At 41.8% G+C, this 57,671-nt stretch carries 55 protein-coding genes and 1 pseudogene (1 of these 56 running past the window's edge); 36 read left to right on the top strand and 20 right to left on the bottom strand.

Annotated features, from left to right (window positions below; genetic code table 11):
* Window position 1, top strand: partial view of a DsrE/DsrF/DrsH-like family protein gene (locus J2Z37_RS13685; protein ID WP_209810838.1) — a 1-nt sliver only. 482 nt of this gene lie to the left of the window's left edge; a 1-nt sliver of its 483-nt coding sequence is all that appears in the window; its start codon lies beyond the left edge, outside the window; only part of the stop codon is in view: it crosses the left edge, with 1 base visible at window position 1.
* 79 nt (window positions 2-80) lie between these two features.
* Window positions 81-341, top strand: a complete 261-nt coding sequence (locus J2Z37_RS13680; protein WP_245203806.1) for a metal-sensitive transcriptional regulator — start codon at window positions 81-83, stop codon at window positions 339-341.
* Between the two features lie 39 nt (window positions 342-380).
* On the opposite strand, the gene J2Z37_RS13675 is transcribed toward J2Z37_RS13680, so the two are convergent.
* Window positions 381-1,559 carry a DUF763 domain-containing protein gene (locus J2Z37_RS13675; protein ID WP_425340326.1) on the bottom strand — a complete coding sequence of 393 codons (1,179 nt, stop codon included), beginning with the start codon at window positions 1,557-1,559 and terminating at the stop codon, window positions 381-383.
* A gap of 493 nt (window positions 1,560-2,052) precedes the next feature.
* On the opposite strand from J2Z37_RS13675, the gene J2Z37_RS13670 reads away from it, so the two are divergent.
* The 4 genes from J2Z37_RS13670 to J2Z37_RS13655 all read left to right on the top strand — a co-directional run bounded on the left by J2Z37_RS13670 (window position 2,053) and on the right by J2Z37_RS13655 (window position 6,760).
* A complete protein-coding gene (locus J2Z37_RS13670) occupies window positions 2,053-3,615 on the top strand; it encodes a Vga family ABC-F type ribosomal protection protein (protein ID WP_209810835.1) in 1,563 nt (520 codons plus the stop codon).
* Between the two features lie 349 nt (window positions 3,616-3,964).
* Window positions 3,965-4,594 (top strand): DUF2306 domain-containing protein, encoded by a 630-nt coding sequence (locus J2Z37_RS13665; protein ID WP_209810834.1) that lies wholly within the window; start codon window positions 3,965-3,967, stop codon window positions 4,592-4,594.
* Between the two features lie 19 nt (window positions 4,595-4,613).
* Window positions 4,614-6,071 (top strand): sensor histidine kinase, encoded by a 1,458-nt coding sequence (locus J2Z37_RS13660; protein ID WP_209810833.1) that lies wholly within the window; start codon window positions 4,614-4,616, stop codon window positions 6,069-6,071.
* Complete coding sequence (locus tag J2Z37_RS13655) at window positions 6,068-6,760, top strand: response regulator transcription factor (RefSeq protein ID WP_209810832.1); 693 nt, start codon at window positions 6,068-6,070, stop codon at window positions 6,758-6,760. Before J2Z37_RS13660 ends, J2Z37_RS13655 begins: the two co-directional genes overlap by 4 nt.
* Before the next feature lie 257 nt (window positions 6,761-7,017).
* On the opposite strand, the gene J2Z37_RS13650 is transcribed toward J2Z37_RS13655, so the two are convergent.
* On the bottom strand, window positions 7,018-7,863 hold the full coding sequence (locus tag J2Z37_RS13650; RefSeq protein WP_209810831.1) for a formate/nitrite transporter family protein: 846 nt from the start codon (window positions 7,861-7,863) through the stop codon (window positions 7,018-7,020).
* Window positions 7,864-8,132: 269 nt separating this feature from the next.
* Between J2Z37_RS13650 and J2Z37_RS13645 the strand changes: the two genes are divergently transcribed.
* The 3 genes from J2Z37_RS13645 to lspA all read left to right on the top strand — a co-directional run bounded on the left by J2Z37_RS13645 (window position 8,133) and on the right by lspA (window position 10,019).
* Window positions 8,133-8,468, top strand: a complete 336-nt coding sequence (locus tag J2Z37_RS13645; protein ID WP_209810830.1) for a LapA family protein — start codon at window positions 8,133-8,135, stop codon at window positions 8,466-8,468.
* A 111-nt stretch (window positions 8,469-8,579) separates the two neighbouring features.
* Complete coding sequence (locus J2Z37_RS13640) at window positions 8,580-9,479, top strand: TIGR01777 family oxidoreductase (RefSeq protein WP_209810973.1); 900 nt, start codon at window positions 8,580-8,582, stop codon at window positions 9,477-9,479.
* Between the two features lie 75 nt (window positions 9,480-9,554).
* Entirely contained in the window at window positions 9,555-10,019 is a 465-nt protein-coding gene (gene lspA / locus J2Z37_RS13635) for a signal peptidase II (protein ID WP_209810829.1), read from the top strand.
* Here lspA and J2Z37_RS13630 read toward each other — a convergent pair.
* Window positions 10,016-10,921, bottom strand: coding sequence for a DUF2935 domain-containing protein (locus tag J2Z37_RS13630; RefSeq protein WP_209810828.1), 906 nt, complete (start codon window positions 10,919-10,921; stop codon window positions 10,016-10,018). The genes lspA and J2Z37_RS13630 overlap by 4 nt on opposite strands.
* A gap of 326 nt (window positions 10,922-11,247) precedes the next feature.
* Here J2Z37_RS13630 and gltB point away from each other — a divergent pair, with 326 nt between their 5' ends.
* The 8 genes from gltB (at window position 11,248) to J2Z37_RS13590 (ending at window position 25,408) form a co-directional block, all read left to right on the top strand.
* Window positions 11,248-15,768, top strand: a complete 4,521-nt coding sequence (gene gltB / locus J2Z37_RS13625) for a glutamate synthase large subunit (protein WP_209810827.1) — start codon at window positions 11,248-11,250, stop codon at window positions 15,766-15,768.
* Window positions 15,769-15,801: 33 nt separating this feature from the next.
* A complete protein-coding gene (gene glnA / locus J2Z37_RS13620; RefSeq protein WP_209810826.1) occupies window positions 15,802-17,139 on the top strand; it encodes a type I glutamate--ammonia ligase in 1,338 nt (445 codons plus the stop codon).
* A gap of 55 nt (window positions 17,140-17,194) precedes the next feature.
* Complete coding sequence (asnB, locus tag J2Z37_RS13615; protein WP_209810825.1) at window positions 17,195-19,042, top strand: asparagine synthase (glutamine-hydrolyzing); 1,848 nt, start codon at window positions 17,195-17,197, stop codon at window positions 19,040-19,042.
* A gap of 169 nt (window positions 19,043-19,211) precedes the next feature.
* Window positions 19,212-20,273 (top strand): mannonate dehydratase, encoded by a 1,062-nt coding sequence (gene uxuA / locus J2Z37_RS13610; protein WP_209810824.1) that lies wholly within the window; start codon window positions 19,212-19,214, stop codon window positions 20,271-20,273.
* A 294-nt stretch (window positions 20,274-20,567) separates the two neighbouring features.
* Window positions 20,568-22,916, top strand: a complete 2,349-nt coding sequence (gene helD / locus J2Z37_RS13605) for an RNA polymerase recycling motor HelD (RefSeq protein WP_209810972.1) — start codon at window positions 20,568-20,570, stop codon at window positions 22,914-22,916.
* Between the two features lie 24 nt (window positions 22,917-22,940).
* The gene (locus J2Z37_RS13600) at window positions 22,941-23,855 is read left to right on the top strand and encodes a class I SAM-dependent methyltransferase (protein WP_209810823.1); all 915 of its coding nucleotides are present in this window, start codon (window positions 22,941-22,943) and stop codon (window positions 23,853-23,855) included.
* A gap of 349 nt (window positions 23,856-24,204) precedes the next feature.
* Complete coding sequence (locus J2Z37_RS13595) at window positions 24,205-24,603, top strand: GNAT family N-acetyltransferase (RefSeq protein ID WP_209810822.1); 399 nt, start codon at window positions 24,205-24,207, stop codon at window positions 24,601-24,603.
* A 283-nt stretch (window positions 24,604-24,886) separates the two neighbouring features.
* A complete protein-coding gene (locus J2Z37_RS13590) occupies window positions 24,887-25,408 on the top strand; it encodes a C40 family peptidase (protein WP_245203804.1) in 522 nt (173 codons plus the stop codon).
* Window positions 25,409-25,695: 287 nt separating this feature from the next.
* Here the strand turns inward: J2Z37_RS13590 and J2Z37_RS13585 are convergent, their stop codons facing one another.
* Window positions 25,696-26,601: a nuclease-related domain-containing protein gene (locus tag J2Z37_RS13585; protein ID WP_209810821.1), complete on the bottom strand. Its 906-nt coding sequence runs from the start codon at window positions 26,599-26,601 to the stop codon at window positions 25,696-25,698.
* 217 nt (window positions 26,602-26,818) lie between these two features.
* Between J2Z37_RS13585 and J2Z37_RS13580 the strand changes: the two genes are divergently transcribed.
* The 7 genes from J2Z37_RS13580 (at window position 26,819) to J2Z37_RS13550 (ending at window position 33,352) form a co-directional block, all read left to right on the top strand.
* Window positions 26,819-27,721, top strand: coding sequence for a DMT family transporter (locus J2Z37_RS13580; protein ID WP_209810820.1), 903 nt, complete (start codon window positions 26,819-26,821; stop codon window positions 27,719-27,721).
* A 174-nt stretch (window positions 27,722-27,895) separates the two neighbouring features.
* Window positions 27,896-28,876, top strand: a complete 981-nt coding sequence (locus J2Z37_RS13575) for a C-terminal binding protein (RefSeq protein WP_209810819.1) — start codon at window positions 27,896-27,898, stop codon at window positions 28,874-28,876.
* A 15-nt stretch (window positions 28,877-28,891) separates the two neighbouring features.
* A complete protein-coding gene (locus J2Z37_RS13570) occupies window positions 28,892-29,620 on the top strand; it encodes a FadR/GntR family transcriptional regulator (RefSeq protein ID WP_209810818.1) in 729 nt (242 codons plus the stop codon).
* Between the two features lie 22 nt (window positions 29,621-29,642).
* Window positions 29,643-30,521 (top strand): acetaldehyde dehydrogenase (acetylating), encoded by an 879-nt coding sequence (locus J2Z37_RS13565; RefSeq protein ID WP_209810817.1) that lies wholly within the window; start codon window positions 29,643-29,645, stop codon window positions 30,519-30,521.
* A gap of 26 nt (window positions 30,522-30,547) precedes the next feature.
* Entirely contained in the window at window positions 30,548-31,567 is a 1,020-nt protein-coding gene (dmpG, locus tag J2Z37_RS13560) for a 4-hydroxy-2-oxovalerate aldolase (RefSeq protein ID WP_209810816.1), read from the top strand.
* Window positions 31,568-32,094: 527 nt separating this feature from the next.
* A complete protein-coding gene (locus J2Z37_RS13555; protein WP_209810815.1) occupies window positions 32,095-32,727 on the top strand; it encodes a TetR/AcrR family transcriptional regulator in 633 nt (210 codons plus the stop codon).
* Between the two features lie 103 nt (window positions 32,728-32,830).
* Window positions 32,831-33,352: an isochorismatase family protein gene (locus J2Z37_RS13550; protein ID WP_209810814.1), complete on the top strand. Its 522-nt coding sequence runs from the start codon at window positions 32,831-32,833 to the stop codon at window positions 33,350-33,352.
* 33 nt (window positions 33,353-33,385) lie between these two features.
* On the opposite strand, the gene J2Z37_RS13545 is transcribed toward J2Z37_RS13550, so the two are convergent.
* Entirely contained in the window at window positions 33,386-34,051 is a 666-nt protein-coding gene (locus J2Z37_RS13545) for a CBO0543 family protein (protein WP_280922215.1), read from the bottom strand.
* 280 nt (window positions 34,052-34,331) lie between these two features.
* Between J2Z37_RS13545 and J2Z37_RS13540 the strand changes: the two genes are divergently transcribed.
* Window positions 34,332-35,351 (top strand): hypothetical protein, encoded by a 1,020-nt coding sequence (locus tag J2Z37_RS13540; RefSeq protein WP_209810812.1) that lies wholly within the window; start codon window positions 34,332-34,334, stop codon window positions 35,349-35,351.
* A 58-nt stretch (window positions 35,352-35,409) separates the two neighbouring features.
* On the top strand, window positions 35,410-36,603 hold the full coding sequence (locus J2Z37_RS13535; RefSeq protein ID WP_209810811.1) for a macrolide family glycosyltransferase: 1,194 nt from the start codon (window positions 35,410-35,412) through the stop codon (window positions 36,601-36,603).
* A 133-nt stretch (window positions 36,604-36,736) separates the two neighbouring features.
* On the opposite strand, the gene J2Z37_RS13530 is transcribed toward J2Z37_RS13535, so the two are convergent.
* Window positions 36,737-37,084: a hypothetical protein gene (locus J2Z37_RS13530; protein ID WP_209810810.1), complete on the bottom strand. Its 348-nt coding sequence runs from the start codon at window positions 37,082-37,084 to the stop codon at window positions 36,737-36,739.
* A gap of 87 nt (window positions 37,085-37,171) precedes the next feature.
* On the opposite strand from J2Z37_RS13530, the gene J2Z37_RS13525 reads away from it, so the two are divergent.
* The 3 genes from J2Z37_RS13525 to J2Z37_RS13515 are packed head-to-tail and all read left to right on the top strand — an operon-like array spanning window position 37,172 to window position 38,831.
* Window positions 37,172-37,759: a TetR/AcrR family transcriptional regulator gene (locus J2Z37_RS13525; RefSeq protein ID WP_209810809.1), complete on the top strand. Its 588-nt coding sequence runs from the start codon at window positions 37,172-37,174 to the stop codon at window positions 37,757-37,759.
* A 5-nt stretch (window positions 37,760-37,764) separates the two neighbouring features.
* Complete coding sequence (locus J2Z37_RS13520) at window positions 37,765-38,193, top strand: GNAT family N-acetyltransferase (RefSeq protein ID WP_209810808.1); 429 nt, start codon at window positions 37,765-37,767, stop codon at window positions 38,191-38,193.
* A gap of 11 nt (window positions 38,194-38,204) precedes the next feature.
* Window positions 38,205-38,831, top strand: a complete 627-nt coding sequence (locus J2Z37_RS13515) for a DUF6198 family protein (protein WP_209810807.1) — start codon at window positions 38,205-38,207, stop codon at window positions 38,829-38,831.
* 153 nt (window positions 38,832-38,984) lie between these two features.
* Here J2Z37_RS13515 and J2Z37_RS13510 read toward each other — a convergent pair whose 3' ends face one another.
* The 5 genes from J2Z37_RS13510 to J2Z37_RS13490 all read right to left on the bottom strand — a co-directional run bounded on the left by J2Z37_RS13510 (window position 38,985) and on the right by J2Z37_RS13490 (window position 44,951).
* Window positions 38,985-39,866, bottom strand: a complete 882-nt coding sequence (locus J2Z37_RS13510) for a LysR family transcriptional regulator (RefSeq protein ID WP_209810806.1) — start codon at window positions 39,864-39,866, stop codon at window positions 38,985-38,987.
* A 115-nt stretch (window positions 39,867-39,981) separates the two neighbouring features.
* Entirely contained in the window at window positions 39,982-42,318 is a 2,337-nt protein-coding gene (gshAB, locus tag J2Z37_RS13505) for a bifunctional glutamate--cysteine ligase GshA/glutathione synthetase GshB (RefSeq protein ID WP_209810970.1), read from the bottom strand.
* Window positions 42,318-43,664 carry an MATE family efflux transporter gene (locus tag J2Z37_RS13500; RefSeq protein WP_209810805.1) on the bottom strand — a complete coding sequence of 449 codons (1,347 nt, stop codon included), beginning with the start codon at window positions 43,662-43,664 and terminating at the stop codon, window positions 42,318-42,320. Before J2Z37_RS13500 ends, gshAB begins: the two co-directional genes overlap by 1 nt.
* 86 nt (window positions 43,665-43,750) lie before the next feature.
* Window positions 43,751-44,086 (bottom strand): ArsR/SmtB family transcription factor, encoded by a 336-nt coding sequence (locus J2Z37_RS13495; protein WP_245203801.1) that lies wholly within the window; start codon window positions 44,084-44,086, stop codon window positions 43,751-43,753.
* A 73-nt stretch (window positions 44,087-44,159) separates the two neighbouring features.
* The gene (locus J2Z37_RS13490; RefSeq protein WP_209810804.1) at window positions 44,160-44,951 is read right to left on the bottom strand and encodes an EcsC family protein; all 792 of its coding nucleotides are present in this window, start codon (window positions 44,949-44,951) and stop codon (window positions 44,160-44,162) included.
* Between the two features lie 134 nt (window positions 44,952-45,085).
* On the opposite strand from J2Z37_RS13490, the gene J2Z37_RS13485 reads away from it, so the two are divergent.
* Window positions 45,086-45,685: a YdcF family protein gene (locus J2Z37_RS13485; RefSeq protein WP_245203800.1), complete on the top strand. Its 600-nt coding sequence runs from the start codon at window positions 45,086-45,088 to the stop codon at window positions 45,683-45,685.
* Window positions 45,686-45,789: 104 nt separating this feature from the next.
* A complete protein-coding gene (locus J2Z37_RS13480) occupies window positions 45,790-46,344 on the top strand; it encodes a hypothetical protein (protein WP_209810802.1) in 555 nt (184 codons plus the stop codon).
* Between the two features lie 31 nt (window positions 46,345-46,375).
* Here the strand turns inward: J2Z37_RS13480 and J2Z37_RS13475 are convergent, their stop codons facing one another.
* The 6 genes from J2Z37_RS13475 to J2Z37_RS13450 form a co-directional block, all read right to left on the bottom strand.
* On the bottom strand, window positions 46,376-46,576 hold the full coding sequence (locus J2Z37_RS13475) for an alpha/beta-type small acid-soluble spore protein (protein WP_209810801.1): 201 nt from the start codon (window positions 46,574-46,576) through the stop codon (window positions 46,376-46,378).
* A 102-nt stretch (window positions 46,577-46,678) separates the two neighbouring features.
* Entirely contained in the window at window positions 46,679-47,200 is a 522-nt protein-coding gene (locus J2Z37_RS13470) for a DinB family protein (protein WP_209810800.1), read from the bottom strand.
* 174 nt (window positions 47,201-47,374) lie between these two features.
* Window positions 47,375-49,474: a heavy metal translocating P-type ATPase gene (locus J2Z37_RS13465; RefSeq protein ID WP_209810799.1), complete on the bottom strand. Its 2,100-nt coding sequence runs from the start codon at window positions 49,472-49,474 to the stop codon at window positions 47,375-47,377.
* Window positions 49,458-49,826 carry a fluoride efflux transporter CrcB gene (crcB, locus tag J2Z37_RS13460; protein WP_209810798.1) on the bottom strand — a complete coding sequence of 123 codons (369 nt, stop codon included), beginning with the start codon at window positions 49,824-49,826 and terminating at the stop codon, window positions 49,458-49,460. Before crcB (J2Z37_RS13460) ends, J2Z37_RS13465 begins: the two co-directional genes overlap by 17 nt.
* Before the next feature lie 2 nt (window positions 49,827-49,828).
* Window positions 49,829-50,194 carry a fluoride efflux transporter CrcB gene (crcB, locus tag J2Z37_RS13455; protein ID WP_209810797.1) on the bottom strand — a complete coding sequence of 122 codons (366 nt, stop codon included), beginning with the start codon at window positions 50,192-50,194 and terminating at the stop codon, window positions 49,829-49,831.
* A 147-nt stretch (window positions 50,195-50,341) separates the two neighbouring features.
* The gene (locus J2Z37_RS13450) at window positions 50,342-50,884 is read right to left on the bottom strand and encodes a cysteine hydrolase family protein (protein ID WP_209810796.1); all 543 of its coding nucleotides are present in this window, start codon (window positions 50,882-50,884) and stop codon (window positions 50,342-50,344) included.
* 119 nt (window positions 50,885-51,003) lie between these two features.
* Here J2Z37_RS13450 and J2Z37_RS13445 point away from each other — a divergent pair, with 119 nt between their 5' ends.
* Together J2Z37_RS13445 and J2Z37_RS13440 are read left to right on the top strand one after the other, a co-directional pair.
* Window positions 51,004-51,450, top strand: a complete 447-nt coding sequence (locus J2Z37_RS13445) for an Lrp/AsnC family transcriptional regulator (RefSeq protein WP_209810795.1) — start codon at window positions 51,004-51,006, stop codon at window positions 51,448-51,450.
* A 177-nt stretch (window positions 51,451-51,627) separates the two neighbouring features.
* Window positions 51,628-52,572, top strand: a complete 945-nt coding sequence (locus tag J2Z37_RS13440; RefSeq protein ID WP_209810794.1) for an alpha/beta hydrolase — start codon at window positions 51,628-51,630, stop codon at window positions 52,570-52,572.
* A 36-nt stretch (window positions 52,573-52,608) separates the two neighbouring features.
* Here J2Z37_RS13440 and J2Z37_RS13435 read toward each other — a convergent pair whose 3' ends face one another.
* The gene (locus J2Z37_RS13435) at window positions 52,609-53,511 is read right to left on the bottom strand and encodes an ATP-dependent DNA ligase (RefSeq protein ID WP_209810793.1); all 903 of its coding nucleotides are present in this window, start codon (window positions 53,509-53,511) and stop codon (window positions 52,609-52,611) included.
* Window positions 53,512-53,691: 180 nt separating this feature from the next.
* Between J2Z37_RS13435 and J2Z37_RS13430 the strand changes: the two genes are divergently transcribed.
* Window positions 53,692-54,558, top strand: coding sequence for a YitT family protein (locus J2Z37_RS13430; RefSeq protein WP_425340325.1), 867 nt, complete (start codon window positions 53,692-53,694; stop codon window positions 54,556-54,558).
* A gap of 147 nt (window positions 54,559-54,705) precedes the next feature.
* Here J2Z37_RS13430 and J2Z37_RS26025 read toward each other — a convergent pair whose 3' ends face one another.
* Both J2Z37_RS26025 and J2Z37_RS26020 read right to left on the bottom strand, forming a co-directional pair.
* Window positions 54,706-55,128 (bottom strand): DUF1259 domain-containing protein, encoded by a 423-nt coding sequence (locus tag J2Z37_RS26025; protein ID WP_342453830.1) that lies wholly within the window; start codon window positions 55,126-55,128, stop codon window positions 54,706-54,708.
* A gap of 9 nt (window positions 55,129-55,137) precedes the next feature.
* Window positions 55,138-55,554 (bottom strand): annotated as a pseudogene (locus J2Z37_RS26020) (DUF1259 domain-containing protein); the annotation flags it as partial.
* 297 nt (window positions 55,555-55,851) lie between these two features.
* Here J2Z37_RS26020 and J2Z37_RS13420 point away from each other — a divergent pair.
* A complete protein-coding gene (locus tag J2Z37_RS13420; RefSeq protein ID WP_209810790.1) occupies window positions 55,852-56,481 on the top strand; it encodes a class I SAM-dependent methyltransferase in 630 nt (209 codons plus the stop codon).
* A gap of 172 nt (window positions 56,482-56,653) precedes the next feature.
* Window positions 56,654-57,418, top strand: a complete 765-nt coding sequence (locus tag J2Z37_RS13415; RefSeq protein ID WP_209810789.1) for a HEAT repeat domain-containing protein — start codon at window positions 56,654-56,656, stop codon at window positions 57,416-57,418.
* The last annotated feature ends 253 nt before the right edge of the window (window positions 57,419-57,671 follow it).

Here is a 57,671-nt window from a genome sequence, read left to right as displayed (position 1 = left end):
AGGAAAAGCTTTTATTTATAAGTATTCATGATTTGTGGTAAAATATATACCTATAGATGTATGTATAAGGGGGTGTGGGGATGAATTACTCTGAGGATACGAAAAAACGGTTAAGACGGATTGAAGGGCAGGTAAGAGGGGTCCTTCGCATGATGGAAGAAGAAAAAAATTGTAAGGACGTTGTTAGTCAATTATCCGCCGTTCGAAATGCTGCCGATAAAGCCATTGCTTTTATTGTGGCTACCAACCTAGAGCAATGTATTCTTGAAGAACAAGAGGCTGGAAGAGATTCTTCTAAGTTGGTTCGGGAAGCAGTAGAGCTTTTAATAAAAAGCAGATAGAAGTGGAATCAAACAAAGGGAGTTCCTAGGGAACTCCCTTTATGTCTCATGTTGAGCAAGCCTGCGAAGGGCTTCAAGTTTTTCTTGATGGCCTAGTTTTGCCTTTTCTACTGCTGTGCGCAGGACTCCGAAAGAATGCTCCATGTCACGCCGTGATACGGGGAATGGGATCTTGTCCTTTCCCCCATGGGCAAATGCATAACGAACCGGGTCTTCAAAACTCGGTCGTGTACCATGGGTGATCTCGGCGACCATCGCAAGCGCTCGTAACGTGCTTGGACCGACTCCGGGTGTTTCTAATAAATTCTCATAGTTGTCGAGTGGTCGTTCGTACAGCTGGTGCAATATTTTATTTAAGTGTCGTGAAGAGGGGATAGGATGAGGGCGTGGCATCGTCATACTTGAATATATTTCTGAGCTAGTAGACGAACTACCTAAGGTATCTGGAATTTCGCTTTCCCCGGAGACAAATTCCTCATCGAACAACGAAAGCTGTTGGGGTTCCATGGATCTTGAATTGCTTTTTTTGATGGACTCAAGCACCTTCACAACGGTTTCCGGGCGTTCTTCACGGCATAGTTCAACAGAAGCTAAACGTGTTGCTTCATTATTTCGTGAAACAAGGTTTAGTACATCTTTTGCTGGCTGCCCACAGATGCCTTGATGGGGATCTTCGACATAGCTCTTAACAGATTCACTGAGCCAGTGGTACCGTCGGGCATACCGATTTTTCTCATTCATCCCTTGCTGAACAACGGTCCAGTTTCCATCGCGATCGAATACGAAGAAATGATGATAAAGTTGATACCCATCTTGCACGGCAGCGGAATCAACCTTTGCCACCATGCGGCTTGTTCGCTGCAAGCTAACAAGGTCGTTGGACAATCCATGTTTTTCGCCAGCTTGGAAGATTTCATCCGGTGTTTTCCGAGATGCTTTCCCTTTGCCCCCAGTGACAAACAGGCCCAGTTCTCCTTGTTGGTCATGCAGCCCTTCCTTGAGTGCTCCGCATAATACCGTGGTCAAACCAGAGGAATGCCAGTCAAAGCCAAGTACACTGCCGAAAGCCTGAAACCAGATCGGGTCGGATAACCGACGCAATACCTCAGTTGGACCATATTCTATCGCGATAACCTCAATCATGACAGATCCGAGTTGTTTCATTTTTTCGAAAAGCCACGGGGGACAATGTCCTCCATGTAGTGGCGTATTTGCTATTCCTGTTCGCATTGAGTACACCTCTTTTCCTGATTGGTCATGATAGGCGGAATGACTCGGTTAACCTACAAACCATGAATCGACTAAGGTTTATTATACTACAATTCAAGCTTTGAAGTTTCTGATCTCCTGGAATAGATTTTAACAGAGCTAACTATGCCTTGACTGTACCATAGGCTGGATTGACGTAACATTTGACAATCTCCAGGAGATTGTTTAAAGTGACTGTATATTAATGATCGGAAGGGTGAAACCAACGACGATGAAGTACTAATCCTATTTTTCGAAAACGATGAATGGAAGGCATTTTATAACAGAACAAGGATTCTGTTTAATTTGTTTTGCTTTCAATGGGTGTTTTCAGAATAGGATTCGTATCGATAGTTGAACCGAAATTGGGATCACCCTTTTTTGCTGTCCACACTATCCCTATGCCTCCTATTCTGAATGTAGATAGGGGGCATTTTTTGTCCCCAAAATGGGGGAGGATCTAATGAAATTAGTGGAAGCTATTCAAATCAAACACTATGTAAAAGACCGTTTGTTGTTCGATATCGATCAGATTCAAATTCATAAAGATGACAGGATAGGGTTGGTAGGGCGTAATGGCTGTGGGAAAACGACGTTGTTGAATGTATTGGCAGGGAAAATCTTACCCGAAACAGGAAACGTGATTCGTCATACTTCATGTGAACTTTTGCCACAGTTAAAACGTACGAATACAACCAAAAGCGGCGGTGAAGTGACGCAGGCTTACATTAACGAAGCACTTGTTAGAACACCGGAAATCTTATTGGCTGATGAACCAACAACAAACTTGGATACTGAGCATATGGAATGGCTAGAGAAAAAACTGATAGATTGGAAAGGGGCCTTCGTAATCGTTTCTCACGACCGTGCCTTTCTCGATGCCCTTTGCACTACCATTTGGGAGATTGATGGGACTCGAGTAAAAGTATACAAAGGCAACTATAGCGAATACGCAGAACAGAAAGAATTAGAAGTTCGGCAAAAGAAATTGGCTTTTGAAAAATATGAGGAAAAGAAAAACCAATTGGAAGAGGCACTGGAATTAAAGGTGAAAAAGGCCGAAAAGGCGACGAAAGCTCCGAAAAAAGTAAGCCCAATAGAAGCCAAAAAAACAAAACCTTACTTTGCGAAAAAACAGAAGAAGATGCAAAAGGTGGCAAAGGCCATTGAAACGAGATTAGAGAAGCTGGAAAAAGTAGAAATGGTGAAGGAAACGCCACCACTCAAGATGAATCTCCCAAACGAGGACACATTCAAGGGCCGAATCATCATTCGAGCACAGGCGGTTTCGGGTGTTATAGGCGGGCGGGTTCTTTGGAATCAAACCAGTTTTCAGGTTCGCGGAGGAGATAAGTTGGCAATTATAGGCCCGAATGGCTGTGGAAAAACAACTTTAGTAAAGAAGATCGTCTACCAAGCAGAAGGAATCACCATCTCTCCCTCGGTAAAAATAGGTTACTTTAGCCAAAACCTAAACATTCTAGATGTGGAAAAATCGACTTTGGAAAATGTCAGCTCTACTTCAAAACAGGATGAATCGCTCATCCGAATTGTACTCGCTAGACTTGGTTTCTTTCGAGATGATGTTTATAAAATGGTCGGGGTGTTAAGCGGGGGAGAACGGGTCAAAGTAGCGCTTGCAAAAATCTTTCTAAGCGATGTGAATACGTTGGTTTTGGATGAGCCGACGAATTATCTCGACCTCGAGGCAGCCAGCGCTTTGGAATCGCTGCTCAAGGAATATGAAGGAACGGTGATTTTTGTTTCCCACGACCGCCGATTTATCGAATATGTCGCAACGCGGATTTTAGCGATTCGTCATCAAAAGATTGAACTGTTTGAAGGGACATTCCAACAGTATGAGCTGGACCAACGCGTGAAAAAGAGGGATACCAAAGAAGATCAGCGGCTTGTACTGGAAACGAAAATATCAGAAGTACTTAGTCGGTTAAGCATTGAGCCTAGTGAAGAATTAGAGAAGGAGTTTCAATTGCTTTTGCAGGAAAAGCGGAAATTGAGTAAATAATCCCCTCATGATTCGGACTGAAAACCTAGTGTTCCGGCTAACTGAGTCCGAATCCCCTATGATTCGGACTGACCCCCTTGTGTTCTGGCTAACTGAGTCCGAATCCCCTCATGATTCGGACTGAAACCCTGGTGATCCGGCTAACTGAGTCCGAATCCCCTCATGATTCGGACTGAACCCCTAGTGATCCGGCTAACTGAGTCCGAATCCCTTCATGATTCGGACTGAACCCCTTATGATCCCGTTAATCGAGTCCGAATCCCCCACTTTTTATACTTTTTTTAGATTTCCTTATGAGTTGGTTTATAAACGAGTATTAATATGAATCACAGAAGGAGGTGTAAATCTAGTGAAACCTAAAAAAAGTTGGTGGGTCCTCTTCGTGGTATCTTTGGGTGTCGTTATTCCCTTTTCGGCTCCTTATTTCACGTTGGATCCCGCTTATAGCCGTGTCAAGTTTTCCTCAACGGCCATTCAATTTCCTTTACTAGTAACCCATATTATAACGGCATGTGTTGCTCTATTAACTGGTTTCTTGCAATTTATTGATCGCTTTCGTATTAAGAAACCTAAGGTTCATCGTTACCTTGGACGGGTGTATGTAGGCAGTGTTTTTATAAGCGGATTGATCGCTTTGGTTTATTTCTTTTATGTTGAAGACCTTTCAAAAGCAACTTCTTTTCTTGCTCTCTCGCTTTTATGGCTGTTCACTTGCTGGAAAGGGTATCGGACTGCTGTGAGGAGGGATTTCGATGAACATCGTAAATGGATGATTCGGAGTTTCGCTGTCACGTTAGTGGCGGTAAGTGGAAGAATCATTGTGCCGATTCTGCTATTGATGGTCTTTTTGCTCAATGGCTTTTCCCTACCAGGGGACATAAAAGCAACGGTAGATGAAATGTTGAAATTCAATATATGGATAGGAATAATTGTCAATTTTATTATAGTCGAATGGATTATACTTAAACCGATAGGGTAAAAATGAAGGAGCTTTGATCATGTCCATCAAGATAAGACTGTTGCTTTCCTATATCGCCATGACGTTCATACCCGTCCTGCTTATTGCTCTGATTGCGACCACTTTGGTTCCCCTCTACTTTGGGGCAGGTGGGGAGACCAAGATGCCAGCTTTCTGGGAGCTTTCCAATCAACGAAAAGAGTTGACCGGTGGCATTAAATTTATGGCACAAACAGCCCCGAACCGATTTACGGACCCTGCCTTTTTAAAAAATATAGACAAACAACTCAATCAAGTGAAGTCGGCTCTCGTGGTCAAGAAGCAGGAGAAGTTGATTTTTGTTTCGGAAGTTGTTGATACCTCTAATCTGGATGCCCTACTGAAGCAATTTCAACAGGAGCCAGCTCAGCCGCCGTGGGAAAGAAGGGTGAATGGGCGCTATTCTGTAGAACAATATAACATCACCTTCAGCGATCAAAGTACCGGGACGGTATACGTCATTTCTGATTGGAACCAATTCTATGAAGGGGCAAGTAGATTTTTTCCGCTCCTCTTGCTTTCCTTACTGATTGTGGTAGGGATTACAAATGGAATTTTAACATTATTAGTTTCTAGAAGTATTATCAGACCCCTATTTTCCTTAAAAAAAGCGGCAGACCAAATCAAAGAGGGAAACCTTGACCATACGGTCGATCTGAAACGAAAAGATGAGATTGGTAAACTAGGGGCTGCATTTGAAGAGATGCGGATCCGTTTAAAGGAGTCAATCCATCTGCAACTGCAGTATGAAGAAAACCGCAAAGAATTGATCGCAAGTATGACTCACGACTTAAAAACACCGATCACTGGCATCAAAGCTTGTGTGCAAGGCATCCAGGAAGGGATCGTGGATACGGAGCAAAAGCGAGAAAAATATATGAACATGATTGCGGGAAAAGCAGAAGAGATGGATCAGTTAATCGATGAATTAATGCTGTACTCCAAGCTTGATCTGAGAAGGCTGCCGTTTCACTTTGAAGAGATGGACCTAGCTGCTTATCTACAGGATGGTGTGGATGAACTGCGCTATGATCCCCGTATGGAAAACGTTCAAATCTCGTTCATTCCCACAAGCAATCAAACCGTTCCGGTCACCGCAGACCGTGACAAGCTGCACCGAGTCTTCATGAACATCGTTGAAAACAGCTTGAAGTATATGAATAAGGAACAGAAGGAAATTTGTGTTGAATTAATCGATGAAAAGGAAGAGGCCATTGTTCGGATCCGGGATAACGGACCAGGAATTGAGGATTCGGCCTTGCCGCAGATTTTCAACAGGTTCTATCGGACCGAGCCTTCTAGAAATTCAGAAACGGGTGGGACAGGTCTTGGCCTTGCTATCGTCAAACAAATTATCGAAGGCCACGGTGGACGCGTTTGGGCGGAGAGCAAAATGGGGGAAGGAACAAGCATTTATTTCACTTTACCAAAGAGTGAACAAAGGGGTGAAGATGAATGAAACAGATTCTGATCATAGAAGATGATCAGGTGATTGTGGAAGTAGAAAAAGATTATTTGTCAGCGGGCGGTTTTCAGGTAGAGATCGCAACGAATGGGGATCTCGGTTTGAGAAAGGCTCTTGAGAACGAGTTTGATCTCATTATACTTGATCTTATGTTGCCGGGTATGGATGGGTTTGAAATCTGCAGGCAAATTCGTCTTGTCAAAAACATTCCCATTCTCATGGTTTCCGCAAAAAAAGAAGATATTGATAAAATCCGTGGACTCGGACTTGGCGCAGATGATTATATGACCAAACCTTTTAGTGTTGCAGAATTGGTGGCAAGGGTGAAAGCTCATCTATCCCGCTACGATCGTTTAGTGCAGGATAACCGTGTGGCACCATCTGAAGATATCCGATTGCGCGGAATCCGGATCGAAAAAGGGTCTCGGAAAGTTTACGTCAATGAAAAAGAAACCCCACTCACTTCCAAGGAGTATGACTTGCTTTTGTTTCTCGCATCCCATCCGAACCGAGTGTTTACCAAGGATGAATTGTTTGAAAGAATATGGGGATTGGATTCCTTGGGAGACATTGCGACGGTGACTGTCCATATAAGCAAATTGCGAGAAAAAATTGAAACAGCCCCCGCAAAGCCGCAGTATATTGAGACGATTTGGGGTGTGGGGTATCGGTTTAATGTTTGACATCTCCTTATTACCCCCCCAGCCTAAAAGGTTTGGGGGGTTTTTGGTGCTTAATCTCTTGCTGGACTCCATATGGCCGAGATGAGTCCACCGAGAAAAAGCATGGCAGTGGCCACTCCCGCCATCCAACCGATATAGGGGAGTTGAATCAGAATGTAGTTTGGTATGTCATGGTATTTCTATTATAGCTGAAAAACGCTTGGGAATCTCCAAGCGTTTTTGGGGTTTAATTTTGGTGTTTTTACCTTGCATGAAAGTTACAAAGCCTGATCCTTCAGAGGACTCTGATGAATGGTAGGCACCTTCTCGAGATGTGCATTTTTCTTTCTATAAACCAAGTGAAGGGCTAACCCGGTAAAGACAAACCCTCCAAAAAAGTTTCCAATGGTTACTGGAATTTGATTCCATAACCACCAATCACTAAAACTGATGTCTGCCCCCATCATCATGGCTGTTGGAATGAGAAACATGTTTACCACGGCGTGCTCAAACCCCTGAGCAAAAAACAGAAAGACGGGGAGCCACATAGCCGCGATTTTCCCAATGGTCGAACTAGAAACGAAAGCCATGAAGGCCCCTAATGTGACCATCCAATTACATAGAATGGCCTTTGTGATGACAATAATCATCCCATCTTTTCCTAGCTCTTTATAAAGAAGGGTTTTCCCCTCAGCGACAGTAATAATTTTTTGGATGATTTCACTTTCACTAATATGCCCTAGTTTTGTTGCAGAGATATAGAATAGGGCCCCATACAAGATGCTTCCCAACAGATTTCCAACAAAAGCCCAAAAGAAGTTGTAGGCGATGTTTTTACTGGAAGTAAGGCCTTTTAATCTAGCAAGTGGCAACATGGCAAAATTTCCTGTGACTAACTCAAGACCTAATAATAGAATGAGGACAAAACCGACAGGAAAAACCAGGGCACCAATAATGCCAAGTTTTGATTCGGTTGCTGCCGTATAAGCGAGCGTTGTAGAAAATCCCAAGAAAGCTCCGGAAAGCACTCCTTTAACTAAAATATCTTTGATTGACAAAGTAGATTTATAGGCGCCTGTATGAGCAACATCCTCAACCAATTGAGTAGGTTTAATATAATCCAAGATCATTCCTCCATATCCCTATTAATATTATTAGGCTCTGTTCATATTTTAAGGAGGAGAAGTATGATATTCAAGAATTATTTACAAAAAATGACAATTTACTCATTTGTAAAGTGTTAACCGTGAATAAAGTTTATATATAAAAAAATAAAAGGGCAAGAACAAGTACAGATTAAATGGGATTAAATTCAAAATGTAATTGTTTTATTGTCTTCATTAGAATGCATATGGTATAGTTTACTAAATTGTAGAAGGAGAAATATCATAGCATGAAATACCAATGGAATCTTGTCTTAGCCCTTTTATTTGCCTTGATTGTCGCTCTTTTTTCACTTGCGAATACCACACCTGTTTCCGTTAATTATTTGTTCGGGTCTAAAGAAATACCTTTAGTTCTCGTTATCATCTTATCGTCCTTTTTAGGAGGTATTGCTATTGGTTTAGTTAGCACTTTTTTCTATATGAAATTGAAATGGAAACTTTATAAAGTTGAAAAAGAATTGCAACAAAGGCGGGAAATAGTTGATCAAAATGAGGTCAGCGAGGAAATAAATAGCCCTTCGGAAGAAACGCCATTATTAGAACCTGAACAAAATAACCCTTAAGCATATCTGCAACCGATAGGTTTCATTACCTGTGGTTGCATTTTTTATGTTTTGTTTTACGGAAATGGAACCATTTGTATCACTGTTTCGTCATCTATACGAGGAGGGATGATCGTGAAAAAAATAGTATTAGCAGGTGGAACTGGCTTTATTGGCACTTATTTTGAAAAAAATTTTAAAGAAATGGGATATGTGGTGAAAATCATATCAAGACAGAAAAAGCACATTTCTTGGGAAGATAAAGCAGGGATCGTAGAGGCTTTGGAAAACGCAGAGATCCTTATTAATCTAGCTGGAAGATCAGTCAATTGTCGATATAATGAAACAAATAAGAAAGAGATTTTAGATTCAAGGGTTCGAACAACTACTTTACTCGGTGAATCCATATTGAAGTGCAAAAATCCACCTAAGATTTGGGTGAATTCCAGTACTGCAACCATTTACCGTCACGCTGAAGACCGCCCAATGACAGAAGAACATGGGGAAATTGGTTCAGGATTCTCCGTTGAGGTGGCAAAGGTATGGGAGAAAACTTTTTTTAATATTAAGCTGCCTAAAACAAGGAAAATAGCATTGCGCATTGCCATCGTCTTAGGTCCAGATGGAGGAGTGATGGTTCCGTACAAAAATTTGACTAGATTTGGCCTAGGTGGAATCCAAGGGACCGGCAACCAAAAATTCAGTTGGATCCATGTGGAGGATTTGTTTCAGATTATACTCTTCTTAAAGGATAGAGAAGACCTAGAAGGGGGTTTTAACTGCTCCTCACCAGGGCCTGTAAGTAACCGCGAACTCATGCAGGAATTACGAAGGGTGATGAATGTTCCGTTCGGACTACCTTCTCCTAAATGGATGTTAGAATTGGGAGCGGTATTTATCAAAACAGAAACTGAATTGGTACTAAAAAGTCGGTGGGTCCTCCCGGAGAGGCTAGAGCGCGAAGGATATGTGTTTAAATTCGGTACGCTTCAGGATACCCTTGAAAGCATAGTTAATTACAAAAACGTTTAGAGTCTTTAATAAAGATTATCAAGGACAAATCCCACACGGAGAGCATGGGAAAAGTCCTTGATAAGGGGGGATGACGTGCGCTTTTACATTCTAGCAATCCTGGTTATTCTGTTCGACCAGGCATCAAAGATCTGGATTCGTTTTCATTTTGCCGTGGGTGAACAAATGGAAGTATGGCCGGGTATTCTGTATCTTATCCGATATGAAAATGCCGGGATTGCCTTCAGCATGCTGCAAGGGTATGGACGACTTTTTGTTCCGATTGCTGTTCTTGTAGTGGCCTTCATTTTATATTATCGGTCCCAATTGAAAACAAAGGGGATTATTGTGGACTTGGGAACTGCTTTGCTTGTGGGTGGAGCGATTGGTAATGCCATTGATCGGGTTCTATATAACCAAGTCACGGATTTTATTCATTTCAATTGGAACCATGGGATACTGAATTTAGCTGATTATGCGATTAATCTAGGGATTATATTATTTTTAATTGATAATTTTTTTCTTCGAAGAAATAGGACGAAACAGCATGAAGGAGACTAGCACCCTTCTTCTTCCTTCTGTTTTCTTTTTAATCTTTCCTCCAAAGCATGAATCAGGAATAAAAAGTGCTCCGCTTCACGCACCACATGGTCGGCTAACAAGGGGTCTATCACGTTTCGAATCTGACAGGTTTTGATTAATTCAAGCCCTGTCTTTTTAAAGTTTCTTAAATCTGTAGTCGCGTTTTCACTGTCTTTGTTCATTTTGCCGATGATAGGGTAGGTTGGCTTCTTCTGATATAGCATAGATTCCACATCTCTTGCCTGGTTCAATAACACTTCAAAATCATCCCCGAACTTCCGCGCGGTAAGTATCAAATTTCGCTCCGATTGGTCCAGTAAAGAGGCGATAAACCGGGAATGTTCCATCATGATGCGGAGCCAAAAGACGTTTTCATGGATAATCGCATCTTGTACGGGTTCAAGTATTCCTTGATTGAATTTTTGCAGGCTGCTCATAAAATATTCGGCTTCACGGGCAACATGGTCAATCAGGAGGGGAAAATTGAAGCCGAGTATTTTGCAATTGATTACAAGAATGAGCAGATTCCTCTTGAAATTCCGAAATCCATAAACCAATTGAATACTATCTTCATTTAATTTTCTAACAGCCTCGACATTCTCAGGTGTTTGGTGTGCTCTTCTCTCCTGATGTTCAAAGTAATGTTGGAAGCGGTCAACTTGTTGAATTAAATCCTTGTCATGCCGGCTCATCCCTTCTCCAAGGAAATAGGCATGTTCCTTCATAATCCGAAGCCAAAATTTATTCTCTGTCAATGAACGTTCGATAAACATCTGTTCGGAAAGGGACTCAATGGGTGCAGCTTGCTGCTCAGGTGGCAACAGCATAGCTCTTTGGCGGTCAAGGACAAAATGTCCAGGGACATTAGGTTGGTTATACATTTCAATACCCCTTTTTAATAGAAATATAGGCTAATGCAACATATTCGTGGTTCCATTTTTAGTGCCTACTTCATTAGAAAATGGGCGGAAGAGAAGGAGGGGACAATGTGGTTTGTTATTAAATGATTTGGCAAAGGATCTCTCAAAAAGCTATGTGCTTATCCTCTTTTATACAATTGATACCGAAATTAGATCGTTTTAATAAATACTTTATATTATTCAGAACGGTGAGTGTGTAATATAATAAAAAACACGAATAGTTCGATATAAATGGGAAAACAGATGGACTTTGCTAAAAAATGAAACAAAAATTGAGGGGTGAAAGAATGCTGCATAATAAACTACCGATGAAACAGGGGCTTTATGATCCCTCTTTTGAACATGATGCTTGTGGTATTGGCTTCATAGCTAATCTAAAAGAAGGTGCTTCACATCTTCCTGTAAAACAGGGAATATCCATGCTTTGCCGGTTAGAACACCGAGGGGCTCAAGCGGGTGATTCAGGTTCAGGTGATGGAGCTGGGATTTTGACACAAATTCCGCATTCATTTTTCCAAAATGATTGTTCGCAATTCAGCATAAAGGAACCAGGAAGTTATGGAGTCGGGATGGTATTTCTACCTCATGATGAAGAAATTAGAGCCCGGTGTGAAGAAGTATTGAATCGGGTGATAGAAGAGGAAGGTCAAGAGCTCTTAGGCTGGCGTACCGTTCCTGTTAACGATTCTTGCCTAGGGAAAGCGGCTAAAACAAGCCAGCCTTTCATTCGCCAAGTTTTTATTGGGAGGGGCAAGGAGCACAGAGACGAAGAATTATTTGAAAGAAAATTGTATATCATTAGAAAACGGTCGAAAAAAGAGATACATGATAGAGGGGTGGCTAAGGACGGAACTTTTTATGTTGCCAGTCTATCGGCAAGAACGATTGTATATAAGGGAATGCTGACCCCGGATCAATTAGAAAAATATTATCTGGATTTACAAAATGAAGCTTATCAATCCTCCTTTTCTCTTGTTCATTCCCGCTACAGTACAAATACGTTTCCTAGTTGGGAAAGAGCCCATCCAAACCGGATGCTGATTCATAATGGAGAGATCAATACGGTGAATGGCAATATCAATTGGATACGTGCGCGGGAAAACCGAATGGAATCATCCCTTTTTGGGGAAAAGTTGAAAGATATCATGCCAATTATTGATGAAGATGGCAGTGATTCATCTTCTTTTGATAATTGTCTTGAATTTTTAACACGTTCAGGTCGTTCTTTGCCTCATGCAGCGATGATGATGGTCCCAGAGCCATGGGAGAAAAATGATTCCATGGATGATTCTCTAAAAGCCTTCTATGAATTTCACAGCCATTTAATGGAACCATGGGACGGACCGGCGGCATTTGCCTTTACAGATGGGCTTCAAATTGGAGCGATGCAGGATCGCAACGGCCTTCGACCCGCTCGTTACTATGTGACCGTTGATGGAACGATCATTTTTGCCTCGGAAGTCGGTGTCATCGATATTGAGCCCGATCAGATCCTCGAAAAAGGAAGATTAAGTCCAGGGAAAATGCTTCTAGTGGATTTAAAAGAAGGGCGCATCATCCCGGATGAAGAGGTGAAGACAACTATTTCACAGGCGTATCCATACCGTCAATGGCTGGATGAAAAGTGTACGCAAATCCATCAATTGGAGGCTCCAATAGGGGAACAAAAAAACAAGGATTTCCCTCTATTTAGGTACCAGCAAGCTTTTGGCTATACGGTGGAAGAATTAAAGAAAGTTCTTGGAGTCATTGGTGATGAAGGGAAAGAACCGATTAATTCCATGGGCCATGACTCACCTTTAGCCGTCCTATCGAATCGTTCGCAGCTTCTATACAACTATTTTAAACAGCTATTTGCCCAAGTGACGAATCCGCCGATTGATGCAATCCGGGAAAAGTATGTCACATCAAGCTTAACTTTCCTTGGAGCTGAGGGGAATCTTCTCAATGTAAAGGAAGACAGCTGCCGTCGGATCAAGCTAGAAACCCCTATTATCGTCAATCAAGAATTGGCTAAGATTCGTGGAAATAACGATTCAGCATTTAAGACCATGACATTTCCGATTACCTTTGCTGCGGAGGGTGGAGAAGACGCATTAGAAAAAGCATTGGATCAGCTGTTTGGCAAAGTAGATGAAGCCATCGAGCAGGGAGTTTCTCTGATTATCTTGTCTGATCAAGGGCTGAGTCGTCATGTTGCAGCCATTCCTGCTTTGCTTGCGGTTAGTGGACTTCATCATCATTTGGTGCGCCAAGGAACACGGACGAAAGTCAGCCTGATTGTTGAAACAGGCGAGGCGCGTGATGTACATCAGTTATCTATGCTTGTCGGCTATGGGGCGGATGCTATCAATCCTTATCTAGCACAAGTGACCTTGCAGGAGATGGCTGAAAAGGGAGAACTTGGTGAAGGAATGGATGCATTCCAAGCTGTTCAAAACTATGTGAAAGCCATGACAAGTGGCATGATCAAGATTCTTTCCAAAATGGGAATCTCAACCATCCAAAGTTATCGGGGAGCACAAATTTTTGAAGCCATTGGGATTGATCAAACTGTTATTAATCGGTATTTTACTGGAACAACTTCTGCGATCGGCGGAATTAAGCTTCATACGATTGCGGAGGAAACATTAATGAGGCATCGATTGGCATTTGCTGAGCAAGAGGTTCCACTTGAGGCAGGGAGTGAATTTCAATATCGGAAAAATGGAGAAATCCATGCCTTGAATCCGGAAATTATCCGTATGCTGAAAGTCGCTTGCCAAACGAATGATTATGATTTGTATAAAAAGTATGCAGAAAAAGCAAATGAAGACCAGCTCATTTTCATACGGGACTTATTTACCTTTGAAAATTCACCTTCTAATCCTAGTATTCCAATCGAAGAAGTTGAATCTGTAGAATCCATTGTTCGCCGATTTAAAACAGGGGCTATGTCCTATGGTTCACTAAGCCAAGAAGCCCATGAAACTTTAGCGATCGCTATGAATCGTCTAGGTGGGAAAAGCAACAGTGGGGAAGGTGGAGAACACCCGGATCGGTATCTCTCGGATGCAAACGGGGATTCTCGATGCAGTAAGATTAAACAGGTGGCTTCTGGACGATTTGGGGTAACGAGTCATTATTTAGTGAATGCGGAAGAAATTCAAATCAAAATAGCTCAAGGTGCCAAACCGGGTGAAGGTGGGCAGCTTCCCGGTCATAAGGTCTATCCTTGGATTGCGGAAGTCCGCGGTTCCACTCCAGGTGTCGGTTTAATTTCGCCACCGCCGCATCATGATATTTATTCGATTGAGGATTTGGCACAACTGATTCATGATTTAAAAAATGCCAACCCAAAGGCAAGAATCAGTGTCAAATTAGTTGCTAAGGCAGGGGTAGGAACGATTGCGGCAGGTGTTGCCAAAGGTTTGGCAGACGTTATTTTAATAAGTGGTTATGACGGCGGAACAGGGGCGGCGCCGAGATCAAGCATAAAACATGCAGGCATCCCTTGGGAAATTGGTTTATCAGAAACCCATCAAACCCTTGTCTTAAATGGATTGAGGGATCGGGTGGTATTGGAAGCCGATGGGAAAATGATGACGGGCCGAGATATTGTTATGGCGACGTTACTCGGAGCTGAAGAATATGGATTTGCCACAACCGCCCTAGTGGTTTTGGGCTGTGTCCTTGTTCGACAATGTCACCTGAATACCTGTCCTGTAGGGATTGCCACACAGGATCCAGAATTACGTAAGAAGTTTTTAGGAAAACCGGAACATGTCGAAGCCTTCATGCGATTTATTGCACAGGATGTCCGTGAAATTATGGCCCAATTAGGTTTCCGGACAGTAATTGAAATGGTCGGACGGACTGATTTATTGATCCAGAGCGATAAAGCAAAATCCCATTGGAAAGCGAAAGACCTGGATTTATCAAAGGTTCTTTATCAACCATCTGCTTCTCCAAAGACCGGTTTATACCATCAGAAAAAACAGGAACATGGACTTGAAAATTCACTTGATTATAAAAGTATATTAGAAGTTTGTAGACCTGCACTTGAAAGGCAGCAAAAAGTAAGAGCAAGTTTCCCAATTGAAAATATCAACCGGACGGTCGGTACTCTTTTGGGCAGTGAGATTTCGAGAAAATATGGCGCGAAGGGTCTTGTTGAGGACACCATCCAACTTCAATTTACGGGCTCAGCAGGTCAAAGCTTTGGTTCCTTCTTACCCAAAGGGGTAACAGTTACCCTTGAAGGGGATGCCAATGACTATATCGGTAAAGGGTTGTCTGGAGGGAAAATCATCGTCACTCCATCTACTAAATCTATTTTTAAACCGGAAGAAAATACGATCATAGGTAATGTTGCCTTCTACGGGGCAACTTCCGGAGAGGCTTATATTCGCGGGCTTGCGGGTGAACGATTCGGTGTGAGGAATAGCGGGGTTCAAGCAGTTGTGGAAGGAATAGGCGACCATGGCTGTGAGTATATGACCGGTGGATGCGTGGTTGTACTCGGCCCTGTGGGTAAGAATTTTGCGGCAGGGATGTCAGGTGGGATTGCCTATGTATTTGCCGAAGACTTAGAGGAGTTCCGCCAGCAGTGTAATCTTGGACTAATCGACTTGGATCCATTGGAAGAAGATGAAGACAAAGCGAAACTCAGAAAGCTTATTCAAAATCACTATGATTATACAGGCAGTACTCGTGCTGCCTCGATGCTGCATCATTGGAAGGAAAACCTCTCAAAATGGGTAAAAGTCATTCCAAAAGAGTATAAGCGAATTTTGCAGCTCAATTTAGTAGATACTTTAACGAAATGAAAATGAAATTCTTTAAAAATAGGGAGGAATAGGATGAAACGGTCATATACAAAAGAACAAATTATAGAAATGGTTAAAGAACAAAATGTGCGATTTATTCGTTTGCAATTTACAGACTTATTCGGAATAATCAAGAATGTTGAAATTCCAGTGAGCCAATTGGATAAAGCATTAAGTAATAAAATGATGTTTGATGGTTCATCTATTGAAGGGTTTGTCCGTATTGAGGAGTCGGATATGTATCTGTTTCCGGATCTGGACACCTTTGTTATCTTCCCGTGGACGGCGGAAAAAGGGAAAGTGGCCCGTTTGATCTGTGATATCCATTATCCAGATGGAACACCGTTTGAAGGGGATCCGCGCAATAACCTAAAAAGAGTATTAAATGAAATGAGAGAACTTGGGTTTACTGATTTTAATGTAGGGCCTGAGCCTGAATTCTTCCTCTTTAAGTTAAATGCGGAAGGTAAACCTACCCTTGAATTAAATGACCAAGGCGGATATTTTGATTTTGCTCCAACTGATCTTGGTGAAAACTGCCGCCGTGATATTGTATTAGAGCTTGAAGAAATGGGCTTCGATATCGAAGCCTCTCATCACGAAGTTGCTCCAGGGCAGCACGAGATCGATTTTAAGTATCAAAATGCTTTGAAAGCATGTGATGATATTCAAACCTTTAAGCTGGTTGTTAAAACAGTCGCCCGCAAACACGGACTGCATGCTACATTCATGGCCAAACCATTGTTTGGAATCAATGGATCTGGTATGCACTGCAACCTATCTTTATTTAAAGGTGAGGTCAATGCGTTCTTTGATGAAAGTGGTGATCTGCAACTGAGTGATACAGCCAGACATTTTATCGCTGGGATTTTGGCCCATGTACCAAATTTCACCGCCATTACCAATCCGACGGTGAATTCGTACAAACGTCTAGTTCCGGGATATGAAGCCCCTTGTTACGTGGCATGGTCAGCAAAAAACAGAAGCCCGCTGATTCGAATCCCGGCATCGCGCGGATTGGGCACCCGTGTTGAGGTCCGCAGTGTAGATCCGTCAGCCAACCCTTATTTAGCAATGGCTGTGCAACTTGCAGCAGGCTTAGACGGAGTGAAACAGAAATTAACCCCACCGGCACCAGTCGACCGTAATATATACGTGATGACGAGACAAGAACGAGTAGAAAACGGGATCGTTGACCTACCTTCTACACTAGCCGAAGCACTGAAAAACTTACAGGAAGACGAAGTTATGAAGGGGGCTTTAGGAAGCCATATTTTAGAGCATTTTGTAGAAGCAAAAGAAATTGAATGGGATATGTTCCGCCTGACAGTACACCCTTGGGAAAGGGAACAGTATATGTCACAGTATTAATAGAATCAAAAATTTTGTGGCCAAGGGAAAAATTCTGTGTGAAAGAGTGATGACAATGTGTGGAATAACAGGATGGATCGATTGGCAGAAGGACTTAAATCAGCAAGTATGGATTGCCCAAAAGATGGCGCAAACCCTATCAAAGCGCGGGCCGGATGCTTCGAATATATTTCGAGGAAGGCATGTTCTGCTAGGTCACACAAGACTCATTGTTGTCGATCCAGATGGAGGAACCCAGCCGATGACAAAGTCAAGGAATGGGCTAGTCTATACGATTGTGTACAATGGAGAGCTCTATAATACGGAAGAATTACGTCGGGAATTAGTTGTCAGAGGTCACATATTTAGTTCCCATTCAGATACGGAAGTGCTGTTAGCTTCTTATATGGAATGGGGAGAACAGTGTGTAGAGTATTTGAACGGCATTTTTGCTTTTGCTGTATGGGATCATCAACAGGAGAAGCTATTTATGGCGAGAGATCGGCTTGGGGTGAAACCCTTATTTTACAAGGAAAGTGGCGGTTCGTTCTTGTTTGGTTCTGAACTAAAAGCGATACTGGCACATCCTGATGTGAAAGCAGAAGTAGATCGGGAAGGACTGCAAGAGATATTTGCGTTGGGTCCTTCCCGGACCCCTGGTCACGGTGTTTTTCGAGGAATGAAAGAATTGCGACCGGCGCATGTTCTAATCTATGACCGTAACGGCTTACAGATTAAACGTTATTGGAATGTAAATAGTAAAAAACATCATCATTCATTAGAGGAAACAGTGGAGCAGGTAAGATTTCTTGTGAAAGATGCGGTTGTTCGGCAATTGCTTGCCGATGTTCCTGTGTGTACCTTCCTGTCAGGAGGGATTGATTCAAGTGCAATTAGTGCCATAGCTGCAGGGCATTTCAAGGAAAAAGGCAACGGAACATTGCATACCTATTCCATTGATTATGAGCGTAATCATGAATTTTTTGTCAGCAGCCTGTTTCAGCCGGATGAAGATGGTCCATGGATTAAACAAGTGTCACAGTATTTAGGGGTAGCACATCATGGTGAAGTCATAGATAATGCGCTTCTTGCTGCACGTTTGGAAGATGCGGTGAAGGCGCGGGATTTACCAGGTATGGCTGATGTGGATTCCTCGTTATTATGGTTTTGTGAGCAAATCAAACGAGATTATACGGTAGCTCTATCAGGCGAATGCGCGGATGAGATTTTTGGCGGATATCCATGGTTTTATAAGGAAGAGCTACTGCAAGCAGAGCAATTTCCCTGGATGAAATCAGAAAAAGAAAGACATCAACTGCTCTTACCGCACTGGCAGAAAAATCTGGATTTAAAAGGCTATCTGAGAGATCGTTATCATCAAACAATAGAGGAGGTTCCGCAATTAGAAGGGGAAAGCCCTTTAGAAGCACGTCGTCGGGAAATGTTTTATTTAAATATGGTCTGGTTCATGTCCACTTTGTTAGAGCGAAAAGATCGTATGAGCATGGGCGCAAGCTTGGAAGTGCGCGTTCCGTTTGCTGACCACCGAATCGTAGAATACGCATGGAACATACCATGGGAAATGAAAATGCTAGCTGGCCGGGAAAAGGGAATTTTACGAAAAGCCCTAGAAGGAATTCTTCCGCACGATGTTCTATACCGCAAGAAAAGTCCCTACCCTAAAACACACCACCCAGAGTATATGAAACATGTCAAAAGAATGTTGACCCAAATTCTTCAAACCAAATCATCCCCTCTTCTTGAACTCGTCTCCAAACAAAAAGTAGAAGATATCATCCATTCAGATGGGTCATCCTTCAGAGCCCCATGGTTTGGCCAGCTCATGACAGGCCCTCAGCTTATCGCCCACTTGGTACAAATGAATATGTGGCTAGAATTATATGATGTGAATATCGTTGAATAGCAAGTAAGAATAGTGTTTTGTTTCAATACAGGGACTCGTTAAGTCCCTGTATTGCATATGTTGTCCCGTTTGGGTATAATGATGACTAGTTTCCTAAAGAGTGTTTTATTTCCAGTAACAGTAGAAGTCTAGTCATAGGACGAATGGGTAATATAGGAGGAAAATAATAATGAAAATGAGTTTTCGATGGTATGGGGACAACGATCCAGTTTCGTTGGAATATATCCGTCAAATTCCCGGAATGAAAGGGATTGTTTCAGCAATTTACGATATTCCGGTTGGAGAAGCTTGGCCTTTTGAGAGAATCATGGAACTTAAGGGTAAGATTGAGAAGGCAGGACTTGAGCTGACTGTCATCGAATCAGTACCTGTTCATGAAGATATCAAATTGGGGAAACCCACTCGTGAACGTTATATTGAAAACTATCTAACGACATTAAGAAATTTATCCAAGGCTGGTGTCAAGGTCGTATGCTATAATTTTATGCCAGTATTTGATTGGACGCGGTCCAATCTGGCACACGAGCTTTCAGATGGCTCTACCACGTTGATTTATGAAGAAAAAGTGATTCAACGGATGGATCCGCTACGTGGGGAGTTGCAGCTTCCGGGATGGGATACAAGCTATGAAGCAGGCGAATTGAAATCCCTTTTTGCTGAATATAGTAAAATGGATGAAGAAAAGCTATGGGAGAATCTAGAGTACTTCATTAAGAAGATCATACCAGTGGCTGAGGAAGAAGAAATCAGAATGGCCATCCATCCTGATGATCCACCGTGGTCCATTTTTGGGCTGCCTCGCATTATAACCAATCAGGAAAACCTAGATCGCTTGCTTCAAATAGTTGATAGTCCAAGTAACGGGTTGTGCTTGTGCACTGGTTCCTTGGGGGCTAGTCCTCAGAATCATGTTCCTTCGATGCTGCGGTATTTTGGGCAAAAAGGACGTGTGCACTTCGTTCATGCACGAAATGTAAAACTAGTAGGTGAACGTTCCTTTGAAGAGTCCGCACATCCTTCTGAATATGGGTCTATCGATATGTATGAGGTTGTACGAGCCTTGCGTGAGTTTAATTATGAAGGACCGATTCGTCCTGACCACGGTCGGATGATTTGGGGTGAAACAGGGAAGCCGGGCTATGGTTTGTATGATCGAGCGTTAGGTGCTGTTTACTTAAATGGAATTTGGGAAGCTGTGACCAAGGAAAGAGATCGATTTCTTAATAGCTAAATAAAGATGAAAGAGTCCGTTCCCTTTGGGGATATACGCAAATTAAAAAGAGCCCCTCTCATTTATTGGAGACGGGCTCTTTTCGGTTACAAAACGAAAACAGAAATTTATTTAATTTTCCAACGCAAGAAAATCATTGATTTTTAATAAAATCCATGATACGATGTGTTGTGGTTGATTTCCAACCTAGAATATTTCATTCATATTTATCCAATTTAATATTACCATTTCTATTTTGGTTTGTCAAGTGTTTTGTACAATCTTATTTTTTAGGAAAAGGGGCGGTTTATGAGTATGGATAAAAGTTGGTTAGAGGAACAAAGACGTGTTGATTTTGTTATCGATGAAATTGGCAAAAGAATGGACCATCTTCAACAAGCCGCCGACAAAAACAGAACGGATATCGTTTCGATTCGCAAGAATTTCTGGGACAACGTAACGGTTAATTTTGATGATCCATTGGAAGCAATCGAAACGGCAGCAAGTATTAAGCAACAGGCAGAGGTCTTATCGGAAAGTGAACGTGTTTACCAACATAACCAAAAACAGTTGGTGGCGCTCGAAAAGTTAAGACGTTCCCCTTATTTTGGCCGGATTGACTTTTTGGAAAAGGGATTTAAGAAAGCTGAATCAATTTATTTGGGTGTTGCCTCTTTTCTTGATGAAGATCAATTGGAGTTTCTCGTATATGACTGGCGTGCACCGATTTCAAGTATCTACTACGATTATCTGCCTGGACCGGCATCGTATGATACCCCTGGTGGAACTGCCCGGGGGACACTGGAGTTAAAAAGACAATATATCATTCGTGATGGACAGATACAAAGTCTGTTCGATACGGGGGTAACCATCGGCGATCAACTCTTACAGGAAGTGCTTGGCAAACAATCGGATGCGCAGATGAAAAGTATTGTGGCAACGATTCAAAAGGAACAAAATCAGATCATTCGCAACGAACGCAGTGAACTGCTCATTGTGCAAGGATCGGCGGGAAGTGGGAAAACTTCAGCGGCATTGCAAAGGGTTGCCTATTTGTTATACCGCTACCGTGGAAAACTGTTGGCAGACCAGATCGTTTTGTTTTCTCCCAATCCCATGTTTAATAGCTATATCTCCACCGTCCTGCCTGAATTAGGGGAAGAAAACATGCAGCAGACAACATTTCAGGAATACTTGGAGCGTCGGTTAGGGAGTGCATTTTCGCTTGAGGATCCATTTACCCAAATGGAATTTGTCTTAACGGCCATGGATATGCCCGGGTATGTGGCGCGTATAGCTGGGATTCAATATAAAGCTTCTTTAGACTTCTTGCAAACCATTGAGGATTATATTGCTTTTCTTGGCAAAGAAGGTCTCCTATTCAAAGAAATTCTCTTCCAAGGAGAGGTGCTTATTTCTGCAGAACAGATTCGAAAGCAATTTTATGCTTATGATACAAATCTGCCTATTTCCAATCGAATGGCCCTCCTTGCAACGGCATTGATCAAACAGTTGAAGGAACTGGCGCGAGATGAAGCGGAGAAAGCCTGGGTGGAGGATGAGGTTGAACTGTTAGGCAACGAGGCCTATAGATGGGCTTATAAGGAGCTGCGCAAGAAAAAGCAATACGATGAAGGCACCTTTGATGACTTTGAAAGTGAGAAAGCCTTACTTTCAGAAAGAGTGGTTGAAAAACATTTTAAACCGCTTTATGAATGTGTAAAGTCTTTTCAGTTTATCGACGCCATCGGCATTTATCAGCAGCTATTTGCCCATCCGGAGTTTGTTTCAGAGATTGCAGTGGGTGCGAAGCTTCCAGAATCATGGGCTTCTATCTGCAAGCATACGATGGAGAGACTCGCTCAAAAAGAATTGCTGTATGAGGATGCTACCCCCTATTTGTATTTGAAGGAAAGATTAGAAGGTTTTCATACGAAAAATACGATTCGCCATGTCTTTATTGATGAGGCCCAGGATTATTCACCATTTCAATTTGCTTTTATCAAGCGTTTGTTTCCACGCAGTAAAATGACAGTGCTAGGCGATTGGAATCAGGCCATCTTCGCGCATACGGCCGAGAATTCAGGTTTTAAAGCATTGCCCGCATTGTTTGGAACAGATCGCATGGAGCAGATTCTTCTAAGCCAAAGCTACCGTTCAACAAAACCGATTGTGGAGTTTACACGAGAGTTAGTTGAAGGGGGAGAGATGATCGAACCGTTTCAGCGGGAAGGCGGAAAACCAACATTGTTGAAGCTGGAAATGATGGATGAACTTGAGCAAAAGGTGGTCGAGCGCGTGATGGGTCTTCAAAGCAGTGGTTACGGGACGATCGCCGTCATCTGCAAAACAGCTAATGAGAGCCTTGAGGTCTATGAAAGGCTTAAGAGTAATCTTCCTGTCTTGCTTGTTGATAAAGAAACCATTTCTTTTGAAAAAGGAATCGTGGTTATTCCTGCCTATTTAGCGAAGGGCGTTGAATTCGATGCCGTGATTATCTATAACGCATCTACCACACAGTATTCTAGGGAGAGTGAACGAAAGCTTCTTTACACCGCCTGCACCCGTGCCATGCATGAACTTCATCTTTTTTGTGTAGGCCAATTGACGCCGCTGATTCCCATAGAGGTGGTCGGTACCCTTTTGGTTGAAGTTGAGGGATAAGAGAGCAAATAGAGGAGGAGCTTTATGGAATCAAAAAGTGTGACTGCACTTGTCAGTGCCTTTTCACGAGCCTATCATTCGATGCAATACACAGAGAAAATCTTCGATGACCATCTGGCAAAGAAAATAGTAACAGAGGATGAATATCAAGAAATAGCAAGCAATATGTCAAAGGGAATTGGTTTCTTCAATCCATCATTTGTTGGCACACCGGAGGAGGCTTTGCAATGGATTGTGAATCAGCAATTATCACCGTCCCCACTGGGCAGAGCAGCATTCGCAGAAAAATCGCTGGAAAGTGCTGTGCGGTTTGGAGCAAGGCAGTATTTAATATTTGCTGCTGGATATGATACTTTCGCCTATCGTCAACCTGATTGGGCCTCACAACTAGAAATCTTTGAAATTGACCACCCGGTGATGAGCGTTGAAAAACAAAAACGTGTTCAAAAGTTAATTACATCTCAACCGGAAAACCTCCACTTTGTTGCGGCAGATTTTACAGAACACAACTTGGAGAGGACGTTACTTGGCTATCCGGACTTTAATGATAATAAGATCAGCTTTTGCAGTTTGCTTGGAATCAGTTACTATTTGCCACAACAGGCATTTATTGAAACCATAAACACCATTTCAAGACTAGTTCCAAAAGGGAGTAGCATTGTTTTTGACTATCCGGATGAGTACACCTATACCGACCACGCAGGGGAACGGGTTAAAAAGCAAACAGCGATGGTAAGGGTAGCAAATGAAGAAATGCTTGCAAGCTATTCGTATACAGAAATAGAGAAGCTATTGGCTGATAACCACTTTCTCATTTACGAACATTTGACTCCGAATGAAATCACAGAGCAGTATTTTGAAAAATACAACCAAGCAAACCCAGAACAGCCAATGACAGCCTTTGATCATGTGAATTATTGTTTGGCTGTGAGGAAATAAAACAATTTGAGCTTCATCGGCTTGGTGGCGGACAGAAAACAGGAGTTATTCGGACTGAGTATGGAGTCCCGGGTGGATTTCAGTCCGAATCCGAGAGTAATTCGGACTGAGTAAGGGGTCCAGGGTGGATTTCAGTCCGAATCCGAGAGTAATTCGGACTGAGTAAGGGGTCCAGGGTGGATTTCAGTCCGAATCCGAGAGTAATTCGGACTGAATAAGGGGTCCAGGGTGGATTTCAGTCCGAATCCGAGAGTAATTCAGACTGAATAAGGGGTCCCAGGTGGATTTCAGTCCGAATCCGGTGGTCACCTGTCATTAGGCAAAAACCATTAAAGGGGGGAAGGAAGACATGAGTTTAGAATATAAGGTGAATGCACCAGTATCTGCTGAAGAGGTTGCGAATGTGTTTCGGGCGGCAGGTCTAAAAAGACCTGTCGATCAATTGGAACGGATCCAACGGATGATCGATTATGCGGACATTACAATAACTGTTAGGGATGGTAACAAACTCATTGGTATTGCTCGTGCGATTACTGACTTTAGCTACTGTTGTTATTTATCGGATCTAGCAGTGGATAAGGATTATCAAAAAAGAGGAATAGGAAAGCAATTGATTAAAGAACTTCAAAAGCAATTAGGTGAGGAAACGTCCTTGCTGTTGTTGTCTGTTCCTGATGCAATGGAATATTATCCAAAGGTTGGATTTAATAAGGCGGAGAACGCATTTTTAATTCAGCGGAAACGGTAAGATTTTAATAGGATTTGCCCTTCCTACTTTACCAAAAGGTTACGAAGCAGTATGCTCGTGTGACCTACCAAGAATGATGAGAGATCTCGGATCATCTCATCTTTTTTTCTTTTCACACTTCCACAAAAATGTAAAGATGATATACATTAAAGTTTTTTCATGTATTTCTCATTTAAGCCATTCCTTCCTACTCTCTGTTGACTTTCGCTGACCGTAAGTAAATGGTGGGAATTTTACTTTTGCTATACTCACCTTAGATAAGACAAAAAGGAGAGGTAAGCAAATGAAAAATCTGAAACAGCAAACATTTAAAAAGATAGCATCACTGAGTCTCGGTCTAACACTTGCTTTTTCCACTTTCACATTTTTCACTCCAGTCACAACACCCATAGCTTCCGCGGCTGCGAGCATCTCCGGAAGTCAAATTATTTCCTCGGGGGCAAAGTACCTGGGAGTTCCATACAAATTCGGTGGACATTCCCCGTCTGGTTTTGATTGCCAGGGCTTTACAAGATATGTCTTTAACAAATATGGGATCACATTGCCTGCAGGTGCTAGAAACCAATCTAAGGTTGGGAAATCTGTTAGTCGTAATCAATTGAAGGCTGGAGACCTTGTTTTCTTCTCAACAAAAGCGACAACAAAATACAGTTCTTCGTCGATTAAAAGAATTGGACATGTAGGTATTTACGCGGGGAACGGGAAAGTTCTTCATACATACGGTGATGGCGGAGTTCGGTATTCTGATCTAAACTCCAAATGGTGGAGTTCGCACTATGTGAAGGCTAAAAGAGTTTTGGGGTAAAACTGGAATGCAGCTTAATGAAGGCCCTCAAGGATAAAAACCAGTGGAAGAGTAGGAGAAAAGTCCTTGAGGAAGTCTCTCAAGGACAAAACCCGGTGGAAGAACCAGAGAAAAGTCTTTGATAGAGGCTCTCAAGGACAAAAGCCGGTGGAAGAGCCAGAGAAAAGGCCTTGATAGAGGCTCTCAAGGACAAAAGCCGGTGGAAGAGCTTGAGAAAAGTCTTTGAAGAAAGCTCTCAAGGATAAAAACTCGTTTACACCAGTTCTATCTCCAAAAAATCTTTAGCCTTATTCATAAAAGGACCAACGGCGAACTCCTATAATTTTAAAGTTTTTATCTAATATCTGTCTTATTCTTTTTTTAGAATCTACCACCTTACACCACTCATGGATGATATTGGTGTTCATTTTCAACTTTGGAAAAAGGAGCCTAAACTCATTCACACTCCGCATGATAGCAGAGGTAGCCATTTCTTCATGCCCGCAATCCATACAAAAGCAGTTCTTTCCCCTAACCGAAATACTAAACGAGTTACACTTCGCACAAATGATTCCTTTTCGAAGTTGATTGAAATCATAAGAAGGCAGCTGATTAAAAGAGGAATCTTCCAAATGTAAAGAAATTAGTTTATCAGCTAACATCTTATGTTTTCCATTAAGTTTTGAGGGTGCTGAACTAAGTTGTCGCAGAAAGCGTTGAATTTGAGTTGGGAAAATAAACGGTTTGTCCAGAGGTGCTTGGTATAGGGTGAACTCGGGGTTGATAAAAACGACGGAGGCCACGATTGGAAGCTTAAATCCAAGATTTTGAAGGAGTTGGCGAAGCAATGACTCACAACGGGTTAGTTGGATGAGTGGATTAGTAATTTCTGTTTTCGGTTTTTTATATATTCGATCTGATTCGTAGTAATAATCTCCTTCATAATTTTTCACTTCAAAAAGGTGGATGGTGTCAGAAAGAATGACCAAGGAGTCGATTTGAAAAGTGGTATTATTTGATTTAAGTAACAAATCATTTAAAATAAGGCATTCGCATTGAAGTTTGTCCGTTAATAAATCAAACATGAACTCCCCTTCATATCCTTTTTTAAGGTGCAAATAGTGCTGATTGTCTTTGGCAGATAAAGTCATTCGTGTGTTCAATGATTTTAGGATTATGAATTCATTGGACTCGGTACGAGGTTTATAGGGCATAGTCCACATCCTTTTTTAAATAATTTTAGATAGCAGGAGAAGGGGAAATGATAGAGTCGATATTTATTATATATAGGGATTTGAATATTTGCAAATATCTATTTTTAATTAAGTACAGCCCCATCTCCCCTCAATCTCTCCATTTCTACTGAATAATGGTATGGATCATTACAAAAAGATAGTATATCATTATTCAAATAGAAGGAGATTGATAGAAATGAAACAAGGTATTGCACTACTTATTATGGCAACAGTCTTTTGGGGTGGGAATTATATTTGTGGGCGCTATTTGGCACCGGCATTACCTGCGACACTGCTCAATACCGTTCGCTGGGGGATATCTACGGTGATTCTGGTTGGGATTTTATCCTTCAATAAAAAGAGCTTACCCCTCCTTTCCAAGTGGAGGGAATTTTTAATTCTCGGTTTCTTTGGGGTTTTTGCCTTCTCCACATTAAATTACATGGGATTAAAAAATATCAGTGCGTCACAGGCAGGGATGATTTCGGCCGGGATTCCAGTTGCGATCCTCATGTTTACCCCTTTTGTTCTAAAGGAAAAGGTCAAGTTACGTGCTTGGATTGGCACAGTGGTTTCGGTAGTGGGGGTTGTTCTCCTATTTAAGGGAAAACATACAGCATCTTCTCAAGCATCGATCATCGGTGAGATCGAAATCATCCTATCTTGCCTAGCTTGGGGATTATACACGGTCCTTGGAAAACGTTATGGAAAAGAGATGGATCCGCTAACCATGACGGCAGGGGCCGCTTTCTACGGGACCTTGCTCAGTGCGATTAGCTGCATTGGAACGGTAAAGCCGGACATGATTCATATGAGCGCAACCGCCTGGCTATGTATCATCTATGTCAGTACATTTGCATCTGTCGGTGCCTATTTTGCCTGGAATGCCGGTGTGAAAATAGCCGGTGCGGGCCGAGCAGCCCCTTACATTAATTTTCTCCCCGTCTGGACCGTGATCTTTGGGGTGGCTTTGCTCCACGAACAAATTTCATGGATGTCACTTGTTGGGGGAGTAGTGACCATTCTAGGTGCAGTTTTAGCAAGTATCACGGGTCAAAGTAAGCGGAATAAGGTTCAGCGTCTAAAGTCGCAAGTTTAGATAAAGAAAATCTCCCGTTGTGGGGATTTTTTTGTTTAAACAACCCGAGCTTTCCTAAGGTAAAAAATATATTGAAATCTAGAAAATTGTATGAGAAAATCAGGGTATCATGGTCAGACCATCATACCCTGATGGTTAACCAATCATTTGTTAAATAGTAGAGGGGGAACCAGAATGTCTTTTAAAGTTGTGATGCCAGATACTATTTTCCCGGATTATTCCATTGAGAGAGACGTTTTAAGAAGAGAGCTTGATATTGATCTCGTGACGGGTCAAGGCCCAGAGGCTTCTGCGCTTATTGAAGCGTGTAAAGACGCGGATGCAATTGTTACGGTGTATGGTGATTTCAATCGAGATGTGATTGAACAGCTAGAAAAGTGTAAAATTATTGTTCGAACTGGGATTGGTGTAAATAATATTGATATTGAGGCTGCTACGGAAAAAGGAATTTACGTGGTTAACGTTCCTGATTATTGCTGGGATGAGGTTTCAGACCACGCAATCTCCATGGCATTTACGTTGCTTCGTCAGTTGCATGTGTATGATAAGAAAATGAAGGAAGCCATTTGGGATGTCCATTCGAAGCAAAATCGAATCCTTCGTTTTAATACTTTAACATTTGGTTTAATCGGATTTGGTAATATTCCAAAGGTCGTTGCCCAAAAACTAAAACCGTTTGGATTTACCATTAACGTCTCTGATCCATTTGTTAAGGAAGAGGATGCAAAACAGTTTGGTGTAAATCTAGTGGATTTAGAAACACTACTAAAGACTTCCGATGTTGTATCTGTTCATGCCCCTTTAATCAAAGCAACACATCATATGTTGAATAAAGAAACAATTGCTTTGATGAAAGAAAATGCCATTGTTATCAATACAGCAAGAGGCCCATTAATTAATACGGAAGATTTAATTGACGCATTAAAAAGTGGAAAAATTGCCGGTGCGGGGCTTGACGTTTTGGAGAAGGAACCACCGACCGCAGAAGATGAGATCTTAAAACTTGATAATGTCATCTTATCTCCACATGCTGCGTTTTATTCTGAGCAATCCGAGGACCAATTGCGGGAATCCTCTTTTATGGAAGTCGTTCGCGTTTTAAAAGGAGAAAAGCCAAAGCATCCGGTCAATAAACCTTTTGAAACAGCAAAATAAATGTGGGTGAAAAAATTGGAGTTTGAACCAATCAAAAGAAAAACTTTAGGTGACGATGTCATTACACAACTGAAGAACCTGATCATCAATGGTGAGCTTAAGGTTGGCGATAAACTTCCAAATGAACGGGAATTATGCACGCTTTTGAATGTCAGTCGATCCTCCTTGCGTGAGGGGCTTATGGTTCTCTCACAGCAAGGCTTGATTAGCCGCATGACAAAAGGTACCTATATCACCGCTGATTTTTCGAAGGTCATTGAGGAGTCCCTTACTTTTCAAATTCTCCTAAATGATTCGTCATTTTCCGAAATCCAGGAAGCCCGTTTGTCATTGGAGGTTGCCTTGACAGGCTATGCTGCCGAACGAAGAACTGACGAGGATTTAAATGAATTAAAAGAACACTTGGATTTGCTAAAAGTGGCTTTTGAAAAAATGGATAAAGATCTGCAAATTCAAGCGGATATGGGTTTTCATAAAGGCATTGCTGCATCAGCGAAAAACAAAACCCTTCAATATTTGTATAATACCATTACTCACTTAGTGTTTAAGGTTCAAAAACAAGTGGCTTATGATGAAGGGGTCTTTGAGTATTCGTATAAATTTCATACGGAAATTTATGATTTACTGGTGAAAAAAGATGTGAAAGAGGCACAGTTGAAAATGGAAGAGCATCTAAGGGATGTCCAAAAAAGGCTACAGCTGCTTGATAAAGATGTGGTCTTAGACAGTCACTTGGAAGGATAAAATCAAATTTTTAGGAGGTATTGTGATGAAAGTGAAAGCAGCCATTATTGGTTCAGGAAACATTGGCACAGATTTAATGTACAAGCTTGAAAGAAGCCCCTATATCGAACTCACAACGATGATTGGGATTGATCCGGAATCTGACGGGTTGAAACGTGCCAAAGAAAGAGGATATGCCACATTTGATAACGGAATCCAAGGCTTGGTAGACAATCCAGATCTAGCAGATATCGTATTTGATGCCACCTCAGCCAAAACACATGTAAGACATGCAAAGATTTTGAAAGAGCTTGGCAAGTTTGCGATTGATTTAACACCTGCAGCTAGAGGACCATTTGTTTCTCCCGTTGTAAACCTGGAGGAAAATATCGAAGGGGATAATATCAACATGATTACGTGTGGGGGCCAAGCGACGATCCCAATGATTAGTGCGATTAATTCCGTAGCAGATGTCAGCTATGCAGAAATCGTGGCTACCATTTCTAGTGAAAGTGCGGGACCAGGCACGAGGGCTAATATTGATGAATTTACAATTACCACCCGCAGAGGAATTGAAGAAGTGGGCGGAGCCGATAAAGGAAAAGCTTTAATTATTTTAAATCCTGCTGAGCCTCCTATTTTAATGAGAGATACGATTTATTGTGAAGTGAAAAATATGGATGAACAAAAAATCACCGAATCTATCAAAGCAATGGTAGAACGTGTGAAAGAATATGTTCCTGGATACCGATTAAAGCAGGAACCATTGTTTGATGGGAACCGTGTAACCGTATTCATCGAAGTTGAAGGTGCTGGTGATTATTTCCCTCCATATGCAGGAAACCTGGATATTATGACAGCCGCAGCGGTAAAAGCGGGAGAAAACGTGGCAAAACATCTAGCGAAAAGACTATCAATGTAATTGATCTCATACAAGGAGGAATCGATATGAAACGGAATAGTAATAAACCTATTAAACTAACAGAAGTTTGTTTGCGTGATGGAAGCCATGTGGTTCGCCATCAATTTACCGAAGAACAAGTTCGTGCCGTAGTACGCGGATTAGAAGATGCTGGCATGCACTATATCGAGGTAGCACATGGGGATGGATTGGGTGGTTCAACCCTTCAATATGGCCGTTCCCTTGTTGATGAAATGAAATTAATCGAGGCAGCCGTTGAAGAAAGTAAAAACTCCAAAATCGCTGTCTTGCTTATTCCTGGAATTGGAACGGTTCATGAATTGAAACAGGCACGTGAAATCGGGGCCCAATTGGTTCGTGTGGCAACACATGTAACAGAAGCCAATGTATCTGCCCAGCATATCAGCATGGCTCGTGAGCTTGGCATGGAAGCTTTAGGGTTTTTAATGATGGCACACTCGGCACCCGTTGAAAAACTAGTAGAACAAGCCAAGCTCATGGAAAGCTATGGAGCGGAAGCTGTTTATGTAACAGACTCTGCAGGAGCGCTTTTACCTAATCAAGTCCGCGAAAGAATTAAAGCGTTAAGACAGTCTTTGGATATCGAAATTGGATTTCATGCTCATAACAACTTATCAGTTGCAGTAGCCAATACACTAGTTGCGATCGAAGAAGGGGCAACAAGAATTGACGGAAGCCTTCGTTGCCTAGGCGCGGGTGCTGGGAATACGCAAACCGAGGTATTAGTTCCTGTGTTACAAAGAATGGGAATGGATGTCGGCGTTGATTCTTATAAATTGATGGACCTTGCTGAAGAAGTCATTGCTCCTATTCTTCCAAAAGCACAGGAAATTGGAAGAGGCAGCATTGTGATGGGATATGCAGGAGTGTACTCAAGCTTCTTACTTCATGCAGAACGTGCCGGACAACGCTTCGGTATCGATTCACGTGATATTTTAGTAGAATTAGGAAAGAGAAAAGCTGTTGGCGGACAGGAAGATATGATCTTGGATGTCGCAGCTGAATTAGCGAAACAAAAAGCATAGAATGGTTTTAGAATAGCAATAAGCCGGATTTTCCTGTCTTAGCGATCGGGAATCCGGCTTTTTTAATGAGAAATCCGTATTTTATTGTTGGTCACCATTTGAGAACAGCCATCTCCATGAACTATTTTGAAATATATTTTCGTGGGACGAAATCTTCATGAACTTTCTTATTCTCCTGTGGAGATGCAGTGAAGATACTCAATCCTAAGAGGACTAAACAACAAAAAATTAGGCCTAGCATTCTTATCACACTCCTTTAAAACTCTTTCACTATTACTGACGAGGGAAGTGGGCATTTGGTTACACAAATTTTGTCGAAATTAGAATCCAAATTTTGACTATTAGTAGGTTAAATAAAAGCTTCCGACCCATTAGGGCGGAAGCTGGGGCGATTCAGACTAAGTTTGTGGGAACAATGTAATTGAGTCAGAACAGAGTTAATAGATTGAAAATAGCGGTTGACAATTTAAAGGAACTGGAATAATTTAATAATTGACATACATGTCAGTCAAAAAGGAGGGGAGAGCTTGTCACCTCGAACTTCAAAACAAAATGAAGAAATTCGGGTCGAAAGGGTAAAACAAATCTTGTCTGCAGCCATTGAAGTGTACGTAGAAAAGGGAGTTAGAGGAACGGAAATGGGGGATATAGCGAGAAAAGCCGGGATCGCTAGAGGATTGGTGTATTACTACTTCAAGGATAAGATGGAACTTTTCCGTGAATTATTCTCACAATCCATTTCAACTGCACAACAATTTATTAGGTCCAGGCTTCAAGCAGATGAGGATTCACTGATCAAGTTGAAGAAATATACTCGCTTTTATTTAGAGATGGCCCAGAAACAACCTTTACTCTTGAAATTCTATCGGAATATGGAAAATGATTTTGAACTTGTATTTGCAGAGGATTCTCATTCCGTCGCAGAAAGTTACTATCACCATGCCAAGCAACCTCTAGTTGATGTCTTTATCCAGGCGATGAACGAGGGAAAGCTGAAACGATGCGAGCCAAAGGTGATTGTCAATGTGTATTGGGGTGGTTTGACTGGAATGCTTGACTTGTTAGCCAGTGGCTATTTCGAAAGGGAAGAATCAGAGAAAGTTATTGAACAAGTCGTCGAACTCCTATTTGCAGGGTTGCAAAAACATTCGGTGGAGTGATGAGGAATGAGTACATTAGTATTGGTGCATGGGGACTGGTGTTTGAGAAGGCAGCGCTTCATTTTTCTTGTCTGAAATGAATCGAAGAGGGGGCTGAATTGGAATGGACAAAGCAAAAACGGCTTTGCTAGTTATCGACGTTCAAGTGGGACCATTGTGGGGCACGTATAAAAAAGAAGAAACGCAAGAGGTCATTTATCGAATGATCGAGAGGGCTAAAGAAGAAGTGGTTCCCATCTGCTACATTCAATTCGAGGATGAAGAGTTACTGGCGAGGGGCTCGCAGTTTTGGCAACTGGATCCCATGATTACTCTCAATGAACGAGATCAGGTAATTTATAAACGATCAGCCGATTCTTTTGATCAAACCTTGCTTAAAGAGCAATTGGAAAATAAGGGCATTACCCATCTTGTCGTTGTTGGTGTAAGAACGGAATTTTGCATTGCTGCCACATGCCGCAGGGCAACAAGCTTGGGGTTTCATGTGACCCTGGTTGAAAATGGACATACGACAGTGGATGGGAAGGTACCTGCGGAGAAAGTCATCAGTCAATATAATGACATATTAATGAAAGAACAGATGATTCGGGTTGTTCCGGATCATGAAGTGGTGTTTCATAAGTAAAGTAAAAAAGTGTAGAGATTCCCCTGCACTTTTTTACTTTGCTTTTCGTTTCAAGTGAAACAATTTACTCAGAATAAACCTTTTCCTTTTTGGCGTTTCTTTCTCGATTGGCTTGGTCGTATTTGGTGTCTTGGGATTTTCTTTGGTTGTTTGAAAATAAAGGAACAGGTTTGTTATCCCACGAGATACCAACATAACTGTTATATAACCAGCAAGCAAGTGGAAATAATTCATGCCTTTATACAATTGAAATAAACCGAAGGCAACCATGGTTGGTTTGAACAAGAATGAAAGAAAAACAGACATTCCTGTCAGATATAGATAATAATTTTTATTATTATTTATTGTCCATTGGTATACAAGCATAAACAAGACGGGAATAAGAGCTGTATCCAAAGTAACACTTGAAGGTAAGAAGGGAACTAATTTATATGGATAACCCCATAGCCCATGCGTATACCCATATATATCTATATAGTGGAACCAGACATGAACATTGAACCCAAAAAAACCAATATGAAATGCTCTTTTTCGGTCAATGAGAAAATATAGGGCCACTAAAGGAAGGATGAATAAAGCCAGCAGTAGCCAAAACTCCCACGTATCAGCATTGGAATAAGTACGCCAATAATGGTTTGTTAAGTTCGATACTTTCTCCTCCAGAGCTGTGATTTCATCCAATAATTTTGCTTGTCCCATTTTCAAGGATTACTCCACCCTTACATATTTTTACATATTTTCCCCTGAAAATCTGGCTTTATTAATCTAAGTTTTTACGAAACGTTATATGATATGATAACTATAATCGTTTTGTATATCATAGTCTGGGGTGGTCATTGAATTTATGGAGCTTAGACAGTTAACTTACTTCGTCGAGCACTGAGGTTTTTCTTCGTTTTGTGGAAAAATACCTTGTTTCGAGGTAAACCGTATCAGATGACAGAATTAGATCATATTTGAGAACCGGAGGACGTTTAGATTGACTAGATATTTTTTATTTCTTTTCAGTATTATTCTTGTAATCTCGGGTTGTAACAACGAAAATACACCTTCCCAGCCATCCACAACTGACAAAACAACTGTTGAGTCAAAAGTACTTCCTCATGTTAACGTAGTGCCTTCATCCTCGCCCACCACGGCACAATCAACCTCAAATGCGGCCGTTTCTTCAGCCGATGTTACCCCAACGAATCCATCTATTCCAAAAAATTCAGACCCTATCATTGGGGATATATTGAATGATCAATCCTTCCAAACTGTTTTTGAAGATTTGGGGGAGTCTGAGTTTATCACTTCCGAAGAAAAGATAAAGGGTAAGAAACAGCCGCATTTTTACTTTAAAAAAGGGGATACGGTGACGGAGTTAAAATATGAGCCTGAATCACCTGAGTCCATCTATTCTGTCTCTGCAGTCTCTTTCCAGGATGTCAGTGCTGACGGAAAGAAGGATATTGTCGTAATCGCCAATTATACAACAGGTTTTGGGTATATGGGCGCAATACCTATTTCTCAACTATTAATCTTTAAACAGACGGAATCAGGTTTTATAGAGGATCACACCTTGGAAGAGAGGGCACGAGCTGGAGTTCCCTATCGAATCCTTACTGTTAAAGATGTGGTGGTCGGCCTGAAAACTGACCCGAAAGACAGCATTCCTAACGCATGGCAACAATTGCATCTTGGAACCTATAAGTTGAATGGCTCTAATGAGCTGGCTGGCTCTACGATAACGATCAAAGAGGCTTCTGGTGATGGGCTTTTATTCAGTCTTGATGCCTTTTATGCAGCGAATAAAGAAGCAATGATGAATGGAGGGGTCAATATCGGCACCATTGATTCAGAAAAAGCTACACCTTCCTATGCGGAAATGATCTTTAGGGATGGAAAGTATGAATTATCCCTATCTATGATATCCAGTACAGATCTTTATGTCCGGGACAATGGTGAGTCATACTTCGGACATAACGTGTATGTAAATGGAATCTACAGTCCTGAATGATGCTACCTGCGGCAACCCTATTCAGTCAATGCAGAATAAACTTTAAGGAGCAGTAGAAATGGCCCGTGTTTTATTTATTAATGGTGGATCAGAAGGACATATCAATCCAACTATAGGCGTAGTGCAGGAGCTTATTTCACGTGGAGAAGAGGTAGTGTACTTTTGTATAGAAGCCTTTCGTGACCGGATGGAGAAAACGGGAGCAACGGTACGAACATTTGACGGTGAAAAATTTGTAAAAGCCTTTATCTCAGGGGGAAGAAATTATTTACTCGAAAGAGTCAACGGTCTTTTACATACGGCAGATATTGTCATACCTAGCGTTCTTGAACAGATCAAAGGAGAGCATTTTGATTACATCATCTACGATTCCATGTTTGGTTGTGGACGTATACTTGCCCAGATTCTTCAGCTTCCTGCCATCAATTCTTGTACTTCTTTTGCACAGACCGAAGTATCATTCAATACCATGTTGGATCAGTTTTCTAAGACCATTCCTACTGAAATCGTTAAACCTATATCCGATGAATTCCAGAGCCTTACGGCCAAGGTAAAGGAAAGGTATGGGGTTGAGATCCATTCTCCTTATGAGGTTTTTTGTAATCCTGCACCATGTACCATTGTTTATACAACGAGAGAGTTTCAACCACATGGAGAAGCGTTCGACCAAACCTATAAATTTGTAGGTCCATCCATTTCTTCACGATCAACGAAGGAAAACTTCGACCTGGCAATTAAGGGAAAGGACCTGATTTACATTTCTCTGGGGACTGTTTTTAATCAAGCCATTGATTTTTATAAGCTATGTTTTAAGGCTTTTAAAAATACGGATCACACCGTCGTTATGTCGATTGGGGAAAAGACCCAACAAGCAGATTTGGGGGAAATCCCCAAAAACTTCATCGTAAAAAATTATGTTCCACAAACAGAAATTCTGCAATACACGAAGCTATTTATTACACATGGTGGAATGAACAGTACCCATGAAGGTCTATATTACGGGGTTCCACTTATTCTATTCCCACTGAGCGCGGATCAGCCAATCATTGCCGCGCAAGTTGCGCATATCGGAGCTGGAATTCAATTACAAATGCAAAATACGACTGCAAATCAATTACGAGAATCTGTAGAATATGTTCTAAACCAGCCATCTTTCCGAAAGGCTGTGGCAAAGATGAGGGAATCCTTTCAACGATCTGGTGGATATCGCCAAGCGGTTGATGATATTTTCGAATTTAAAAGTCAATGTTAATTAACTACTAACACTGACTCCAGCGCTCATTGCGATCATTGTTGATATGCTTGTACTAGCATTTATTAACAAAATTCTCTTACGCCTTTTACGTAAGCTTTTTTAAAGAGCAGCGGTATCAGAACCGGCTGCTTTATTCAATTGGGTTAGCATCTATTCGCTTTTCCCCGTCAATCGGCACAATGTATGCATTCTTGTACTGATTATTGGATAATCGGTCGATTATCTCAATTTGTAATCTCTTTCCGTTGCTGTCGACCGTACCGTAAGAAAGCGAGTCGGTCATCCATTGATCTGAGAAATAAACGGATTCGCCGAATGGTGTGGGCTTAGTGCCCAGCTCCAACGGCTTGCCGCTCGGATAAATTGTATCCTTCTGCCACTTGACGATTGCAAGCCCTTCACTATTGATTTCCACATACGTAATTGTTCCTTTATAATCCTTCATGTAACGAAGGGCTTCAAAAAGTTGCACTCTCATCACAAATAGAAGCTTTCTACTATAGGTTGATTTAGATTGGGAATCATGCTATTATTACCTGACGATTGTCAGGGTAGAGGTGGGACTATGACAGAAAAACGAATTAAAAACATAGCGTTAACTCTTTTCGCTACAAACGGATATGAGGGGACATCTCTTGCTCACATAGCAGAAGCTGTCGGAATCAAAAAGCAGTCAATTGCCACCTACTTTCGGAAGAAAGAGGACTTGTTTCTAGCGGTCTTTAAAGATATGGCCCAAGACTATATTGGTTTTATCAAAGAAATGCATGATGAAATGCACTTGGAGACCGTAGAGAAAAAACTGCAGTTTATCTTATATCAAGGCTACCAATACAAAGTCAAGAATCCAGAACAAACCGCTTTTTATAAACGTGCAATCCATTTTCCTCCATCATTCTTAGAGGCAACCATCCGTCATGAAATTATGAAAATGGAACAACAAACTTCTAAGTTATACCGCGAAGTATTTGAAGAGGGTATAAGGGAAAAGGTAATTAAAAACCAGGAAATAGAGAATCTGTTAGCCGCTTTTTATTGCTTAATTGATGGAATCTCTATGCAGATGTTTTTTTACGATACAGATGAATTTAACCAACGACTTTCGAGTATTTGGAAGATTTTTTGGGATGGAATCAAAAATGAGGAAGGATGATTTTCATGGAAGCCAAGCGTGTTACAAATCAAAAACAACTAGATGACGCGTTTCAGATCAGAAAAGCGGTATTCGTGGAGGAACAAGGGGTACCGGAAGAAATTGAATATGACGAACATGACGCACATGCGAAACATATTTTAGTTTATTTTGAGGATCAACCTGTTGGAACAGGGAGATTGCGGATTGTAGATGGACAGGCCAAATTAGAACGCATTTGCGTTTTGGCTCCCTATCGAAAATATGGGCTTGGTAAATTAATTATTGGGACACTTGAACAACTCGCCCATGAACTAGGGCTAGGCAAGGCAAAATTACATGGTCAAACACATGCAGAGGGTTTTTATCACAAGTTAGGATACGAAACGAAGTCCCCAGAATTTATGGAAGATGGGATTCCGCATGTTCTAATGGTGAAAAATCTTGCATTCTAAGGTGAGTTTCTATGGGCCTATCCCTTCGTAGATTTACATTTTATTTTCTAGGTATCTTTATATTGACATTCGGCATTGCCTTGAGCATCCGTTCTAACTTGGGAACTGCACCCTTTGATGCGTTGCTCGTGGGGATGTATCGAAGTTTTGGATTGACAATTGGCAGCTGGGAAATCATTTTGGGGCTCTTCTTGGTTTTGTGTAATGCGGTAGCCGGAAGACGTCGTCCGGAATTCCTGGCATTACTGACCTCGTTGATTACAGGGGCCGGGATTGATTTATGGATGTATCTACTAACTGAATGGCTGCAGCCAGAAACCATTTTTAGTAGAATCATCTGTTTAGTTATTGGAATAGTTTTTGGCGGATTAGGCATCGCTGTCAACTTGCAGGCCGATTTTGCCCCTAATCCCCTGGACCGCTCCATGCAGATTATTACAAGATTAACGGGATTGAATTTCGCGATTTCTAGAGCATTGATCAGTATCGTCCTTGTGTTTTTTGCTTTTATTTTCGGTGGACCGATTGGGGTAGGTACGATTCTATCCGCCTTTTTTTCGGGAGTGATGATTAATTTATTTGTGCCTTTGGTTGCAAAACTGGATAGAAAACATACGCAAGAGGGGGTATCTTCGTGATTCGGACTGAGATAGAGAGAAACCATGGAATCGAGTCCGAATCCAAGCCTGATTCGGACTGAGATAGAGAGAAACTATGGAATTGAGTCCGAATCCAAGCCTGATTCGGACTGAGATAGAAGGAAACTAGAGATTTGTGTCCGAATCCCTAAATCATTCCACCATCCTAAAATGGTTCAACACAAACTCCTTGAATCGCGTAGCCGCTGGTGACATATAGCGGTCTTTAACCAATGCCATTCCGATTACGCGTTGGCCTTTGGGCTTCCGGATGGGTACTTGTGCCACTTTGTTATTGTTTCCTACATCGGGGAGCAGGGAAACGCCCAACCCGGCAGCGACAAGTCCTGCTGCGGTTGCCACTTCGTCACCTTCGAACAAAATCTTAGGCGTAATTCCTATTTGTCTGAACAAGTCGTCGGTCGTTTGACGTAACGTATACCCCTTTTTTAAGAAGATGAAAGATTCATGTGCGATTTCTTCTAATGTAATGCTTTCACTACCAGCCAAAGAATGGTCAAGTGGTAGGATGGCAAAAATCTCCTCGCTCCACAGTGGAATCCATTGAATAGGCAGTTTGGTTTCCGTCGGTTCGGCTATGAGGCAAAGATCCAGCTTCCCTGCATTCAACTGCTCCAACAGGGAGTAACTATGATTTTGGGTCAATTGAAAATGGATCGTTGGTGCGTGAGCACGAAATGAGCCCAGCAAATCTGGAATCAAGCTAGTGGCCAAGGTATGGAGGAATCCCAACGCGACTTCACCGTATTCTGGATGAAGCAAATCTTGAAGCTCTTGTTTTCCGGCGGTGAATTCCATTAAAATGCGGGTTACCCGTTTCAAAAAAAGTTCCCCATACTGATTCAGCATAATCGAGCGGCCCTGACGATTGAATAACGGGACACCTAGTTCTTCTTCTAAACGCGCAATGGAACGGCTTAAGGCTGATTGGGAAATGGAAAGGGTCTCAGCTGCACGAGTCACATGCTGTAACCGAGCTAAGGTCTTAAAGTATTCAAGCTGCTGCCACTCCATGGTAGAACCCTCCAATGAATAAGAACACTATTTATTACCAGTATACATGGAAAATGGGATTATAATGAATGACAGATCAAAAAGACTGCCGAATTCTCGACAGTCTAATTGTCTCTTAAAGTTTACCAAACAACAAATCAAGGATTTTTTCATCGGCCTTCCGGTTTGTCCCTTTGAATGGAAAACAATGAATATGAATAGCCGGATTGAAGTTGATTTCAATAATCGAGTAGTTCCTATCGCTGGCATATTTTTCCATATCGTTGATCATCATATCGACTCCGCAGAACGTAGCGCCCGCAGCTTTCGCCGCTTTCACAGCAATCCTTTTATAACGATCCGGAATTTCATCCGTTAGGTCGATACTGTCTCCTCCTGTGCTGATATTGGAGTTTTCTCTTAAATAAACGGTTTCGCCTGCACCTGGAACATAGGAACGGTCCTTGCCTTGATGTTTTAAAAACATCTCTTCCGCTTCACCCAATTGTAGCCGTTCAAGCGGAGTTTTATATCCTTTTCCTCTTAATGGATCCTTGTTTTTATCTGCTACAAGCTGTTCTATCGTATGCAGTCCGTTTCCTACGACGTTGGCAGGAACGCGATGGAGGACGCCTACCACCTCATCACCCATGACAAGGAATCGATATTCCTTCCCGCTAATAAATTCCTCAAGCAGAACGGTTTTGTCATGTGCAAAGGCCATTTCGAAAGCTTTCTGAAAATCCCCCCGGGAGAAACCGCCGGCAGCAAAAATCGTAATGCCCAGACCAAAATTGGTAGACTTCGGCTTAATCACAATCGTCTGATCCCGAAACATCTCATAGTCACCAAGTGCAGTGTTTAAATCGCTATAGACCCGCCCTTGAGGAACACGAATTCCTTGACGCTCCAGGACCTTCTTGGTGACCACCTTATTTTCCATGATTAACACGGTGCTGTATGAATCAAGGGAAGTTTTCGTTGCCTGTTTGACATATTCGGTATGATCACCTTTTTGCAAGAGGATAAAATTTTCTTCCCGATCCAACATTTCAAACCGAATTCCCCTTTTCAGTGCAGCTTTCAATAACAGCTGGGTGGAGAGCTCCAAGTCCTCATATCCCAGAAATTTATAACCGCTCGCCTTGCTCTCCTCAGCATATTGCTTCGCTTTATCCATGTGATAGGCCAGATAAGAGGATTGCTGGGTTGCAGCTTTCACGATCGAAGCAAAATTGAGCTCCGAATGCTGGATGATTTGTTTCGCCTGTTCAAGCAAGCGCGTGAATGACTCATGATCTGGGGTGATCACTTGCAGCATTTCTTCCATGGTTTCCAAAACTCCTAATGCTCTTTCCACTAGTGTAATAAAGTGTTCTTCGGCACCAAACCACTTTCCCTGAATCCCATCCATAATCAAACTTTCATGATTCTGATCGGCAAGGTTTTGCTCTATCTCGCCAAAGGGTTCATCTTCTAACAAGAGCATCAAGATGAGAAACAGATGGATGAATTGCATGATGTCTTTGCTGATTCCCACTTTGTAAAGAGGGTTTAGATCGATCATGCGCAGCTCCAAATAGGCAATTCCATCCTGTAGTAAAGAATTTATAAAGTCCTTTCCTTTTGCAGGCTTGATGCGTACCGAGCTATAATACTCTCTGGCACTTAGCAATTCCCCCGCCTGAACCAATGATTGAAGGTCGCGAACATAAGTCTCCACCGAATCAAAAGATACATAAATGGGCTTTTGATTCCGATAGCCGCAAATACTGTTCCGCAGTGAATTCATGTTGGGGAAGAAGTAGCTTTCGTCATCAAAATGATCGCTCAATTGGACACATTGTTCGAGATACGTTTTATTAAAAACAGGACTAGCACCAGTTAGATAAACAAGTAGCCAGCGGTACCTTAATAAGTTTCGCGCCACCTTCAAATACAGTTGGTTTTTAAAATCTTTATAGGAGCTGTCAGTATGCAGGCCCTCATATAACTTTTTTAAAAGTCCCTCATGGAACGAAAAGTTGTAGTGGATCCCGCTCATTAATTGCCTTTTCCTGCCGTATTTTTCAGCCAATTGCATGCGATATTGGTCCTCCACCGGATCACTCATCAAAGCAATGGGGATTTCCTCATCTTTTGGCAAAACTGGAGGATTACTGCTGGGCCATAAGTATTCCTCTTCTAATTCAAGGGTCACGATATCATGAAGGGTCTCCATGAAATCATACGTTTCACTAATGGTTTGAAATACAGGTGTGATCATTTCAATCTGACTCTCGGAAAAATCTGTTCGGATATAGGGGTTTTCCATTTTATTACCGAATGCTTTTGGATGGGGTGTAAGGGCAAGCATCCCATTTCCATCCACCCGTATATTTTCCTTTTCCAAACCAAAATTTCCCCGTAAAAGCTCCTCTTGCAGATTCTGTTTAACCACCCACTGTAAAAGATCTCGATTTACCTTCACCATCATCTACCTACTTTCAACTCTCTTGTAATTTTTCCAAGCGTCCGCAAATACCAGAAGACAAGAATAATTCCTTTGAGCACACTGCTTATTGCAATGGACATCCAAACCCCGTTTAAACCGAAAGGTCCCGATAATACGATTGCCATCGGAATTCTCAAGGCTGTTAGGATAATGCTGAAAATAGGAGGAATATAGGTTTTTCCAATGCCATTGAAGGCTCCAACCGTCATCAGCTCCAGGCACATGAACAATTGGGAAAATCCGATGATCCTCATATAATCCGTTCCAAGCATAAGACTGGTTTTATCCGATAAAAACAAGGAGAAAATTTGACCTGGTAATAGAATGAATAGTAAAGAGATCAAACTTCCAAATATCACTGTGATCCACAAAGCGTTCTGATAGCCCTTTTTAATCCGGTCATGCTTATGTGCTCCAAAATTCTGCCCGATAAAAGCAGCGATGGCACCTTGAAGCCCACCGATCGTCATATAGGAAATGGATTCAATCTGAATGCCAACTCTTTGTGCGGCAATGGCATCAGGTCCCCACTGAGCTATAATTTTGGCAATGATGATTGATATAAAAATGAAGGTAACCCGCTGTACCGTAATTGGGCCTCCCAACCGAAGGACCTCTTTTATTTGATGCATATTAAAGGTATAGGGTCGGGGCAGAAAGCGTAAGTTTTTGGCATACAAAATAAATAAAACTGTCACCATAACATTTGCGAGTAACGTGGCCGAAGCTGCTCCGGAAACTCCAAGTCCCTGTATGGGCCCAATCCCAAAAATAAGTAAAGGATCCAGTATAAGATTTACAAGGAAACCAACGGTTTGTACGCGGAATGGCCGCTCACTGTTTCCCATGGAGGTGAAGACGGTGCTGAACAAAATATTAAAAAACGAAAAGACCGTTCCGGCAATCGAAATAAGGAGATACTGTGAAGCCATCTGCTCGATTTCTGCACGGTCTAACTCGAAATAACCGATAAGATGAGTTTTTGCAAAAATAATGAATACCATATACAGAATGCTTAGAAATAAAGACATCAAGAAAGCATTATGAATATATACCTGGGCTTCCTCTTCTTTTCCCGCTCCTATGCTATGGGCAACTTTGATCCCGGTACCAATGGAAATGATTGTAAACAAGGCGACTGCCAGGTTTACATAGAAAATCGCTGTCCCAACCGCAGCAACCGGTCCGCTTCCTAACCTTCCGATCCAAATCATGTCAATGAGCCCATATGTTGTAGAAATAAAATTAGTCGCGATAATCGGCAAGGTTAATTTCATCAAAGCAGGCGATATCGGACCTTCCGTCAAATCATACTTACCATTCAATCCATGCACCTTCTTTATCGCTGTAGCTAAAATTCAATCATCAAATTATTTTGATTAAGTACCCAAAAAAATGTAACATCCGGGATTTAACAACAGCCATCTTTATTCCGGAAGATACAACACAATTGAGGGGATAAAATATTATTTACTTCTGTATGGTTTAGTTCATAATAACTCCAGGTCCCTTTGAGCTCACGGAGGATAAGACCTGCATCGAGTAAAATTTTCAGATGATAGGACAATTTCGATTGCGGCATCTCCACAATTTCTGAAAGATCACAGACGCAAGTACTGCCTCGTTGAGTGAGTTCAAACATAATCTGCAGCCGTTTCTGATCTGCTAAGGCTTTGAACTTGGTTTCGTACTTGGAAAAATCGATAGTAGACGTAGTTTGATCATGGACGGGGAGATTATTGGACAATGAGGTTCTCCTCCTTCGAGTATACATCAAATTATTTTGATTAAGCATATCTTATCATCACTTTATAAAGGAATCAATGGTTTGCTATACGTTCCAGGATTCTACGTTTTCGGTACAACATCATGCCTGCTTCAGCGACATCTCCAATGCTTGATCGATTAAGATATGCTCCAAAAAGCATGCCAGCGATGGGGATCATTTGAAACAGTTTTTTCCATCCGAAATTATCGCGATACGTCATGACAACTTCACGCCATCCTTGTAATTGTGAAACCACTTGATTATTCTGCTTGCCTTGATGGAAAATAGCAAGGTCTTCAAGGATAGCCTTTTTCCCAACGATGTCTGATGAGGCAAATTGCAGGCATTTTACAATAAAGATCCTCTCGGCCTTATCCTTCGGATCATAACCATAGCATAAGGCCATTTCCTGAAGAACTTTAAGCGATAAACCAAGAAGGAGAGGGATATCGATAGCTAAAGTGAAAAGTCCACCAATTCCCGTGGTTGCCCCTTGGAAAGTTGCGAAGTTGGTCCTTGATTTCACCAATTCCTTCGCAACTCCATCTAAAATGCTGATGGGCATTTGACTTATCTTACTTAGGGTCATTGGTTCGGATTCAGAATTAAATTTATTGATAACGTCCCGGTCACTGACTAAATATTGTCCGCCTGTTTGAATATAACTTCCTAACTCATCAATAGCGATCCCCACTTTTTCATGGATAAATTTTGGGGTGATTTTATCTAACAGTGCGAAAGGAAGCCTGCCAATCTTTTCCCAAAACCACAAATCCTTTTGATCATTTTCCCAAGCTTCTATAAGTTTTAGTTCATTGTATAGATATTCTTTCGATTCATGCAAAATGGATAAGCCCCTTTGAAAGAAGATTTATTTTATATACGGAAAATAGGAAGAATGGTTTCAGATTGGAATGGAAGAAACATTTAATAGATCTAGTATAAGCCAATGGTGCAAAGTATAATGACAATATGATGATGAAAAAATGGTCGGTTAAACTTTTGCTTGTGTTTTTGTTGTCAGGATTAGTATGGACCTTCTATACCCAATGGCTGATCTATTCTGTTGAGCAACAGCAACCTTCAAAATCAGACGTTGGCATCGTGTTGGGAGCGTCATTGTGGGATAATTATCCGAGTCCAGGTCTTCAAGAGCGTCTAAACAAAGCCTATGATCTCTATATGGAAGGATACTTTTCTGACGTGATTGTTTCTGGTGGGCTGGACTATAATGGGTCCACCATTACCGAAGCCGAAGGAATGAAACGCTACCTTGTAAGCAAAGGGATTCCTGTAGAGCACATTTTTATTGAAGACCAAGCTCGCAGTACCTATCAGAACTTACTCTTCAGTCAAGCGATTATGTCCGAGAACGACTGGGAAAAAGCGTTAATAATTACACATGAATTTCATGGGGCAAGGTCCCAGGATATTGCGGATTTTTTGGATTATCGTGATCCAATCGTAACCACGGTAAAATCCGAAGTCCTCTGGATGCCTTGGCATAAGGCAAGAGAAACACTAGCTTTTACTAAATGGTATTTGGAGAAAGCACTGATTCAGTTGCAAGATTTGTGAGGCTAGGGGGACGGATTCGGCAGGGGATGAAGGACAAAGTGACAGATATTAAGTGAAACAATCACTTGCGTGCAATCGTCTGAGAATGAGAGGTGAAAATTCCAATGATAAAAAATATCCAACTCGTTCTTGTCTGCTGTTTTGTATTTAGTCTGATGTCCGTGTCCATCCCTTCTGTTGGCTATGCTTGTTCTTGTGCATCTAAACCCGCTGTACAAGAAGAACTTGAGAAGTCAGCAGTTGTATTTGGTGGTAAAGTTATCGACATTCGTGAGAAGAGCCAATTCAATCCGAAGAAAACCGTATTATTTGAGGTATCAACCGCTTGGAAAGGGGGGGCCTCTACACAAATGCTCATTACCACGGGTCTTGGTGGTGGTGATTGTGGTTTTGATTTTGAAAAAGGGAAGGAGTACTTGGTTTACGCCAATGAATCTTCCATGTATGGTGGCAAAGACCTTGTAACAACTATCTGTGATAGGACAACAGAATTGGTTTCAGCTCAAGAGGATTTAACTATACTTGGAGAAGGAAAAGTGCCCACAGAGAAGGTGAATCTTGAGGGAAAGTTAGGGGGATTGAATCCATTTGTATGGATTCTAGCCATTGGCGTAGTGGGAATTTTAGTTTTCCTCATGTTAAGAAGGAGAAGAATGTAAAAATCCCGGCAAATTACCGGGATTTTTACATTTATTGAAGTCTTCCGCCGGATAGAGCTTGCTCCGCAAATTGAACCAAACGTTTTGTCATTTCTCCACCTACAGAGCCATTGGCCCTTGAAGTTTGATCAGCACCTAGCTGAACTCCAAATTCGGCAGCAATTTCAAATTTCATCTGATCAAGAGCTTGTGAAGATTGAGAAACAAGTTTTTGATTACTGTTGTTAGCCATATTAATCTTCCTCCTATCAGTGATTGATTTACAAGCTTGTAAGATTATTAATGCCTTAAAAGGTAGGAAGATATTCAAAGAATCATTTGGTAAATAAATCCATTATTTGTTTAGGATACCTAAATAGGAAATCCACGGACCAACATCTTTGCCGTATCGTTTTGCCATCACGCGAACGATTTGTGCAATATGTGTTAAATCGTGAACTACCCAGGTAGAGATGAGTTCTCTTACCTTCACTGCACCGAACTCAGGATGTGAACCTGTCAATTCGAGATTTAGAGTAGATTCGATTTCTTTCAGCTTATTTATATTGCGCGCTCTAATCTCCTTAAACAACGCCAATTTTTGTTCAATGGAGGTTTCTTTTTCACCATCTAAATGGGTAAATCGATCAAAAGGAGGAAAGGGTTTGCTTTCACCTTCTTGCAAAATAAATTCCAGTCTTGGAAACCAATTTGTTTTCTCTGCTTCAATGAGGTGCTCAACTACTTCTGAAGCATTCCAGGTTCCTTCGCCTTCATTACAATGCAGCCATCCGTCAGATAGACCGAATAAAAACATTTCCAACGTTTGCGGTGTGCGTTCTAGAATCTCCAGTGCTTCTCTTAGATTAAAATTCATGGCAACTCCTCCGTTCATGACAAGGATATAACAAAATTATAATGCGAAATTTGGGGAATGGTATGAAATGATAGAAAATTTTTCGTAGAGATAGAGCGGATAGTGGGAAAAATTCCGTTATTCGACGATAATCAGGACCAATCTGATGAATAACGGGAACTTTTCCACTAATTACTATTTACCAATCTTTAGCAATCTCAAGGCATTCAAGGTCACAATGAGGGTGGCGCCCATATCGGCAAAGATAGCGATCCACAAGGTTAACCACCCTGGGACAACCAGGAGAAGTGCTACAGCCTTAATTGCAAGAGAAAACGTAATGTTTTGTTTGATAATTTGCAGTGCCCTACGACTTAATTTGATGGTAAAAGGCAACTTTCTTAAATCGTCTCCCATGAGGGCTATATCTGCCGTCTCAAGTGCTGTATCTGTTCCAGCCCCTCCCATGGCAATCCCCACGGAAGCTGCGGCAAGGGCGGGAGCGTCGTTTACGCCATCACCGACCATCGAAACCACATTACCTTCACTGCGAAGTTTTTTAATGTAGGCCAATTTATCCTGGGGTAAAAGGTCTGCCTCCACCTCACTAACCCTTACAACGGAACCAATGGCTTCCGCAGTTGCACGGTTATCACCTGTAAGGATGACGGTCTTTTTCATACCGATCTGGTGGAGTTGGGCAATGACTTCCTTACTATGTTCACGAACTTCATCGGCAACGGCGATCAAGGCTAGGATTTCTTTTTCCGTTCCAAGGACCATCACCGTTTTCCCTTGCTTTTGCAGGGTTTCAATTTGTGACAATATCTCTGATCTGATTTCTACCAACAGTTCCTTAAAAAGGCCGGGGCTGCCCACAAAATAAAGGATATCATTCAATTTCGCCTTAATCCCTTTACCCGTAATCGATGAAAAATCTCCGACCTTTAGCGCGTAAAAATCAATCCCCATTTCTTCCGCTTTTCGTAAAATCGCCGAGGAAAGAGGGTGCTGTGACCCTTTTTCAAGCGCAGCGGCTATTCCTAATAATTCCTTGTCTTCACCAAAAGCGATAAAGTCCGTAACTTCCGGAACACCCCTGGTTAAAGTGCCTGTTTTATCGAAGGCAATCACCGATAATTTGCCTGCTTCTTCTAAATGAATGCCACCTTTGATTAGAACGCCGTTACGCGCTGCATTCCCAATCGCCGTGACAATGGCAACTGGAGTCGAGACGACCAAAGCGCAAGGGCAGCCTACGATGAGCACAGCCAAGCCTTCATAAATCCAGGTATACCAATCTCCGCCAAACAAAAGCGGGGGAATCACGATAACCAAAGCGGAAAGGAGCAGGATAAACGGTGTGTAGTATTTGGCGAATTGATCGACAAAGGCTTGGGAGGGAGCCCGTTCGGCCTGTGCTTCCTCGACAAGATGAATAATCTTGGCAATCGTCGTATCTTCCACCCGTTTGGTTACTTTTACTTCCAGTAATCCTTCCTCATTCAGTGTTCCGGCAAAGACTTCATCCTCTATCGTTTTGTATACGGGGATCGATTCACCTGTTATGGCAGCCTGGTTAATGGTGGATGCACCTTTTACTACCACACCATCCATGGCAAGTTTCTGTCCAGGCTTTACAATCAGGATATCGTCAACTTCAATATCATCAACCGTTATCGTCAACTCTTTGTTGCCGCGGCGAATAAGTGCTTGTTTGGGGGCAATATCCATTAAAGAGCGAATGGACTCTCTTGCTTTGTCCATCGAGTAGGTTTCAAGTACTTCACTAATAGCAAAGAGAATAACTACAGTGGCCCCCTCGCTCCATTCGCCAATGGCAGCTGCCCCAATAATCGCTACGGTCATTAAGGTTTTCATATCAAATTGTAAGCGGATTAAGTTTTGCAGCCCCGCCTTAAACAATCGGTACCCACCAATAAGGATGGAGGCAGCATAAAGTATTGTGGTGAAGAAAGAGTCTTCTCCTAGACTCCACGCGATGACAAGGAGTACGACGGAGATGATCACATTCCAATGCTTCTTCCAAAATGGGACATGTTCCACCAGTTCTTGTTGGTTTTCCGGCACAACTTTTAGATTTTCAAATGCCCCTGCTTTTTCTAATTCTTCTATGGAGGCATCCCCGTAAACAGACAGTTTAGCTGCTCCAAAGTTTATCATGGCTTCGTCAACGGTGGGGATTTCTTTAACATTCTTCTCGAACCGAGAAGCACAGCTGGCTCAAGTGAGCCCGGATATACGGTAAACTTTCTTCTCACGATGTGATGACATTTCCGATGAGTCCCCCAATCCAAGCAAATATAATTCCTAATATAACGGAGGTTGAAACATAAATAACTGCTCTTTTTGTATATTTCTTCTCGAGAAACGTAATCGTTTCATACCCAAATGTGGAGAAGGTGGTGTAAGCTCCCAGAAACCCGGTTCCAAAGACAAGCCAAGTCCAATCCGGAATGGCCTGGTGAACATGTAGAACTGCGAGAAGTCCAAGTAAAAAAGAACCGGTAATATTGATGACCCAAGTGCCAAAGGGGAACGTGGCTGGCGTTTTGCTTGTGATCCATTTCCCCATGAGAAATCTCGAAATTGCTCCAAAGATGCCGCCGATTCCTACTAATAACATGGTTATTCCGACCCTCCTAACTTAGCGCCCACCAATGCGAAGCCGAGACCCCCAAAAACACTGACCAACACATAGAGGATTGCCAATCCCATTTGATGATGGTTTATCAAATTCAACGTTTCCACGGAAAAGGTGGAAAAGGTGGTGAAGGCACCAACAAATCCGGTTCCGATACCGACTTTAATAGGTGGATGAATCTGCCACTTCTTTGTAGTGATGGTGAAAAACCAAGCCAGCAGCAGACACCCTAGAAGATTAATGATCAACGTTCCAAGAGGGAATCCGTTTGTTGTATGGATCCATTCACCAAGCGTGTAGCGTAAAATGGCGCCAAAGAACCCACCGATCCCCACAGCTAAAATATTCATTAAAAGACCTCCAGAAAAACAAACTCCTACCGGCTATCTTTAATGGCTAGTAGGAGTCATTCATCACGACTATTTGATTTTTATTATATAGAAAAGGAAAGGTAAATTCTAGCAGATGTAGCGAGATAGCGGAAAATTTCCCGCTAATTACTTCAGAAATTCCTCTGTTGAAACCACCTTGGCATAGATTCCATTAAGCGCACTAACAAACGCAAAATGAACTTGTTCAGCGGGCACGACTTTTTCTTGGTAAGTTAGATCTCTTGTCGTACAAGCATCTTCAATCAGGGTACATTCAAACCCGAGATCTTTTGCCGCTCTAACCGTGGCATCAATGCACATGTGCGTCATCATCCCGCAAATGACTAACTTGGTCACGCCATTTTCTCTCAATTTGCTCTCTAGTCCCGTCTCGAAAAAGCTGTTTGGTCTATGTTTGATAATCAAGTTCTCTTCGCCCGATGGTAAAACAGCCTCATTAATTTGAGCACCCTCCGTATTGGGGAGAAAGAAGGTGGCCCCTTCCTGGAGCGAGATATGTTGGACATGAAAAATAGGACCATTATCTTGTCTGAACCGTTCAAGAATTTTACTTGCGTTACTAGCTGCTTTCACAGGATGGCTTAATTCCATTCTTCCGTTTGGAAAATAATCATTTTGAATATCAATTAAGATCAAAGCTGTGCTCATTTTTTCCACCTCATCAATAAAATAAATTATAATAAGATCATAAATCATAACTTGATTTTGATCGATACCTTGGTGAAACTGTTTTAGTTCAATTCATTTCATGGTGAAAGGAATTTACAATGGAACTTGATCAAATTGATTTCCAAATCCTGCGGTTGCTAACCGAAAATTCACGTATTCAATGGAAAGACCTAGGCGAACAAATTCATATGAGCGGACAAGCGGTAGGGAACCGGATTAAAAAACTGGAGGAAAGTGGTGTAATTAAAGCCTACTCCCTTATCATCGATGAAATGAAAGTCGGACTTTCTTATACAGCGTTTGTCATTATTCATATGAAAACAACCAATCATATGGCGTTTATTGACTTTATTAAGGAGCGAAAAGAGGTAGTCGAAGCACATCGAATATCCGGGGCAGGCTGTTACCATTTAAAACTAAAAGTGACAGCCCAAGATCAGTTGAATCTTTTTCTAGATAAACTTCTGGCATATGGTAACTATAGCTTGAACGTATCGATTCAAGAGGTCAAACAGGGGAGTCCGCTGAGTGCTGCACTACCCTGATTCAGACTGAGTGGAGTGAGAACTGGTGATCTGAGTCCGAATCGAGCCCTGATTCGGACTGAGTGGAGTGGAAACTGGTGATCTGAGTCCGAAATAGAATCCACCCCCCAATCCTTAAATCTGATTTCCTTCACTTCCCTAACTTTAATGCCTAACATAAGGAGAAAAGAAATAGACATGATCGTACCTAAAGGAGCAATACAAGATTCATTGGATCAATTAAAGCAATCTGAAGTTGAATTCCATCTAGGTGGTCTTGAAAAGAGAAGCAAGGAAATCATGGATTACCTTAAGTACTATCAACTAGATATTGAGGGAATTGAATATAACTATGGATTCACGAGATATGTGGGGGAGAAGATCTTTGTCCAATCGTTTAAACCAGCATCACCTAAAGCAACCGTCTTTTTGATTCATGGTTACTTAGATCATACAGGCACCCTTAAAAATGTAATTCACCATTTAACAAAGAAGCAGTACCATGTGATCTCGTTTGATCTACCTGGGCATGGGCTGTCAAGTGGGACAAGAGCAAGCATTGACAACTTTACGATCTACTATTCTGTATTTCAGCATCTATTGGGAATCTGTCATCAGGTAAAGGGGCCGGTTCACCTCATTGCACACAGTACAGGCTCCTCTGTTGCAATGGAATACTTATTTCGTCAAGATTCGATATTTAGCAAAATTATTTTCATCTGTCCTTTGGTCAGGTGTAAACCGTGGCATCTTTCTAAAATGGGATATGTGTTGTTCAACCCATTTCTTAAGGAAATGAACAGGGTCTTTAGACAAAACAGTTCAGATCTCGACTTTCAGGAATTTATAAAAAACGACCCTCTGCAGAATCGGAAAGTAGCATTAAGATGGATCGGGGCGTTGATTGACTGGAACAAAACATTAATGGATCGATCCAGGGTTAAAGATGAGTTATTGGTGATCCAGGGGGACAAAGACAGTACGGTGGATTGGAAATATAATCTGCAATTTATTAAAAAACGATTTACTAATAGCTCGATATCTTTAATTCATGGTGGAAACCATCAATTATTAAATGAAGAGAAAACAATCCTCGATAGAGTGTTTCTCACAATAGATCATTACATGGAGGACCAATCATAGCCAGAAGTGTAAGAGTATAGCGAAAAAAATTTTTCGCTAATACCCCCACTTACAATCCTCCGGTTTTTTATCAAACAAAAACCCTTTAAAACTTACCTCTCTTAAATGATGAGTGTCTGTTCGATCGCGGTATTGAATCCTGCAGCATAGTCTAGGTTCAATCCATTGGATATTTTTTTTTTTACCGGTGTGTAACCCTTTGGCTATTTCTAAAAAGGCCATCTTCTCTTCTGGCGAAACCCCCACTTCAACAACCGCTACAGGCTTGTTTGAGACGGTTCGAAAGTTTAAACCCACCACGAAAGCAAAGTGAGGCTCTGTTCTGTAACCTAGGATGATGGTATCGATTTGTTTGTAATTCTTAATTTTTATCCAATCGCCTGAACGCACTCCTGGTTTGTATGTGGAATCGAGACGTTTCGCTACGATGCCTTCCAAATCTCGATCTATAGTAAGCTGGCTTAATTGTTTTCCTGTCCCTTTGACAAACAAGGTTGGAAGAATGTATTCATTTGGTATAATTAGTTCTTGCAGTATTTTCTTACGTTCAATTAATGGGTCATCTAAATGCCATCGATCGGCATACAACACATCAAAAGCTACGAAGGTAACGGGATGGGTGATCATAGCTGATCTAATTTTTATCGGATCCTGAAGTCTTCCGCGATAGGAAAAGTCATCAAAGTTCGGTTTATCATTCTTGATACAAACCCCTTCACAATCGATGATGGCCTTTTGGGCTTTGATGGATTGAGCTACCTCGCCTAGTTCCGGAAAACGGTCGGAAATACAACCCCCATTTTTGGTATAGGCTTCAACCCGCTCCCCATCTTTGTGGAGAATGATTCTCCAGCCATCCCACTTTACCTCAAAGATAAAATCATCGTGATCAAAGGCTCGACCTGCAGAGGTTAAAAGCATTGGTTTCATTGGATTCATGTTCATAGGATTTCACCAACTTAAGATTACCATGAAGCTAAGTGTACATATATACGAGGTTTTTGGAAGTGATATTCTTAAAGATTAAATTGCAGTTTTAGAATAGAACGGTATTCCGGAAGCGGTTATAATAACAAATAAAGTTAAATCATAGGAAATGAGGACATAAAATTGAGCACAATCGCAAAAGCCCAAAAAACCAATATCCCTAAAAAGGTATCTAGAGTATTAGCGGTGGTTATAGGGGCCTTTATTACAGCATATGGACTAGAAGCCGTATTAATCCCAAATAACGTTTCCGACGGAGGGGTGACAGGTCTTAGTATTGTTGGCTCAAAACTAATTGGAATTCCACTTGGAGTTCTCATTGCCATACTCAATATTCCATTCGTATTTTTAGGATATAAACAAATTGGTAAAACTTTTGCTATTTATTCCGTGATCGGTATTGCTTCACTGGCCATCGGAACCATCGTTATGCACCATGTACCCACGATTATTCAAGGCGATACATTGTTAATAACTGTTGTTGGCGGAATTATTATTGGATTTGGGATGGGGTTAGCTTTGCGAAATGGTGGGGCATTAGATGGGATTGATATGTTAGCCGTACTGCTTTCTCGGAATTTACCCTTTGGTACAAGTGATCTCATTTTATTTTTAAACATGTTTGTATTTATCGTCGTCTCAACTATTTTCGGTCTGCAGGGGGCAATCTTATCGGGAATTGCTTATTTTATAGCTTCTAAAGTAATTCATATTGTTGAGGAAGGTTTAAGCGGTTCGAAGACGTTTAAAATTATTACCAATCAACCCGAGTTAATGGTTGAGACCATTCGTGATCGCCTCGGTCGAAGTGCAACCTATAATCTAGTTCGTGGCGGATATTCAAATGAGAAATTCAAAGAAATCACCTGTGTAATCAACCGTTTAGAAGAAAGCAAAATAAAAGAAATTATTCAAGAAATCGATCCCAATTCATTCGTTATCGTATATGACGTAGCAGAAGTTAAGGGTGGTAACTTTAGAAAACAAAATATTCATTAGTCGTATGTAGGAATCTTCGTTGGATACTTCTGTCGAAGCGTTTGAATGGCACCTTTTTGAGTGAGTAACTTAACCCCCTCATCCCCAAAAACATCAGGGATGAGGGGGTTTTTCGGCTTAATTAGGGTGAAAAGTCCTGTGGATTGGTTAACCCAAGAAAGATATCGATTGTTTGGTTTTCCTTGCAAATGCAGCGGGACGATCGATTGATTCCCAGTGAATGTACATTAATCGAGGATTTTCACCTAACCAGTGATTATGAAGCGCTGTTACAGTAATGCCCCGACTTTGCAGATTTCTGATTAAGCGATTCGCTTGGTTTTGAAAAAGGGCAGTCTCTCCTAAGCAAAGCGCGCGACCCGATTGATCCAGTGACTCAAAGGAAAACAGCTGATAGTTAACCAAAGGGGAGTTCGTACGTCTTCCTAGAATCGATGCGTTAAATCTTCTCGTTCTGCTGACAAAACATACCGGTCCCCTGGTAATTTCATGCTCTGTGCCACCTAAAATAGAAGAGAACTGGTTACAAAGCCTTCTAAACCGTTGGCCTGGATTTACTTCCCTCCCCATATCCGTACTTCCCAAGAAAGCAATGGCGTCTCTTGTTTTCCTTGCAAAGGCAATCGGATTATCAATGGATTCCCAGTGAACGTACATTAAACGGGGGTTTTCTCTTAACCAGTGATTATGAAGGGCGGTTACGGTAATGCCCCGACTTTGCAGATTCCTAATTAAGCGATTCGCCTGATTTTGATGCACTGCCGTTTCACCCAAACAGAGTGCACGACCATTCCGATCAAGAGCTTCAAACGAAAAGAGTTGGTGACGAACCAAAGGGGAAAGCGTGCGTCTTCCTAAGATTGTTTCTCTAAGCCTTGTAGCGCGCATGACAAAACAAACCGGCCCGTCCTCGAGTTCGGCCTCACCTCCTAAAATTCTCCCAAATTGCATACAAAGCCTTCTGAATTCTGGGCTTACCTTCACCTTTCCAGCCATATAAACCCTCCTTTAATCATTATCGAGATATCCTATGATGAAAGGAAAAAAGGGAACTGGATGGAGACCTAATTTTCAGATTTTTGTTTAGGTGGACATATTGTATTAGTGAAAGTTGTGGAGCAGTCGCCGGTGGACTGACTTAAATTCCAAATTGTTCCTATCGGTTGGAGGAAGATGGTCCACTTGGATAGAAATGATAGAGTGTAGGATAAACGCACTAGATACAATTAGCTGATACCATTTCATGTGACGGTATCGGCTTTTTAACGGGGTTAGAGGGAGAAGATCAGGAAAATGAATAATAGTTGGAATCGACTTATATACAAATTATGGTCTCCATTTTACGATCAATTCTTTAATTCAGGAGCATTTCTTCAAGCAAGGAAAAACCTATTTGCCGAAGAGACGTTTGAAAAAGGACAAAACATTCTTTTTGTTGGAGTTGGAACGGGTGCGGATTTAGCCTGGATTCCCCGAAAGGATTTGAACGTAACAGCAATCGATTTTTCCCCAGAAATGCTACACAAAGCCAAGGAGAAATTCAAAAATGATCCCATTACTTTCAAAGAAATGGACGCGCAAGACCTCCAATTTGCTGACGAATCATTTGACATCGTGGTGGGAAGCCTGATTTTGTCTGTAGTTCCGGATGCGAAAAAGGCTCTTGAAGAAATGATTCGTGTAACCAAAGGTGGGGGACGGATATTGATTTTCGATAAATTTGCTCCAAAGGATATGGACTTATCTTTTGGGAAGAAACTGATCCGCCCTCTTGTTTCTTTTCTCGGTACGGATATTGGTTTGCATTTCGACGAGACGTTGAATCCGTATCGGTCTATGGTAAATCTTCAGCTTGATAAACCGATTATGTTTGGTGATATGTATCGAAAGATTCGATTAGTAAAAGTGTTGGAGATTAACTAGTTCCGGAGGGAGATAGAACATGGCGAATCCAATCAACTTGTAATCGCGAAAAGTGGAGGAACGATTGCAGGAGGTAAACATGCTTGAAAAGCTGGCACCGGAGAAGGCAGTTCCATTATTGCTAGATCTGCTACGTGACCCGTCTTCGTATATCTTGGTATAAGTTGTCCGTTTGCTCGGAAAGATGGGCGGAGAAAAGATTCTGGGTAAAATTTACGACTGCTATGCCTGGATCGAGGAAGACCCAATTGAAAGGGATCCACATTGTGAAGTAAGAGGAGAAATTATTTCCTTGATTGCAGCATATCGCGACATTCAGGCAGCTGACTGGGTACACCGTGCGCTGAAAACCATCCAGCTCAAAGCGAATAACGACATGTCCATCCAGTTGCGCGCTAATGCTGCGTTAATTCTTTCAAACTTTCGGGTCCGTGGACTGCTCACCGATTTATCGTTGTTACTGTTTGATTTTGAACCGAATATTCCAGTTCAGACATCTCATGAGTACCGTTACGCGAAAATGTTAACACGACAAGCAGCGGCGAAAGGGATCGGCATCTACGGGGATTCCTCAGGGGCAGCGATTCTTGCGGTAAAATTAACCTATCCCAACCAAGAAGTCCCCGAGGTTCTTGTAGAATGCATGGACGCTTTGGTTGCACTTGATGAGCCGCGCTTGCAGGAGTGGGTAACACCCTATCTCGAACATGGAGATCCTTACCTCGTGGCCTCCGCAGCGACAACATTGGCCGCGCAATTAAAAGAAGAAGCACTCCCCATTTTAGTTGCTGCCCTCGATCACCCTTTGCCCGAAGCGCAAACTGCACTCGTTTATGCCATTTCGAGCATCAGGTCCCTGCAGACTCCCATTATTTTGAAACAACTGTGCACACATGCTTCCAAAACCGTTCGGGAAACGGCGAATGAACTTGCTTAGGTCTAGGGAGGGAGGAGTTGTCCGGTTCGGTATTGGGGAGGGGGGAATAACGGAAGAATTTTCCGTTATTACTGGAAATCGATTTTAAATAGGTTTAATAGAGGAAAATATTTCCGTTAAGGAGCTTTTCTATTTGATTGCAAACGTTTGCAGCTTTGAATAGTTACAATGAACGAAACCGACTACCACAATGTTTTACGTAGGTTGAATTTGGAAATGACTGAGATAGTTTAAAAACCCAGCAAAACCAAAA

Source organism: Ammoniphilus resinae, from assembly GCF_017873965.1.
In the GTDB taxonomy this organism is placed as follows: Bacteria; Bacillota; Bacilli; order Aneurinibacillales; family RAOX-1; genus Ammoniphilus_A; species Ammoniphilus_A resinae.
The sequence above is the reverse complement of the archived record's forward strand: the minus strand, read 5'-3'. Positions and strand labels throughout refer to the sequence as shown.

Bases quoted from the DNA above. Each gene is read 5' to 3' on its own strand.
- J2Z37_RS13680 (WP_245203806.1), top strand. From the start codon at position 81: ATGAATTACTCTGAGGATACGAAAAAACGGTTAAGACGGATTGAAGGG.
- J2Z37_RS13670 (WP_209810835.1), top strand. From the start codon at position 2,053: ATGAAATTAGTGGAAGCTATTCAAATCAAACACTATGTAAAAGACCGT.
- J2Z37_RS13660 (WP_209810833.1), top strand. From the start codon at position 4,614: ATGTCCATCAAGATAAGACTGTTGCTTTCCTATATCGCCATGACGTTC.
- J2Z37_RS13655 (WP_209810832.1), top strand. From the start codon at position 6,068: ATGAAACAGATTCTGATCATAGAAGATGATCAGGTGATTGTGGAAGTA.
- J2Z37_RS13645 (WP_209810830.1), top strand. From the start codon at position 8,133: ATGAAATACCAATGGAATCTTGTCTTAGCCCTTTTATTTGCCTTGATT.
- J2Z37_RS13630 (WP_209810828.1), bottom strand. From the start codon at position 10,921: ATGTATAACCAACCTAATGTCCCTGGACATTTTGTCCTTGACCGCCAA.
- gltB (WP_209810827.1), top strand. From the start codon at position 11,248: ATGCTGCATAATAAACTACCGATGAAACAGGGGCTTTATGATCCCTCT.
- glnA (WP_209810826.1), top strand. From the start codon at position 15,802: ATGAAACGGTCATATACAAAAGAACAAATTATAGAAATGGTTAAAGAA.
- asnB (WP_209810825.1), top strand. From the start codon at position 17,195: ATGTGTGGAATAACAGGATGGATCGATTGGCAGAAGGACTTAAATCAG.
- uxuA (WP_209810824.1), top strand. From the start codon at position 19,212: ATGAAAATGAGTTTTCGATGGTATGGGGACAACGATCCAGTTTCGTTG.
- helD (WP_209810972.1), top strand. From the start codon at position 20,568: ATGGATAAAAGTTGGTTAGAGGAACAAAGACGTGTTGATTTTGTTATC.
- J2Z37_RS13600 (WP_209810823.1), top strand. From the start codon at position 22,941: ATGGAATCAAAAAGTGTGACTGCACTTGTCAGTGCCTTTTCACGAGCC.
- J2Z37_RS13595 (WP_209810822.1), top strand. From the start codon at position 24,205: ATGAGTTTAGAATATAAGGTGAATGCACCAGTATCTGCTGAAGAGGTT.
- J2Z37_RS13590 (WP_245203804.1), top strand. From the start codon at position 24,887: ATGAAAAATCTGAAACAGCAAACATTTAAAAAGATAGCATCACTGAGT.
- J2Z37_RS13585 (WP_209810821.1), bottom strand. From the start codon at position 26,601: ATGCCCTATAAACCTCGTACCGAGTCCAATGAATTCATAATCCTAAAA.
- J2Z37_RS13580 (WP_209810820.1), top strand. From the start codon at position 26,819: ATGAAACAAGGTATTGCACTACTTATTATGGCAACAGTCTTTTGGGGT.
- J2Z37_RS13575 (WP_209810819.1), top strand. From the start codon at position 27,896: ATGTCTTTTAAAGTTGTGATGCCAGATACTATTTTCCCGGATTATTCC.
- dmpG (WP_209810816.1), top strand. From the start codon at position 30,548: ATGAAACGGAATAGTAATAAACCTATTAAACTAACAGAAGTTTGTTTG.
- J2Z37_RS13550 (WP_209810814.1), top strand. From the start codon at position 32,831: ATGGACAAAGCAAAAACGGCTTTGCTAGTTATCGACGTTCAAGTGGGA.
- J2Z37_RS13545 (WP_280922215.1), bottom strand. From the start codon at position 34,051: ATGGGACAAGCAAAATTATTGGATGAAATCACAGCTCTGGAGGAGAAA.
- J2Z37_RS13535 (WP_209810811.1), top strand. From the start codon at position 35,410: ATGGCCCGTGTTTTATTTATTAATGGTGGATCAGAAGGACATATCAAT.
- J2Z37_RS13530 (WP_209810810.1), bottom strand. From the start codon at position 37,084: ATGAGAGTGCAACTTTTTGAAGCCCTTCGTTACATGAAGGATTATAAA.
- J2Z37_RS13525 (WP_209810809.1), top strand. From the start codon at position 37,172: ATGACAGAAAAACGAATTAAAAACATAGCGTTAACTCTTTTCGCTACA.
- J2Z37_RS13520 (WP_209810808.1), top strand. From the start codon at position 37,765: ATGGAAGCCAAGCGTGTTACAAATCAAAAACAACTAGATGACGCGTTT.
- J2Z37_RS13515 (WP_209810807.1), top strand. From the start codon at position 38,205: ATGGGCCTATCCCTTCGTAGATTTACATTTTATTTTCTAGGTATCTTT.
- J2Z37_RS13510 (WP_209810806.1), bottom strand. From the start codon at position 39,866: ATGGAGTGGCAGCAGCTTGAATACTTTAAGACCTTAGCTCGGTTACAG.
- gshAB (WP_209810970.1), bottom strand. From the start codon at position 42,318: ATGGTGAAGGTAAATCGAGATCTTTTACAGTGGGTGGTTAAACAGAAT.
- J2Z37_RS13485 (WP_245203800.1), top strand. From the start codon at position 45,086: ATGAAAAAATGGTCGGTTAAACTTTTGCTTGTGTTTTTGTTGTCAGGA.
- J2Z37_RS13480 (WP_209810802.1), top strand. From the start codon at position 45,790: ATGATAAAAAATATCCAACTCGTTCTTGTCTGCTGTTTTGTATTTAGT.
- J2Z37_RS13475 (WP_209810801.1), bottom strand. From the start codon at position 46,576: ATGGCTAACAACAGTAATCAAAAACTTGTTTCTCAATCTTCACAAGCT.
- J2Z37_RS13470 (WP_209810800.1), bottom strand. From the start codon at position 47,200: ATGAATTTTAATCTAAGAGAAGCACTGGAGATTCTAGAACGCACACCG.
- crcB (WP_209810798.1), bottom strand. From the start codon at position 49,826: ATGTTATTAGTAGGAATCGGCGGCATCTTTGGAGCAATTTCGAGATTT.
- crcB (WP_209810797.1), bottom strand. From the start codon at position 50,194: ATGAATATTTTAGCTGTGGGGATCGGTGGGTTCTTTGGCGCCATTTTA.
- J2Z37_RS13450 (WP_209810796.1), bottom strand. From the start codon at position 50,884: ATGAGCACAGCTTTGATCTTAATTGATATTCAAAATGATTATTTTCCA.
- J2Z37_RS13445 (WP_209810795.1), top strand. From the start codon at position 51,004: ATGGAACTTGATCAAATTGATTTCCAAATCCTGCGGTTGCTAACCGAA.
- J2Z37_RS13440 (WP_209810794.1), top strand. From the start codon at position 51,628: ATGATCGTACCTAAAGGAGCAATACAAGATTCATTGGATCAATTAAAG.
- J2Z37_RS13435 (WP_209810793.1), bottom strand. From the start codon at position 53,511: ATGAATCCAATGAAACCAATGCTTTTAACCTCTGCAGGTCGAGCCTTT.
- J2Z37_RS26025 (WP_342453830.1), bottom strand. From the start codon at position 55,128: ATGGGGAGGGAAGTAAATCCAGGCCAACGGTTTAGAAGGCTTTGTAAC.
- J2Z37_RS13420 (WP_209810790.1), top strand. From the start codon at position 55,852: ATGAATAATAGTTGGAATCGACTTATATACAAATTATGGTCTCCATTT.